The following is a 55133-nucleotide window of genomic DNA, read 5'->3' as shown; positions in this document are numbered from 1 at the left end:
GGGCCAGCCCGGCGGCGTAGGCGGTGGCGCGCCAGGAGGAGTCGGAGCCGTCCAGCCCCGCCAGGATCACCTTGGGCCCGTCCGTCCCCAGTTCGAAGCCCGCGGGGGCCGCTGCCACCCCGGGCTCCTCGGCGCCGCCGACGGCCTCCACGTCCTCTGCATCGCTCTCGTTGCTCATGGCCCCGAGGCTATGCCCGCCACCGTGCGTGAGCGGAGGGGGCCCTCCCGGTGAGGGTTGTGGCGCGGGCCACCCGGAGCGCCGGACGGTGCGGCGATTTCGACACCGGGGGCTGGTGGGCCGTCACGCGCTGTCGACGATGTGGGCGGGCTCACAGGGCATGCGGCGTGACGCAGGCCACTTCGCCGGGTGGTTTGATCTTGCAAATGGTGGCAAATCGGTCCAAATCATGTCATTTCCTTGATCCTTACGACCGGTAACAGCCCCCTGACGTGCCTAAACCTCCAAATCCTTGAAACCGCCTCAATCGCCCCCGTACCTTCGAACTCGTTGCACCAAGCACTCCGCTCCGGTCGGCCTCACCGCCCCGGATCCGGAACGGTGCCGGACCAGGCGAGCAACGTGTCCCCCGAAACCAACGGCCTTCCGAGGGCCTGGTTCCGCACGCTCGCAGCCCCCTCCGAAAGGACCCGCATGACTTTCCGTAACGAGACTGCCGCTGCCACCACCACCGCCACCCCGAAGCGCCGCAACCGCGTCCGGATGGCTCTGATGGCCGGGGCGATCACCGCCCTGCCGGTCGCCGGCCTCGTCACGGCCACCAGCGCCTCCGCCGCGCCGGCCACCGTCTGGGACAAGGTCGCCTCCTGCGAGGCCACCGGCAACTGGGCCGTCAACTCCGGCAACGGCTTCTTCGGCGGCCTGCAGTTCACCTCCAGCACCTGGGCCGCCTTCGGCGGCACCGCGTACGCCCCGCAGGCCCACCAGGCCACCAAGGACCAGCAGATCGCCATCGGCGAGAAGGTCCTCGCCGCCCAGGGCCCCGGCGCCTGGCCGATCTGCTCCGTCAAGGCCGGTCTGGGCAAGTAGTCCCCACCCCTCGGCCCGCCTGTCCAGGGCCCCCGACGCCGCCGCACCCTCCCCGGGTGCGGCGGCGTCGTCGCGTTCCCGCCCGCTGCGGCCGACCACACGCCCGCGCAGCGCCGCACGGTGCCCGTTCCGCTCGTGCGCGAGCTTCCCCGGGGGCCCCGGCCGGGCCCCGGCGCGTACCGAGGTGGCGACGTTCCGGCCGCGAGCCGGTCACGAACCGATCCGGCGCACCGCACGGCAGGTACGGTCGGCTCGCCGGGACCGTAGGCGAATTCCACCGGGGGGATCATGCGCCGCACCTGGACCCTGCTCGTGCTCGTGGCCTCGCTCGGGCTGGCCGCCTGCGATCCGCACACCGATCCCGGCCGCACGCTGCCGCCGGACGACCGGCCCGGCTACGCGATCCCCGCACCCAGCCCGCCCCACCCGCCGATGCCCGAGCTGCGCGGCCAGACCGTCCTGGCGGCACGGGCGCTGCTGCCCCTCTGGTACCCGGTCAGCGTGCGGGACGCCGATCCGCGGGGGCGGGTCGTGGTGGTGCAGTGGGAGTGGCAGGTGTGCGGGCAGAACCCGGCGGCCGGCGAGGTGCTGACCGGGCAGGTGATCGGCCTGACCGCGATGCGCGTCGAGGAACCCTGCCCGTAGCGCAGGCCTGACGGCCCCCAGGCCCTACGGCGTGCCCGGCCGGGGCGGGAGCGGCAGCGGGAGAGCAGGCAGGCCGTCGATGCTGGTGCCGACGTACTGCTTGCCCTCGCAGTAGGTGTTGAACTCCTCCTCGTCCTTGCGGCCGAAGTACTGCGCGTGCAGCTCGCGGTCGGCGCGGTAGTCCATCAGCGGGACGGCGAACCCGCAGGAGTCGCTGACCCGTTCGGCCCGCACCAGCACGATCGCCCGCAGCCCCGAGCCGTCGACGGCCGGGTCGAAGCGGCCCAACAGCCCGGCGAAGCGCGGGTCGTCGCGGAACACCGGCTCGCCCCGGCCGTGCACCCGCACCACGGTCGGCGGGCCGTCGAAGGCGCACCACATCAGCGTGATCCGGCCGTTCTCCCGCAGGTGGGCGATCGTCTCGGCGGTGGATCCGCCGAAGTCCAGGTAGGCGAGGGTGAGTTCGTCGATCACCACGAGCGTGCCGGAGCGGCCCTTGGGCGAGACGTTGACGTGCCCGTCGGTCGAGACGGGCGCGGTCGCGACGAAGTAGACGGGCTGCCGTTCGATGAACGCCCGCAGCCTGCCGTTGATGCTCTCGTACTGCTTTCCCATGCCCATCAGTGTGCGCGCATCCCGCCTGGCAAGAAAGCATGATCCACTGAACGAGACGGCCGCTCCACCGGGGGCACCCGCAGGACGGCCGAACTCGGCGGCCCCGGTGCGCATTTGTCCAGAACGCCCGCTCCGCTGCGGCACGCGCCCCACCGGCCGCCGATACTGGGAACGTGACGACGGAAGCCCCCGAGACGTCCGCAGCCGCGGCCGACGAGGCCGCAGACCCGGCCGCAGACACCGACGCCGGCCTGATCGACGAAGCCGTCCGCGCCCGGCCCGCGCCCGCGCTGCGCCCGTACGTGGCCTGGTACTCCGGGTACCGACAGCGCGGCATCCCGCCCGCCCTGCACCGCGGCCTGCCGTCCCCGTACCTGACGTTCATCCTCACCCTGGACGAGCCGCTGGTGATCGCCGGGCACCCCGACCCGGCGCAGCCGCCCGGCAGCTACCCGACGCTGCTCGGCGGCCTGCACACCGGCCCGGCGCTGATCACCCACGACGGCCGGCAGTCCGGCGTGCAGATCGCCGTGCACCCGCTGGCCGCCCGGGCGCTGTTCGGGCTGCCCGCCGGCGAGTTGGCCGGGATCGACCTCCCGGCGGAGGAGGTGCTGGGGCGGCTCGGCCCGCGCCTCCAGGAGCAGTTGCAGTCCGCGCGCACCTGGTCCGAGCGCTTCGCCGCGCTGGACGGGACGCTGCTGCGGGCCGCCCGTCCGTCCGGGCTGGTGCCGCCGGAGGTCGGCTGGGCCTGGCGGGCGCTGCGGCGCAGCAACGGCGCCCTGCCGGTGGCGGCGCTGGCCCGGGAGACCGGCTGGAGCGCCCGGCACCTCCAGGAGCGGTTCCGCCGGGAGACCGGTCTGACGCCGAAGGCCGCCGCCCGGGTGATCCGCTTCGACCGGGCCCGCCATCTGCTGGCCGCCTCGCCGCCGCCCCTGCTCGGCGACCTGGCCGTCCGCTGCGGGTACTTCGACCAGGCGCACCTGGCCCGGGAGTTCCGCGCCCTGGCCGGGGCCGCGCCGAGCGTATGGCTGGCGGCGGAGGGGCCGGAGGAGGCGAAGTTCCGAAACGTCCAAGGCGGGGCGGCTGCGGCGGCCGCAGAGTGGGAGGCGTAAGCAACCCGAGCCCCCGAGGAGACAGCCATGGACGGCACCGCCCCCGCCCCGCAGGTCTGGCCCAGCCTGCGCGCCACCGACGCCCGGGCCCTGATCCGCTTCCTGGTCGACGCCTTCGGCTTCCAGGAGGTCGTCGCCTACGGTGAGGGCGGGTTCGTCGCCCACGCCGAACTGGCCTGGCCGGAGGGCGGCGGCGTGATGCTCGGCTCCGACCGGGAGACGCCCGAGGGCGGCGCGCCCTGCCCGGGCCGGCCGGGCGGTTTCACCGCGTACGTGGTCACCGCGGACCCGGACGCCGTGCACGACCGCGCCGTCGCCGCCGGGGCCCGGATCACCACCGCGCTCACCGAGACGGACTACGGCTCGCGCGACTTCGCCGCCGCCGACCCGGAGGGCAACCAGTGGTACTTCGGCACCTACCCCGGTGCGCCACGGCCCGCCGCCCCCGCGCGGGGCTGAGCGGCCGCCGACGCCGGTGGACCGGCTGCGCCCCCGCCGCCGCCCGGGCAGACTGGCTGCGGGGGCCACCCACAGGCCCGCCCAGGCTCCGGAGAGCACCCATGCCGCAGCTCACGGTGGACGGGCGCACCCTCGCGCTCTCCCACCTCGACAAGGTGTACTACCCGCGCACCGGCACCCTCAAGGGCGAGGTGCTGCGCTACTACGCCGCCGTGCACGGCGCCCTGCTGCCCCACCTGCGCGACCGCCCGGTCTCCTTCCTGCGCTGCCCGGACGGCGTGGAGGCCGAGGTGTTCATCGCCAAGAACCCGCCGGCCGGCACCCCGCGCTGGGTGCGCACCGTCGAGGTGCCGAGCAGCGGCGGTGGCCTGCGCCAGGTGGTCCTCGACGACGGCGCCGCACTGCTCTGGGCCGCCAACCTGGGCTGTCTGGAACTGCACGTCCCGCAGTGGCACGCGGCCGCACCCGGGCTCGCCGACCGCCTCGTCCTGGACCTCGACCCCGGCGCGGGCGCGTCCGTCCTCACCTGCCGCACCGTCGCCGTCCTGCTGCGCGAGCGGCTCGCGGCGGACGGCCTGGCGGCCTGGGTGAAGACCTCCGGCTCCAAGGGCCTGCACCTGCTGGTCCCGATCGAGCCCACCCCCAGCGCCCGGGTCTCGGCGTACGCGAAGGCGCTCGCGGCCGCCCTGGAGGGCGACCGCCCGGAGCTGGTGGTGCACACCATGGCGAAGGCCCGGCGGGCCGGCCGGGTGCTGGTCGACTGGTCGCAGAACAACGCCAGGAAGACCACCGCCGCGCCGTACACCCTCCGGGCCAGGCCGCTGCCGACGGTCTCCACCCCGCTGTCCTGGGCCGAGCTGGAGCGCGCCGCGACGGCGGACGACCTGGTGTTCACCCTCGCCGAGGTGCCGGAGCGCCTCGCCGCCAACGGCGACCTGTTCGCCCCGCTGCTGGACCCGGAGCGGGCCCGACCGCTCCCCGCCGGCCCGGCGACCCGGCAGGAGCAGACCCGCCAGGAGCAGCACCACCAGGAGCAGCCCCGCCAGGTGCTCCACCCGCCCGTCGAGGTGATGCGCCCCGCCGCCGTCACCGCCGTCCCGCCCGCCGACGGCCTGGGCGGCGCGGGCGTGCAGTACGAGCTGAAGCTGGACGGCTTCCGCTGCGTCGCCTTCGCCCGCGGCGCCCGCCCGCCCGTCCTGCAGTCCCGCACCGGCCGCGACCTCGCCCCCGAGTTCCCACCGATCGCCGCCGCCGTCGCCCGGCTGCCCGAAGGGCTGGTGCTGGACGCCGAACTCGTCGCCTGGCGGGCCGGCCGGTTCGCCTTCGGGGAACTGCTGCGCACCCGCCGGGCCCGGGCCGCCGCCCCGGACGTCGTCCTCGGCCTGATCGCCTTCGACCTGCTCGCCCTGCCGGGCCGCGACCTGCGCCGGCTGCCGCTCACCGACCGCCGCCGGCTGCTGCTCGCCGCCCTGGCCGACGTCCCGCCGCCGATCCAGCCGGTCCTGGCCACCACCGACCGGGCGGAGGCGCTGGACTGGATGACCCGCCTCGCCGACACCGGCGTCGAGGGCCTGGTCTGCAAGGCCGCCGGCTCCCCCTACCGCCCGCGCGGCGCCGGCCGCGCCTGGGTCAAGTACCGCCGCAGCGACACCCTCGACGCCACCGTCCGCGCCTTCACCGGTCCGGCCTCCCGTCCGCACGCCCTCGTCCTCGAACTCGACGACGGCCGGGTGCTCCTCAGCACCCCCCGGCTCACCCCGGTCCAGGCCCGCGAGGTCGCCGAGGCCGCCGCTCCCCTCGCCGGCCCGCCCGTCACCGACCCCGAGCACGGCCCGGTCCACCCCCTCACCGGCCCACTGCGCGCCGAACTGACCCTCACCGGCCGCCCGCCCGCCGCCGCCTTCGTCCGGCTGCGCGGCGACTGACCGCCCCCGGTGCACCTCGGGCCTCGGCTGACCCGGAGCTCCCCGTAGCAGGAGTCGGGTTCACCCCTTCCGCCGCTTCGCCGCGTGGACGAACTCGGTGACCAGGGTGTCGTTGAAGACCGGCAGGTCGGCGGGTCGGCGGCTGGTGACGAGGGGACCGGGGCCGGCGCGGCAGACGTGCACCTCCTCGTCCACCCAGTGGGCGCCGGCGTTGCGCAGGTCGGTCCGCAGGCTCGGCCAGGAGGTGAGGGTGCGGCCGCGGACGGCGTCGGCCTCGATCAGGGTCCAGGCGGCGTGGCAGATCGCGGCGACCGGGCGGCCGGAGGCGCAGTAGGCGCGGACGAAGACCACCGCGGCCTCGTCCAGCCGCAGCGCGTCGGGGCTCGCGACGCCGCCGGGCAGGACCAGGCCGTCGAAGGCGGACGGCCGCGCCTCGGCGACGAGGACGTCGACGGCGAAGGTGTCGCCCGGGGCTCGATGCCGGACGGCCTGGACGCGGCCGGGCCCGGTGGACAGCAACCGCGGGGTGCCGCCGGACTCGGCCACCGCCTGCCACGGCGAGGTCAGCTCGACCTGCTCCGCCCCGTACGGCGCGACCAGGAAGGCGATCGTCCGGCCGGTGAGCGTGGTGGACGGCCAGCCCATGGCTCAGCGCCGATGCGGGTCGCAGGCAGAACCCAGATGGACGGCGACGGCCGGGGCGGGGCTGAGCCGGGCGCGCGGGCAGTCCAGGTGGACGGTCAGCTCCAGGTGGTCGATCCGCGACACCAGGGCGACCGGGACGGACAGCCGGGTGCCCGCCACCCAGGGCCCGGCGTCGATCAGCAGGTGGTCCCCGGTGTCCTGTTCGACCCGGCCGAGCGGGCCGTCGGTCGCCTGCACCTCGTACCCGGTCAGGCTCAGGTCGGCGGCGTGGTGGGGGCCCGGACGGTACTCCCACAGGTCGGTGGTCATCATGCCTCCGGTTGGTCCCAGGGGCGGCGTTCGCGGCGCTCGTCCCGGTCGGGGGGTGCGGCCCGGCGTTCGCCCCGGTCCCGGCCCGCAGTCCGGTCCCGGCCCGCAGCCCGGCGGCGCAGCAGCGCCGAGGTGGCGATCGCCGCCGCCACCGAGGCCGCCCACACCACCCCGAGGGCGGTCAGCACCGCGGTGGTCGGGGTCCGCACGCCGATGCTGAGGCAGATCGCGGACATCACCAGGGCGGTCAGCACCACCCCGGCGGACAGGCGGCGCCCGACGCCGCGCAGCACGCGCCGGGCCCGGCTCGGCGGCTTGGCGCCCATCGTGCTCAACTTCCGGTCGAGGCGCGTGTCCTGGCGCAGATCGGACTCGATCTCCTCAAGGAGCCGTCGCTCCCATCCGCTCAACGCGGGTCCGTCCATCTCGGTCACCTCCGACACTTCCGGTGACGTGCTCGCACCCGGGCGGTTGCCCGGTACGGGCAGGCGCTAACCGCTCAGGGGGCCGCCGGTTACGGCGTGTGGTGCGGCGCCGGCGGCGGCGCCCACGGGGCCGAAGGCCCGGGGACGGGCCAGCAGGCTGTCGTCCAGGACGCGCAGCAGGGCGTCGGCGTCGCGGTGGACCTCGACCGCGCCCGCCGCCCGCAGCTCGGGGCCGGCGTCCGCACCGGCCGCCAGGGCGACGCACGGCACCCCGGCCCGCCGCGCCGCCAGCACCTCGCGCACGCTGCCGGCCACCGCCACGGCGTGCGACGGCGTGCCGCCGACCAGTTCCAGCGCGGCCCGCACCGGGTCACGCCCGGGGGCGGTCACGGTCAGGGCCGGTGCCCGGCCCGGCCAGGGCCCGGTCAGCACGACCGTCCAGCCCCGGGCGGCGCACTCGCGCAGCAGTTCGGCGGAGCCGGCCGGCGCAGGGCGCCAATCGGTACCGAAGAGAGCCGCCGAGATCACCGTCATGGCCGACCGTTTCCCTTCCCGGGCCACGCACCGTACGCGCCCTTCCAGGTTAGGCCGCTCCCCCGCCGTACGCGCAGCCTGCGGCCCACCGGTTTCCCGGCACCCGGAAGACCCGCTCGGCGGCCGGTCGGCGAACCCGGCTACCCGGCGTCCGGGTCGGTGGCGAGGCGGGCGTGGAGGTGTTCGTCGACGTAGTCGCCGTCGCCGTAGCGGTAGGAGGCCCGGGTGGTGCCCTCGTGGCGGAAGCCGCCGCGGACGGCGACGCGGCAGGAGGCCTCGTTGCCGACTCCGTGCCAGAGCTCGATGCGGCGGGCGCCGGCGGTGGCGACGGCCCAGCGGGTGACGGCGGTGGCGGCGCGGGTGGCGATGCCCCGGCCGCGGGCGGTGGGGAGCAGCCAGTAGCCGACCGTGGCGATGCCGTCCGACTGGTTGGTCCAGCCCAGGAAGGCGTTGCCGTGGAGGGTCCCGTCGAGGGCGTCGGTGATCGCGAAGGCGGCCGCGCGCCCCTCGGCCCAGCCGGTGTCGCAGCGGTCGAGGTAGGCCTCGGCGCCGGCCGGGTCGGCGATCCGCAGCGGGTTCCAGCGGGCGATCTCCGGGTCGGCCGCGGCCGCCATCAGGGCGGGGACGGTGCCGCCGGGCACGTCGAGGGCCCTGCCCCAGGGGCGCAGCGCGAAGTCGCCCAGGTCGAGGGTGGCGGGCCGCAGGACGCGCCGCTCGGCGGAGGTATCGGTGGTGCTCATCCGGCCTTCCTATCCCGCCCGCTCCGGTGCCCGCCAGCGAATTTTCCCGGCCCGGGATCCGCTCCCGCCGCCCGGTGACGTCCGGTGAGCGGGACGGCGCACGGCGGGCCCGCCGTGCGCCGTCCGGAGGGCCGGGTCAGACGATCCGGGACAGGTACCCGTTGTCGACCAGCCAGAGCACGTTCAGCTTGGCCGGGCCGCCGGGCACCAGGGCCGCGTCGAGCTGGTACTGCAGGCCCCAGCCTGGCTGGCCGAACCACGGGGCGATCGGGCCGGCGTGCACCTTGAAGGGCTTGACCACCTTGTAGTCGTGGTAGTTGCAGCCCGCCGGCGGGGTGCCGTCGAGGCTCTGCGGCGGGATGGAGCGGGTGGAGTAGGGCAGCCCCTCGGGGGCGAGGAAGGCGCCGTACTCGCTGCCGTAGCGGTCGATGTTCTGGTTCGGGTAGAGCGTGAGATCGAACTCGACCGGGGTGCCGTCGGGCAGGGTGACGTAGCCGTCGGACGGCGGGTAGATCCAGCCGCCGGCGCCGTTGTTGCCGGCCGGGTCGTAGTAGGTGGTGAGGAACTGCTGCTCGCTCAGGGAGCCGGTGCGCTGGTAGCCGACGAGTTCCCGGCCGACCCGGCCGGTGGTGGGCAGGTCGGCGGGGCCGAGCCGCTTGTCACCCTGGTAGAAGTCGGCGGAGCACTCGTCGGGGGGCGTGGCGGCCCGGGCGGAGGTGCCCGCAGTGGAGGTGCCCGCGGTGGAGGTGTCGGCCGCAGCGGCCGGGATGCTCGGGGCGATCAGGGCGGCGGCTGCGGCGAGTGGCGCGACGAGCAGGCGAAGGCGAAGGCGCACGGTGTCTCCGTCGTGAGGGGGGTCGCACGGAGGGGGCGTCCTGCTCACCCTCCGTGTCCGTTTCGGCACCAGGCAAGCGGATCAGCTGATCATCCGTCAACACGACTAGGCCGAAGGCGCACCGAATTCCCCGGTTCCGGCCAACCCCGGGACGCCGGACCGGTTCACCCGAAAGACTGAGCGGTCCGGCACCGACCCCGGCCCGCCGCGCAACCGCCCGTCAGCGCCCCGGCGAGACCCGCCCGATCAGGTGGAGCAGCCGGTCGAGGGCGTCGTTGGAGTTGGGCTCGGTGAGGTTGACCATGAGCCGGAACGCCACCTTCAGCAACGCCGGGTGGCCGAGCCCGGCGGCGCCGGCCGCGCCGAGCAGCCTGGGCCGGCCGAGCAGGTCGGCGGCGAGGCGGCCGAGCGCGAAGTAGCCGGCGTAGGCGGAGCGCAGCGCCTGCGGGTAGGCGCGCAGGGCCAGTTCGCGGCCGCGGTCGGTGCGCCGGGCGAGGGCCTGGACGATGGTCTCGGCGGCGTAGCGGCCGGATTCCATCGCGTAGGCGATGCCTTCGCCGGTACCGGGGCTGACCGTGCCGCCGGCGTCACCGATGAGCAACAGGCCGTCGGCGTAGTGGGGTTGGCGGTTGAGGCCCATCGGGAGGGCGGAGCCGCGGACGGGCTCGGTGACGGCGTCGGGGGTGTAGCCGTACGCGGGCGGCAGGCTGTCGCACCAGCGGCGGAGCAGGTCGCGCCAGTCGAGGTCGACGTGGGCGGTGTCGAGGACGCCGAGGCCGACGTTCGCGGTGCCGTCGCCCATGCCGAACACCCAGGCGTAGCCGGGCAGCAGGCGGCGGGCGGGGTCGCCCGGGTCGCGCAGGTCGAGCCAGGCCTCCAGGTAGCGGTCCTGGTGGCGGGGGGTGGTGAAGTAGGTGCGGTAGGCGACGCCCATGGCGCGGTCGGTGCGGCGGTAGCGCTTCATCGCGACGGAGAGGCGGGTGGAGTTGCCGTCGGCGGCGACCACGACCGGCGCCTGGTAGCTGACGGGCCGGCGCTCGTCGCCGAGCTTCGCGGTGACGCCGGTGATCCGGCCGCTCCGCTCGTCCACCAACGGGCCTGCCACGTTGGCCCGTTCGATCAGCCGGGCGCCGGCCGAGGCGGCCCGGCGGGCGAGCAGTTCGTCGAAGTCGGCGCGCCGGCGGACGAGTCCGTGGCCGGGGTAGGCGGACAGCTCGGGCCAGTCGAACTCCAGCGCGCGCCGGCCGGAGATCAGCCGCAGCCCCTGGTTGTGCAGCCAGCCGGCCTGCTCGGAGACGTCGATGCCGAGGTCGGTCAACTGCTTGACGGCGCGCGGGGTGAGGCCGTCGCCGCAGACCTTCTCGCGCGGGAACGCGGACTTCTCCAGCAGCAGGACGTCCAGGCCGGTGCGGGCGAGGTGGTAGGCGGCGGTGGAGCCGGCCGGGCCGGCGCCGACCACGATGACGTCGGCGTCCTCCTCGGTCCGGGCGGGCCGGGGGGCCCGGCCGCCGTCTGCGGGCACCTGCTGCTCTGGGCCGGGCATCACGCACTCCCACGGGGTCGGATCGGCTGCGGGCCCGACGGGGCCGCAGGGGGCCCCGGACGGACTCGGACAGGGTCATTCGGACGGGGCCATTCGGACGCGGCCGGACTCGGCGGTCCGAGACGGACGATAGAGAACCACGGCACCCGCCCGCCGCCCCGACACGCGGGCCCGCCCCGATGACCGGTCAATACCGGCCACCGGGGCGGGCGCGCGGTCACCCGCCGGTTCGGAGCCCGCCGTTGACCACCGCGCCGGAAACGGCGCCCGGCCCGTCGGCGGGCCGCCGTCCGGCACGCTCCCCCGGGAGACCACGGAGCCCCTGCCTCCGACGGCGGTGTCGGAGGCAGGGGCTCTGGGGAACTGCTGCGGCGGCGTCAGGGGTTGAGCGCCAGCACCACGTAGGCGGCCAGCACGGCGAGGTGCACGGCGCCCTGGAGCGGGGTGGCCCGGCGCGGGATGACCGTCAGGGTGCCGAGCACGATGGTCAGGGTCAGCAGCACCATGTGCGCCGGGCCGAGGCCGAGGACGAGCGGGCCGGAGAGCCAGGAGGAGGCGATCGCGACGGCCGGGATGGTCAGGCCGATGCTGGCGAGCGCCGAGCCGAGGGCCAGGTTGAGGCTGGTCTGCACCCGGTTGCGCAGGGCCGCGCGCAGCGCCGCGATGGTCTCCGGCAGCAGGACGAGCAGGGCGATCACGACGCCGACGACGGAGTGCGGCAGTCCGGCGTCGTCCACGGCGTGCTCGATGGTCGGCGAGACGCCCTTGGCGAGGCCGACCACGGAGACCAGGGCCACGCCGAGCAGCAGCAGGCTGATCCAGGCGGCCTTGGCGGTCGGCGGCGCGGCGTGGTCCTCCTCGTCGAGCACCCGGCCCTCGGGGGTGACCGGCAGGAAGTAGTCCCGGTGCCGGAAGGTCAGGGTGGTCACGAACAGCCCGTACAGCACGATCGAGGCGGTGGCCGCGAAGACCAGCTGGGTGGTGGAGAACTGCGGGCCCGGGGAGCTGGTGGTGAAGGTCGGCAGCACCAGGCTGAGGGTGGCGAGGGTGCCGATGCAGGCGAGCGCGGCGCCGGTGCCCTCGGCGTTGAAGACGGCGGTCCGGTACTTGATCGCGGCGACCAGGATGGACAGGCCGAGGATGCCGTTGCAGGTGATCATCACGGCGGCGAACACGGTGTCCCGGGCCAGGGTGGCGGACTTGGAGCCGCCGTCGGCCATCAGCGTCACGATCAGCGCGACCTCGATCACGGTGACCGCCACCGCGAGCACGAGCGATCCGAAGGGTTCCCCGACCCGGTGTGCGATCACCTCGGCATGGTGCACGGCGGCGAGCACGGCGCCGGCCAGGAAGCAGGCGACGACGCCCACCACCCAACCGGGCAGGTCCCGGTGCCAGGTCAGGGCGAGGACGACGAACGACACCACCGGAACGACGACGGTCCATTGCGCGGTGGCCGCGCGGAGCTTCGTGATCATGCCGCCGAGCATCCCAGACCGGGGCCCGCCCACCCGGCTGACCGCGCCGGGATACGTAGGGATGTGGTACAACTCATCCCGTTTTGCCCGCTCACCCGCCGTAGTCGGCTAGGTACCGGAGCACCTTGTCGACGTGCGGGCGGACCCGTTCCGGGACACCTTCGGCGGCCGCCACCGTCTTGTCGCTGGTCCGGTAGGCGGCGGTGACCAGGGCCGGCAGGTCGCGGGTGAAGCCCCGGTGCTTGAGCTGCTGGTCCAGCCAGCAGACGTAGTTGCCCATCGCGGCGATCGCGTCGCCCGGGTCCAGGTAGGACTTGGGGCCGTCGTGGGCCGCGGCCTTCGCCCAGGCGTCGAAGACGGCGGGCGTCCACATGGCGATGCCGTACTCGCCGGTCTCCGGGCGGGCCGCGTTCGGGTCGAAGCCGCTCTCGGCCTTGAGCATCGCGGCCAGCAGCACCGGGGTGATCTCGGGCTCGGGGCAGCGCCGGGCGGCGTCCTCGATCATGCCGCGGTAGGCCACCGGGACGTCGGAGCCGGCCGGGATCGCGCCGGGCAGCGGGGGCGCGGCCGGGTGGGCGGCCGACCCCGCGGCGGGTACTGCGGCGCCTTGCTCCGCGGCCTCCGGCTCGGGGGCCCCGGTCAGGACGAGGACGGTGGCGGCGCAGGCCAGCAGGCCGGTGGCGGCCCGCAGGGCGGCGCCGCGGCGGCAGGCCGGACGCGCGACGGCCCGGGCGACCAGCGCGGCGAGGTCGGTGCGGGCCCGCTCCTCCCGCCCGGGGGCCAGGCAGGCGGTGACCACGGCCCGCCAGGGCCCGGGCAGCGCCTCGTCCAGCCGCAGCGGCGCCGCGCCGCGCGCGTACGCCTGGGCGGCCAGCGAGCGGGCCCGGGCGGTGGCGCCGAGGAACGGGTGCAGGCCGCCGGTGAGCACCTGGTGGGCGATCACCCCGAAGGCCCAGATGTCGGCGCTGGGGCGCACCGCGACGCCGCGCGCGCCGGTGCGCTCGGACCACCACTCGGGCGGGACGTGGTCGGGCGAGCCGAGCGGCGGCGCGTAGGCGTGGGTGCCCTCCAGTTCGGCGGTGAGGCCGAAGTCCGCGATCTTGGCGGTGCCGTCGGACATCAGCAGGATGTTGGCCGGTTTGAGATCCCCGTGCACCCAGCCGCCCCGGTGCATGTGGGTGAGCCCGGCGCAGACCTCGGCGAGGAGGCGTTCGGCACCGGGCACCGGGGCGCCGGGGCGGGCGGCGGCGAGGACGTCCTGGAGGCTGCGGGCGGCGCGTTCCATCACCAGGGCGACGGCGCCGTCCAGGCCGGGGTGGGCCGGGTCGTCGACGACCGTCACGGCGAGGGTGCGGATCAGGTGGGGGTGGTCCGCGCGGCGGCTGAAGCGCATCTCGCTGCGGGCGACCTCCGTCATGGTCCGGCGCTGGCCGGGGCTGAGCCGGGCGGGGCTGAGCAGTTTGACGGCGGCCGGGGTGCCGTCGGGGCCTTCGGCCGCGTACACGCTGCCCCAGGCGCCGGCCCCGAGGTAGGCACCGGTGCGGTAGCCCGCGAGCCGGTAGCCGGCCGGCACCTCGAACTGCCGCTCCGGCAGGGGCTGGTCCTTCTCCGGCACCCGCTGCTCGGACGCCGGCTCGACGGGTACCGGCTCGACGGGTACCGGCTCGACGGGTACCGGTTCGACGGGCGGCTGCCCGTCGGGCGGCTGGCCGGCGGGCCTCACGGTCGGGCGACCGGGCGCCGGGGCGGGAGCAGGGCCAGGTGCTCCTCCCGGACGAGGTCGAACTTCAGTGCCAGGGCCGCGAGTTCCTCGCGCTTGCCGCCGCCGGGTCCGTCCTCGTACGGCTCGCGCAGCCGCAGCTTCGTCCACACCAGGTAGTCGATGTGGTAGTTGACCGCCGAGCGGGTCAGCCCGTGGCAGGAGGGCAGGGCGCGCAGCCGGGCCAGCACGTCCGTCACGCCGGGGACGACGGCGGCGGAGGGCGAGCGCAGCCGGGGCTCGCAGAGCGCGAGCAGCACCAGGAAGTACTTGGCGGTCGGGTCGAGGGCGAACGGGCTGACGGTGAGTTCGCCCTCGACGCCGCCTGGCCGACCCTCCAGGTAGGCGTGTTGCGGGGCGAAGACCTTGAACGAGGCGGGTTCGCCGAGGGCGGGCAGCAGCACCCGGGAGAACTCGAACGGGACGGGCGCGCCGAGCCGGCCGGGCGCCACCTTGACGTGCTCGCCCGCGCCCTCCAGGTTCTCCACCACGTAGGTGGCGGAGGTGCTGAAGTTGGACAGCCGCCAGTAGTCCTCGGCGGCGGTGACCTCCCCCGCGCGCCGGGAGACGCCCTGGCCGGGCAGCGGGATGGGGGCCGGGCGGCCGGGCTCGCCGCGCCCGAACACCGCGACCTCGCCGGGGCCCATCCGCAGCAGGCCGGGCGGTTCGCCGGGTGCCATCACGGGCCCCCGGTCGGGCAGTTGCACGATGACCGTGTCCACGCAGACACCTCCGTGGTTCGGGTCGATGCTAACGGCCCGATTCACCCCGACGGCAGTTCGCCACTCGGACGAGTGAAGGGACACCGCCAACCCGGGCCGGGCGTCGCCGAGTTGCCCGCAGGCCTCCCACCTGGCGGTCCGTCGACCGCCCGACAGGCGGTTGCAGCACGTAGTTGAATGGTCACCTTGAGTGTGACGCAACACACACACGACATGACCACGTTCTGTGCAAGACTCATCTCAAGGAGTGAGATCCCCTTAATTTCCAAGGAGGTTCATATCATGCGCGCTCGGATCGCAGCTGTGACGATGATGGTGGCAGGGATAGCAGGCCTGGCGGCCGGACCGGCCATCGCGGCCCCGGCGACGACCGAGAACGAAGCGGTGGCCTGCGCCGCCGTGCTCAACACGCCCTGCATCTCGCACCAGCACGACGGCGAGGGCTTCTTCGGCGTCGCCCAGGTCTCCGCCGACTCGCGCCAGTTGACGATGGTTCAGGTCGAGGTGCGGACCCAGAAGGCCTGGGGCAGCCCGTGGGAGACGGTCGCCTCCGCGACCACCGTGCGCCTGGGCTCCGCGAAGGCGGTCACCCCGCGCGTCGTCACCACCGACCTGCGGATCATCTGCGCCACCGCCGGCCCGGCGCTGGAGGCGACCCGGCAGGTCACCACCTGTACCAACCCGTTCTGACGGGCGGCTCCCGACCCGTCCTGACGGACTGCGCCGCTCCACCAGCACCGAGGTCCTCGATCGACCCGACCCGATCCACCCCACCCGCCGGGGCGTCCGCGCCCCGGCTCCCGGGCAGGGCCTAGGGCCGGCCGCCAGCGCACCCGGCGGCCGGCCCGTCGGCATGTGCAGCCCCGCAGAGCGGCTCCGACCAGGGCCCGAGTGGACCTGGGGCACCCGTTCACGGCAAACTGGTCTAGACCTCAAGGGTCTAGACCAAGCACCCGGCTCAGAACGGTGGACCAGTATGGAAATCGTGATCGTCCCTGACGCCTCAGCGGCCGGCGAACTCATCGCCGCGGCGATCACCGATCTGCTGACCGGCAAGCCCGAGGCCCTGCTCGGCGTGGCGACCGGCTCGACGCCGCTGCCGATCTACCAGGCCCTCGCCGAGCGGGTCCGCGACGGCCGGCTCGACGCCTCCCGGGCGCGCATCTGCCAGCTCGACGAGTACGTCGGCCTGCCCGCCGGCCACCCCGAGTCCTACCGTTCGGTGGTGCTGCGCGAGGTCGTCGAGCCGCTGGGCCTGACCGAGGACTCCTTCCTCGGCCCGGACGGCAACGCGACGGACATCGCCGCGGCGGCCGCCGCCTACGACCGCGCGCTGGCCGCGGCCGGCGGCGTGGACCTCCAGCTGCTCGGCATCGGCACCGACGGTCACATCGGCTTCAACGAGCCCTGCTCCTCGCTGGCCTCCCGGACCCGGATCAAGACGCTCACCCGGCAGACCCGCGAGGACAACGCCCGGTTCTTCGACAGCCTCGACGAGGTCCCGCACCACGTCATCACCCAGGGCATCGGGACCATCCTGGAGGCGCGCCACCTCGTCCTGCTCGCCACCGGCGAGGCCAAGGCCGAGGCCGTCGCCCTCTCCGTCGAGGGGCCGCTGTCCGCCGCCGTCCCCGCCTCGGCGCTGCAGCTCCACCCGCACGCCACCGTGGTGGTCGACGAGGCCGCCGCCTCCGGCCTCAAGCTCGCCGACTACTTCCGCGACACCTACGCCGCCAAGCCGGCCTGGCAGAAGCTCTGAGGTCGGCGGGCCCGTTCGGGAGGCAGTCGCCTTCCGAACGGGCCCGAACCGCATTCCTTCCCGGCGGCACCCGGCGGTCAGCGCCCGCGGAGCCAGTCGCCGAAGGCCGCCAGGGCCGGGCCCGGATCGCGGCGTCCCAGGCCGATCCGGAAGCGGTCGGCGGGGGCGGGCGTCAGGTCGGAGTGGAACATGCTCGCGGGCAGCAGCAGGACGCCCGCCTGCTCGACCAGCGCGGTGCAGAAGTCCTCGACCCCGTCCGCCCCGAGGTAGCGCGGGTAGGCGACGCAGCCGCCGTCCGGGGCGCGCCACTCGAAGAGGTCGCCGAACTCGGCGAAGAACGCGTCGAACCGCGGCAGGTTCTCCGCGATGATCGCGCGGTTGCGCGCCAGGATCTGCTCGCGGGCGTTGATCGCGATCCGGGCCAGCACCTCGCTCGGCGCCGAGTTGCAGATCGTGGTGTAGTGCTTGGCCCGCTCCAGCCGGGAGCGCAACTCCCGGTCGCGGCAGGCGATCCAGCCGATCCGCAGGCCGGGCAGGCCGAGCGACTTCGAGGTGACGTTGAGCGAGAGGGCGCGCGCGGAGAGGTCGGCGGCCTGCGGCAGCGCACGGGCCGGGTCGCGCTCCAGACCGCGGTAGACCTCGTCGGAGAAGAGCCGGATGCCGCGCTCGTCGCACAGCTCCACCAGCCGCGTGAAGTCGGCCGCGTCGATGACCTTGCCGGTCGGGTTGTGCGGGAAGTTCACCGACAGCACCCGGGTGTTCGGGCGCAGTGCGGCCGTGACCGCGTCGAGGTCGAGCGCCCAGTCGTCCTTCTCGTCCAGGGCGACGCCGGTCACCTCGCAGAGCGAGAGCGGGATGGTCTCGGCGGACTGGTAGTTGGGGGTCACCACCACGGCGTGGTCGCCCCGGTCGAGGAGCACCTGCATGGCGAGGTTGAGCCCCTCCTGCGCGCCGCCGAAGCAGAGCACGTCGTCGGCGTCGACCTCCTGGTACATCCCGGCGATGGCGCGGCGCAGCTCCGGATCGCCGTAGGTCTCGGTGTAGCCGAGGGCGAGGCCGTCCCAGGCCCGGCGGTCCTCGGGGCCGGCCAGGGCGAGGAGTTCGGCCATCGTCATGGTCTGGGCGTCGGAGGCGGCGAGGTGGTGGCGGGCGCTGAACTCCCAGCGCGAGAAGTAGGTTTCGAGCCGGAAGTCGGGGAGCCTGGTCATCTCTCTGTCACTCGCTCTCGTCGGCGCCGGCGTCGGCGTCTGTGTCGGGGTGCCGGGGCTCGGGGGCCTGCTTGAGCTCGGCGAGCAGGGTGTAGGCGGTCGAACGGGAGACCCGCAGTGCGGTGGCGACGGCCGGGACGGCGCGGCGGACGGCGAACACCCCGGCCTGGTCGAGTTCGCGCAGGACGGCGAGCCGGTCCTCGCGGCCGAAGCGTTCGAGCGGGCGGCCGTGCGCGCGGACGTAGCCGCCGATCACGTCGTTCATCCGCTCCGTCCAGTCGCGTTCGAAGAGCGGTTCGGGGCGGGGCGCGGTGGGCGCGGCGAAACCCGCCAGCAGGGCGGCGGCGTGCTCCAGCGGGCCCCGGTCGAGGTTGACGCAGAGCACCGCCGAGGGCCGTCCGGCATCGTCGCGCAGCACGGCGCTGACGGAGGAGAGCCGGCGCCCGTCGGGCAGCAGCTTCTCGTAGGGCCCGAAGACGTCGGGGGCGGACGGGTCGAGGGTGTCCAGTTCGCCGAGCAGCGACGGGTCGCCGGGGGTGCGGGGGGTCATCGGGTTCCAGATGGCCAGCACCTGGTCGGCGGTGGCGTCGTGCAGCACCACCTCGGCGTACGGCCCGAGCAGCAGGGCCACGGCGCGGCAGACCGGTGTCCAGGTCCGGACGCGCGGGTCGGGGGTTTCGGTGGTCATGTTCGGACTGTACGTCCAGACCAGACGTTTGGTCCAGATCTTTCGTTCAGGCGTTTCCTTGAGGCGTTTCCTTCAGACGTTTCGTCCGGCCGTCCGGGCATCCGGCGCCTGCGGCGACGACGAAGGCCCCGCCGTGACGCCGGCGGGGCCCTCGGAGCTCGGGGAGGGTCAGTGGCAGGTGATCAGCAGTCCGAGGACGGCGGTGCAGCTGCGGGTGTCCCGGCTGGTGGCCGGGGTCGGGTCGGCGGGCACGCCCGCGGTGCGGGCCACCGTGACGTCGAAGCTGCGGATCAGGCTGAGCAGGCCGACCGAGATCGAGAAGTGCCGGGTGGTGCTCGCCCCCTTGGCGAGCGGCCCGGTGAGCTTGCAGGTGAGCTTGGTGCCCGCGATGGTGCAGTCGCTGGAGGTCGCCGCGAGGCCGGCCGGGAGGTCGGCGGAGACGGTGCCCGAGGTCAGCGTGTCGGGGCCCTGGCCGGTCAGCGTGACGGTGTAGTCGACCCGGCCGCTCAGCAGGTTGGACACCGGCGTGGCGGTCAGGGCGACGCCGAGGTGGGCGCTGGGGGCCGTGTAGCTGAAGCGGTCGGCGGCGACGGCGGCGCTGGTGCCGCCGGGCGCGGTGACCCGGACGTCCACCGGCCCGGTCACCGTGGTGGCGGGGGCGGTGGCGGTGCAGCTGGTCTTGGTGCAGTTGAAGGCGGTGGCGGCGCCCGCCGCGCCGAAGGTCACGGCGGTGGCGCCGTTCAGGTCGGTGCCGGTGACGGTCACCGTCGTGCCGCCGACCCCCGAGCCGCCGGACGGGCTGATCCCGGTGACGGCCGGGACGGGCAGCGGGAAGTCGAGCACGTCGACGGCGCCGCCGGTGAAGTCGGTGAGGTAGCCGCGCCGGCCGTCGCCGGTGATCGCCAGGCTGTACGGGCTCGCGCCGACCGGGACGGTCGCGGTGACCGTCCGGCTGGCGGTGTCCACCACGCTGACCGTGTTGTCGGCGTAGTTGGAGACGTACGCCGCGCTGCCGTCCGGGGCGAGCGAGACGGCGTACGGGCCGGCGCCGACGGCGACGGTGCCGACGAGCGTGTTGCCGGTGGTGTCGACCACGCTCGCGGTGGCGTCGTCGGCGTCGGCGGCCCACAGCCGGGTGCCGTCCGGGCTGAGCGCGAGGCCGAAGACGCTGTGGCCGACGGGAACGGTGGCGCTCACCGTGCTGCTCGCGGTGTCGATCACGTTCACCGCCTTCGCACCGGAGGCGGCGACGTAGAGCCGCTTGCCGTCCGCCGAGACGGCCAGCCCGTGCGGTTCGGCGCCGACCGGGACGGTGGCGGTGACCGTGTTGGTGGTGGTGTCCAGCACGCTCACCGTGTTGGCCCCGGCGTTGCCGACGTAGGCGCGCGAGCCGTCCGCGGAGAGCGCGAGGCCCCACGGCTGGGCGCCGACCGGGACGGTGGCCGTCACGGTGTTGCTCGTGGTGTCCACGACGCTGACGGTGCCGTCGAGGTGGTGGGTCAGGTACGCCCGGTGCCCGTCGGGCGACAGGGCGACCGCGTAGGAGCCGGTGCCGGCGGTGAAGGTGGCGGCCACCGTGTTGCTCGTGGTGTCCAGCACGCTCACGGTGCCGCTGCTCTGGCTGGTCACGTAGGCGTGGCCGCCGTCCGGCGTGAGCGCCACGCCCGCCGGGTAGGGCGCCACCGGCACGTGCGCCTTGACGGTCGGCGGCGGTGTGGCGGCCTCGGCGGTGGCGGGCTGCGACAGCAGTGCGGCCGTGGCCGCGGCTATCGCGGTCACGGCCGTCCAGGTGCGCCCGGGTGCGCGACGTGTTCTCACGAGTCTCTCCAGCATGGTCGGTCAAGGGATGCAACGCCGGTCGCTCCAGCCCCCTGCGGATCCGGAGCCGCACGAAGCGTAGAAGCCGGTATGACCATCCGTCAGGGACTGATCGGTAATGTCGCCAACTGTTCAGATTCGACCGAGATTCGGACAGCAGCAGCCCCGCCCCCCTCCCCGTCGCGACCGGGGGTCGGCCTGGGGCCGGGCGCGGGCCGGGCGTGGGCTGGTCGGGACCGGTCGGGGGCGGGGCGTGCAGGAAATTGGAGTTGTGGAGTCGTATTCGATAGCGTTTCGAACGTGAGGCTGACCAAGAGCACCGACATCGCCCTGCGGATCGCCATGCGGCTGGCCGTCCTGAGCGAGGACGCCAACCCGACCACCCGCGAGGTGGCCGAGGCGGTCGGCGTGCCGTACACCCACGCGGCGAAGGTGGTCAGCCGCCTGCAGCACCTCGGGGTGGTGGAGGCCCGGCGCGGACGCGGCGGCGGGCTGCTGCTCACCTTCGCCGGCCGGACCGGCTCGCTCGGCCTGCTCCTGCGCGAGCTGGAGGGGGTCGGCGACGTGGTCGGCTGCGAGGACGACCCGCCGTGCCCGCTGCGGGCCGCGTGCCGCCTGCGCGGTGCGCTGCGGACCGCCCAGGAGGCGTTCTTCGCCGCGCTCGACCCGCTCAGCATCGACGACCTGGTGGCCGCGCCCACCGGGCCCGTACTGCTCGGCCTCACCACCAGACCCACCGCCTGATCCCCCACTCCCCATCCCCCATCCCCGGGGCCGGGCTCACGCACGGCCTTTAATACGAATCTCACATACCAATTAGGAGCCGGACTGATGCTGTCCGCCAAGTCCGCCGAGGTCATCGAGGCCACCCTGCCCGTCGTGGGCGGCGCCATCGGGGACATCACCCCGCTCTTCTACGACCGGCTGTTCGCCGCCCACCCGGAGCTGCTGCGCGACCTGTTCAACCGCGGCAACCAGGCCAACGGCACCCAGCGGCAGGCGCTCGCCGGGTCGATAGCCGCCTTCGCCGGCGCACTGGTCGCGCACCCCGACCAGCGGCCGGACGCGATGCTCGCCCGGATCGCCCACAAGCACGTCTCCGTCGGAATCGACAGCAGCCAGTACCGGATCGTCCACGAGCACCTCTTCGCCGCCATCGTCGACGTGCTCGGCGAAGCCGTCACCCCCGAGGTCGCCGCCGCCTGGGACGAGGTGTACTGGCTGATGGCCAACGCCCTCGTCGCCGTCGAGGACCGGCTGCGCGCCGAGGCCGCCGCCGGCGGCGACCAGGCCGACCTCTGGCGCCCCTACACCGTCGTCGCCCGCTACCAGGAGACCGACACCGTCACCACCTTCCTGGTGCGCCCCGCCGACGGCGGCCCCGTCCCCGCCGCCCGACCCGGCCAGTACGTCTCGGTGCGCACCGAACTGCCCGACGGCGCCCGGCAGATCCGCCAGTACAGCCTCTCCGGCACCGCCGACGGCGCGCTGCGCTTCACCGTCAAGCGCGAGCCCGGCGGCGAGGTCTCCGCCCACCTGCACGACCACCTGCACACCGGCGGCCTCGTCCACCTCGCACCCCCGCTCGGCGACATCGCCCTCGCCGACGGCGACGGGCCGGTGCTGCTCGCCTCCGCCGGCATCGGCAACACCCCGATGACCGCCATGCTCGACCACCTCGCCGCCACCGGCTCCCCCCGGCAGGTCGTCTCGGTGCACGGCGACCGCGACCAGCTCACCCACGCCTTCCGCGCCGACCTCGCCCAGCTCACCGCCAAGCTGCCGAACGCCACCGCCCACGTCTTCTACGAGCGGCCGCTCGGCGACTGGCCCGCCGAGCGCACCGGCCTGGTCGACCTCTCCACCGTCGACGTCCCGGCCGGCACCACCGCCTACCTGTGCGGCCCGCTGCCCTTCCTGCGCGCCGTCCGCGAGCAGCTCCTCACGGCGGGCGTCCCGGCGGCGGACATCCACTACGAGGTGTTCGGCCCCGACCTCTGGCTCGCCTGAGACCCCCTGAGGTCCCCGACATCCCCCGGCCCGCTCGGTACGATCACGAGCGGGCCGGCCGGTGTCGCCGGACGAAAGGAGGGCCGATGCGGGTCGCACTGTTCGCCACCTGCGTCAACGACGCGCTGTTCCCCGCCACGGCGGTCGCCACCGTCCGGCTGCTCGAACGCCTCGGCGTGACCGTGGACTTCCCCGCCGGGCAGACCTGCTGCGGGCAGCCGCAGTACAACACCGGCTACCGGCGGGCGTGCGAGCCGCTGCTGCGGCGCACCGCACGGGCCTTCGCCGGGTACGAGCACGTGGTGACGCCCTCCGGATCGTGCGTGGCCATGGTCCGGGACAACTACCCGCGGATCGGAGCCCGGGCCGCCGCCGACGGCCGGGGCGGCGAACTCGACTCCATGGCCGCCTCGTTGACGCCCCGGGTGTACGAGCTGACGGAGTTCCTCACCGATGTGCTCGGCGTCGAGGACGTCGGCGCGCACTTCCCGCACACCGTCACCTACCACCCCTCCTGCCACGGCCTGCGGGTGCTCGGCCTCGGCGAACGGCCGCTGCGGCTGCTGCGCGCCGTCCGGGGACTGGAACTGGTCGAACTGCCCGGCGCCGAGGAGTGCTGCGGCTTCGGCGGCACCTTCGCCGTCAAGAACGCGGCCGTCTCGGCGGCCATGGCCGAGGACAAGATCGCCCACGCGCTCGGCACCGGCGCCCAAGTCCTGTGCGGCGCCGACAACTCCTGCCTGCTGCACCTCGGCGGCACGCTGCGCCGCCGGGGCGCGGCACTGCGCCCGCTGCACCTGGCGGAGATCCTCGCCAGCACCGAGGAACACCCGTGGAGGCCCGCATGACCGGCACCTTCCTCGGCATGCCCGCCTTCCCGCAGGCGACCTCTGCGCAGGCGACCTTCCCGCAGGCCGCGGCGGAGGCCGTGCAGGACGAGCGGCTGCGCGCCAACCTGCGGCACGCCACCCACACCATCCGGGACAAGCGGGCCCGCGCCGTCGCCGAACTCGACGACTGGGCCGAACTGCGCGCCGCCGGCAAGGCGATCAAGGACCACACGCTGCGCCATCTCGACCGCTACCTCGTCCAGTTGGAGGAGGCCGTCACCGCGGCCGGCGGCATCGTGCACTGGGCGGCCGACGCCGAGGAGGCCAACCGGATCGTCGCCGACCTGGTCCGTGCCACCGGCGAAACGGAGGTCGTCAAGGTCAAGTCGATGGCCACCCAGGAGATCGGACTCAACGAGGCGCTCGCCGCCGAGGGGATCACCGCCTACGAGACCGATCTCGCCGAGCTCATCGTGCAGTTGGGCGACGACCGGCCCTCGCACATCCTGGTGCCCGCGATCCACCGCAACCGCGCCGAGATCCGGGAGATCTTCGCCGAGCGGATGGCCGCCTGGGGCCGCCCCGCGCCCGAGGGCCTGACCGACTCCCCCGCCGAACTCGCCGAAGCGGCCCGGCTGCACCTGCGGGAGAAGTTCCTGCGCGCCCGGGTCGCGGTCTCCGGCGCCAACTTCATGGTCGCCGAGACCGGCACCCTGGTGGTCGTCGAGTCCGAGGGCAACGGCCGGATGTGCCTCACCCTGCCGCGCACACTGATCTCCGTCGTCGGGATCGAGAAGGTCGTGCCGACCTGGCAGGACCTGGAGGTCTTCCTGCAACTGCTCCCCCGCTCCTCCACCGCCGAGCGGATGAACCCGTACACCTCGCTGTGGACCGGCACCACGGAAGGCGACGGCCCGTCCGCCTTCCACCTCGTGCTGCTCGACAACGGGCGCACCGCCGCGCTCGCCGACCAGGTCGGCCGCCAGGCGCTGCGCTGCATCCGCTGCTCGGCCTGCCTCAACGTCTGCCCGGTGTACGAGCGGGCCGGCGGCCACGCCTACGGCTCGGTCTACCCCGGCCCGATCGGCGCCATCCTGACACCCCAACTGCGCGGCACCACCAACCCCTTGGACGCCTCGCTGCCGTACGCCTCCTCGCTCTGCGGGGCCTGCTACCAGGTCTGCCCGGTGGCGATCGACATCCCCGAGGTGCTGGTGCACCTGCGCGAGCGGGTCGCCGAGCAGGGCGGACACCCGCTGGAGCGGGCCGCGATCGCGGCCGCCGGGTACGTGCTCGACCACCCGGCGGCGCTCGCGGCCGCCGAGCGGCTCGCCGGGCGCACCCGCGCGCTGCACCCGCGCCGACTGCCCGGCCCGGGCCGGGCCTGGACCGACACCCGGGACCTCCCGGAGGTGCCCACCGAACCGTTCCGCGACTGGTGGCGAAGGAACCGCTCATGACCGCACGGGAGTTCATCCTCGCCCGGATCCGCGCCGCACTCGCCGACCCCGACCCTGACCCTGGCCCTGACCCTGGCCCGGACCGGGGCCCCGATCGGGACCGGGCAGCGGAGGAGCCGGTCGCCCGGGACTACCTGCGTACGCACAGTCCGGACGATCCGGCGGCCCTGCTCGACCTGCTGCACCACAACCTGGCCGACTACCGGGCCCGGGTGCACCGCTGCACCGAGGCCGAACTGCCCGCCGTCCTGGCCCGGTTGCTGGCCGAACGCGGCAGCCGCACGGTCGCCGTGCCGCCCGGCCTGCCGCCCGCCTGGCTCAGTGCCACCGCCGTCACGGCCGTCCCCGACGACGGCACGCTCACCGCCGCCCGGCTCGACGCCGTGGACAGCGTCGTCACCGGCTGCGCGCTCGCGATCGCCGAGACCGGGACGATCGTGCTGGACGCCGGGCCGGGCCAGGGGCGGCGGCTGCTCACCCTCGTCCCGGACCACCACGTGTGCGTCGTCCGGGCACCCGGGCAGGTCGTCGCCTCCGTGCCGCTCGCACTGCCCCGGCTCGACCCGGCCCGCCCGCAGACCTGGATCTCCGGGCCGTCCGCGACCAGCGACATCGAGCTCGACCGGGTCGAGGGCGTGCACGGCCCGCGCACCCTGGAGGTGCTGCTGGTCGAGGGCTGACCGGACCGCCGCGGCTCAGCTCATCGTCACGACGCTGTACCTGTCGTCCTGCGAGCTGTCCCAGGCGACCTGCACCCGGCAGTCGACCGGCCGCCCGGAAGCGGCCAGCCCCTGCCCCGCGATGGCCGCCGTCGGGTCGGCCAGCGTGCTGAACAGGCCGCCCGCCGGCGGGGCGCCGCCCGGTGCGAATCCCAGGTCCGCGGGCGCGACGGCCGTGGGGTAGAACACCGCCCGGCCCGTGATCGTGTACGTCCCCCGGGTGGTGTCCTTGCGCTTGCGGCCGGGGATGACCGAGCACAGCGAGAAGGTGTCCTCGGCGCCGTCCGAGACGTTGCCCGCCGCGTCCACCGTCCACAGCTCCCAGTAACGGGCGACCGTGGCGTGGGCGCTCGACCCCTTCGCGGTGATGTACGAGTCGATCCGGCTGCCCGACATCGCGTTCCAGTTTGTGCCGTCCCACTCCTCCACGGCGAAGACGCGGTTGATCTCCTGGATGATGACGCCCTGCTGGGGCGCGGCGACGCTCAACTGCCGCCTGCGCTCGAAGTAGCCGCACTCGCCTTCCAGGTCGTCGGCCGTCAGGTGGGTGAGCGCGATCTGCGTCGCCGGCCCGGCCCCGGGTGTGGGGGCCCGCTGGACCGGCACCCCCGCGCCGCCGGAGGCCTCCTGGCCGTGCCGCTGCTGCTCGACCAGCCGGGCCACCGCGGCGTTGCCGAGGGTGCGTTGCAGGGGCAGGGCCGTCGAAGAGGACAGCGGGCCGGCGGCCGCGGCCTCCCGGGCGCCCTCGGCCGGGAGGTCCGCGCTCCGGCGCTCGGGCGCCGCCCTGCGCCGCCGCGCCGCCTCGTCCTCGGATGTGGACGCCTGATCGCGCATGTGGCCCTCCCGTCGGCACGGCACCGCCCCGGATGCCCTGACCAAGCTCTACCGGACGGCGGGACGGCCGGGAAGGTCCGCGAGGGCAGCGCGAAGGGCAGTGTGGAGGGCAGCGCCGACGGCAGGGCCGGGCTCAGGCCGGCCGCAGCTCCAGCGTGCAGCACTTGGCTCCGCCGCCGCCCTTCAACAGCTCCGAGACGTCCACCGGGACCGGCTGGTAGCCGTGCTCGACGAGCCGCCCGGCCAGGTGCTTCGCCGCCTCGGGCAGCAGCACCCGGCGCCCGTCCGAGACCGCGTTGAGGCCGAACACCTCGGCGTCGGCCCGGTCGGCGAGGAGCGCGTCCGGGTACAGGGTGCGCAGCACGGCCCGGCTGTCGGCGTCGAAGGCCTCCGGGTAGTACATGACGTGGTCGTCGGCGAGCACGGCCAGCGCCGTGTCCAGGTGGTAGAAGCGCGGGTCGACCAGGGTCAGGCCGACCACCGGGACGCCGAAGAACTCGCCCGCCTCGGCGTGCGCGGCCCGGGAGGTACGAAAGCCCGTCCCGGCGAGCACCCGGCCGCCGGCCACCAGGTGGTCGCCCTCGCCCTCGTTGACGTGCCCGGCGCGCTGCACCTCGCGGTAGCCGTGCGAGCGGAACCAGGCCTGGTAGGCCTCGGACTCGGCGGCGCGCTCCGGGTAGCGGAAGGTCGCGACCAGCGCCCGGCTGTCCAGCACGGTCGCGCCGTTGGCGGCGTAGACCATGTCGGGCAGGCCGGGCACCGGGTCGATCAGCTCGACGGTGTGGCCGAGGCGGCGGTACAGCCAGTACAGCCGCTCCCACTGGCGGACGGCGAGCGCGGTGTCGGTGGGCTGCGCCGGGTCCATCCACGGGTTGATCGCGTAGTCGACGGTGAAGTACGTCGGCCGGCACATCAGGTAGCGCCGCGGCCTGGCGGTGCGCTCCGGGGTCTGCGTGGGCATTCCTCAACCGTCCTCGGGTGCAGGGGAGTTCGGGGATTCCGTTCCCCAGGCCGCTGCCCCGGCAGGGCTGTTCGCACACCCGCGCGGGCGCCCCCGGCGGGCGCAGGCCCCCGCGCACCCGGCGCGGGCTCCGGCGCACGCGCGGCCGAGCGCCATGGGGGCGGACCGCGTCGAGCACCGTCGGGGCGGACCGCGTCGAGCGTCACCGGCAGGCCGCGCCGAACGTCACGAGCGGGCCGTCACCAGCAGACCGTCACCAGCGGACCGCGCCGAAGTCCACCGGCGCGGGCCGCAGACCCCGACAGCGGTCAGCGAGCGCCCGCAGCCGGGCCGCCGCCTCCTCGGCGGGCATCCGGTGCCGCTGGCCGTGGCCGGGCAGCAGCCACTCGAAGCGCAGCGCGTCCAGGCTGCGGTCCAGCGAGGCGGAGAGCTCCTCGATCGAGTACCAGGTGACGGTGTCGTACACCTCCAGGTCACCGGTGGTGCGGGACCAGTACAGGGTGTCGCCGGTGAAGCAGTACCGCTCGTCGACCAGGTACAGCACGCTGCCGCGGGTGTGGCCCGGGAAGGGGTGGGCGGTGACGCCGGGGGCGACCTCCACCGGTTCGACGCCGTGCAGCACCCGGTCGGCGTCGGGCGCGGCGTCCAGGTCGCCCTCGTGGATCCAGAGCCGGGCGCCGAGCCGGTCGGCGTACGCCCGACCGTGCGCCGCGTGGTCGCGGTGCGTCAGCAGGATGTCGGTGACCGGGCCGAGGGCCTCGTACCGGGCCGCGAGCGGCTCGGCGTAGCGGGGCGTGTCGACCATCAGCCAGCCCGTGGGTCGGCGGCAGAGGTAGGAGTTGGCCCCGGCGTTGTGGCGGGAGTTGTGGCCGAGCAGCAGCAGGCCGTCGTCGAGGGCCAGCGGGAAGGGGTCGGTGGCCGGGTCGAGCGGGCCGGTGCCCGGCCGGATGGAGCGGGTGGGGCAGGCGTGGGCGGCGGCGAGCAGCTGGCCGTGCTCGGCCTCGTCGCGCGGCTGGCGGACCAGCTCGGAGCGGCCGGCGCGCTCACGGATCAGTCCTGGCGCGAGCTGCCGGGCCACGTCGCAGTTGGTGCAGCGGTCGTCGACGGACCACTGCCCGGGCAGGCCGGAGGTCGGATTCAGAGCCATGGATGTCTTCCCCCTGGAAGGACGGCGGCCGGGCCGGCCGCGCCCTTCGAGCATCGGCCGGGCGGGCCCAAAAGCGGAAGGGGGGCGGGATCTTGTGGTTTCCGGGGGCCGCCGCTCTGCACTCCGGCTGTATTCCGGGTGGGGCACGTGGCCCATCTCACGTACCGCCGGGGTCACCTACGGTGGCGTAGGTCACTTGAATGGGTGAACTATCTCCTTCATGCCGAACCTCCAGGAGACCCTTGACCTCAGTTCGTATGCCGCCCTCGGCGACAGCTTCACCGAGGGCCTGAACGACCCCGGTGCCGACGGCGCCTTCGCCGGCTGGGCCGACCGCCTGGCCGGGCTGCTCGCCGACGGAAGGCCGCCGGGCGGGTTCCGCTACGCCAACCTGGCGGTGCGCGGCCGACTGCTGGACCAGATCATGGCCGAGCAGGTGCCGCAGGTCCGCCGGCTCCAGCCCGACCTGGCCACCTTCTGCGCCGGCGGCAACGACATCCTGCGGCCCGGCAGCGACCCGGACGAGGTCGCCGAGCGCTTCGAGGCGGCCATCGTCCAACTCACCGCCTCCGCCGGGACGGTGCTGATCTGCACCGGCTTCGACACCCGGGACGTGCCGCTGTTCAAGCACCTGCGCGGCAAGATCGCCACGTACAACGGGCACATGCGGGCGGTCGCCGACCGCAACGGCTGCAAGGTGGCCGACCTGTGGTCGCTGCGCGCCGTCCAGGACCGCCGGGCCTGGAGCGAGGACCGGCTGCACCTCTCCCCCGAAGGCCACCAGCGGGTCGCCCTGCTGGCCGCCCGTTCCCTGGGGCTGCGCACCGAGCAGGACCCGGAGGCGCCCTGGCCGACCACCCCGGAGCTGTCCGCCGCCGACCAGCGGCGCGAGAACCTCCAGTGGGCCCGCGAGTACCTGCTGCCCTGGGTCGGCCGACGGCTGCGCGGGGAGTCCTCGGGGGACCACGTCGAGGCCAAGCGGCCTGATCTGCTTCCGCTCTGACGTCGCGTCAGGCGGCACCGGGCGCTGCGGTCCTCCTCGCAGCCCTTGCGGCCCTTGCGGTCCACGCGGCCTTCGCGGTCCGCAGCACCCGGTGCACCAGCGCGGCGAACGCGGCGCCGACCAGGTACCAGAACAGGTCCGGCGGGTTGAACGTCGAGCCCAGCACCAGCCGGACCAGCCCGCTGCGCCGCCCCAACTCGTCGGGCACACCAGTGATCTGGAACAGCTCCACCGCCCAGCTCAGTCCCGCCGCCACCACCACCGCCCGCCCCGGTCGAACACGGGGCGCGACCAGCACCACCAGCGCGTACACCAGCACCGCGTAGAGCGCGTCCCCGGCGTACTTGGCGACGTCCCCGCCCAGCCCGGCCCGCACGCCCAGCCCGGCCGCCACCGTCGCCCCGGCCGCCAGCAGCGGCACCGCCCGTACCCGCAGGCGCCCCCAGAGATCATCCACCCGCCCCACCCTACGACCCGCCCGCCGGCCACCGGCGTCCGGTGCCGGGGCTGGTCCGGACGGGCGACTTCGCGCATCCGTGACGCCCGGGCGTCGTTGGCCGCTGCGTGACCGCACACCGAAGCCTGCTCCGCATGGCCGCCGCCGCCCTGTTCCTGACGGCCGCCGCCGCTCCCTCCGCCGCCCCGGCCGGCGCCGCCGTCCCCGCGGCCCACCCCGCGCCGCGGATCGTCCGCGGCATCCTCGAACCCCCGCTGCCCGTCGACCAGTTCCCGCCTCAGGTCGAGGAGGCGTGCCAGATCTGGCACGACCTGCACTGGCCGACCGCGAACGCCCCTCGGGACTACCCGGTGGCCGACTCCCCCTTCGTGATCCGCGGCAGCAACGTCTACGGCAACCGCAGCGGCGACCTCCCCCAGGACGGCCACTACCGCGAGTACGACGTCAACCCGCGCTCGCCCGGCCAGCACCGCGACGCCGAACGCCTGGTGCGCGACCCCGCCACCCAGCACGTCTGGTACAGCGACGACCACTACGCCAACTTCCGCGAGATCGGCTCGGGATGCTCCTGATCCGACCCCACGGACACCACCCGCAGGCCGGGCCCGGGCACGTCACTCGCGTGACCACTCGGTCTCGGCCTCGGGCTCGCCGACGGCGTCGGACCCGCCCCAGACCCGGACCCTGACCGCCCGGGGCCCCGGGGCCGGTCGGGACAGCGTGCGCACGAACACCTCGCGGACGTGGTTGGCGGCCTGCTGGGGCGGCCCGTCGTACTCCAGGGGGTTCGGCATGGGCTCGCCGCCCTGCCGGGCCCAGTGGCCGTCGTCGTCCTGGGTCTCCAGGACCCATCGGTAGTGCCGCATCCTGACCTCCTCCGGCCCGGGGCCGCTCCTCGGTGCTGTCCGGTCTGTGCAGTCCGGTCAGTGCAGTTCGGTCGTGGGCTCGGAACCGATGCCGGTGTCCAGGAGGATCTGCCGCGCCGAGTCGGTGCCGCCGGCCCGGACCGCGCGGGCCATCGAGGCCAGGGCCGCTTCCCGGCCCGCCTGCGGCGGAACCACGAGCAGACTGAAGTGATCGCGGTCGCCCCGCGTGACGATCACCGTGTCGTCGCCGACCGGATACCGGTCGATGCGCACCGACCGGCCGTCGACGACGATCCGGGCCGGCACCTCGTCCCAGGCGTCCGCGTCCAGGCCCACGCTCACCACGGGGCCGAGGTGTTCGGTCAACGCGCCGACCAGGCCGGGCAGTTCGGCGCCGATGTTCCGTGACCGCGGCCACCAGGCGCCATCGAGTGCGCCCTCGCGGGACCGCGTGGTCTCCAGGCGCAGCAGGACCGTCCCCGGTTTCACCGCCTGCCGGAAGCGGTCCGGCAGAAGCCCTGAGTGCGGGGCACCGGCATCGTCCGACATGGCTCGCCGCCTCTCCGCGGGCGCGGATCGGGCCCGCTGAACGGGGCCGACTCTTCGGTTCCGGCAACTGGGCCGCCCCGCCCTCCCACGGTACTCCGACCGCACCGGGGCCGAACGGGCGCCGGCGGACGCCTGCACGGGAGGGACGGCCCTGCTCGACGACCCGGCGTCGGCCCCGCGCCACCGGGAGCCGCGATGCGTAACACTGTGTGTCGTGTCGAATACGAAGAATGACGGCGGTGGCGCCGGGGCGAGCGGCGCACCCAGTCCCGACGCCACGCTGCCGGTCCTCGACCGGCAACAGGTCGGGGTACTGCGCCGGGTGGGCCGGGAATGGGGCCGGGCGGCCGGGGATCCGCAGGCGTGGCGCCGGGCGCTGCCGGTGGACCCGGAGCTCGGCCGCTTTCCGGCCTCCTCCGAGATCCGGCCGGTGCGCTTCGGCCGCTTCGTGCGGGTGGCCACGGTCGGCGGGCAGCCGCCGGTCGAGGCGGGCGGCAAGGACACCCCGACCTCCCGACTCGGCCGGGCGGGCGCCGGGGTCAGGCACGTGCTGCTCGGGGCCCCGCTGCGCAGTACCGCGATCGCGCACGAGCGGATGCGCAAGCTGGTGGCGCTGCCGGTGCTCTCCGCCGACGCGCTCTCGTCCGTCGCCTACGGGCCCGAGGCGATGCTGGCCGTCCTGGTCCTGGCGGGCACCGCCGGCCTGCGCTACTCGGTCCCCATCGCCGCGACGATCGCGTTCCTGATGCTGGCGGTCGGGGTGTCCTACCGTCAGACGATCCGCGCCTACCCGCACGGCGGCGGCTCGTACATCGTCGCCACCGCGAACCTCGGCCGCCTCCCCGGGCTGGCGGCGGCCGCCGGTCTGCTGACGGACTACATCCTCACGGTCGCGGTCTCGATCGCCTCCGGCATGGAGGCCGTCACCTCGGCGGTCCCCTCGCTGCGGGGCGACGTCGTGCCGATCGGCCTCGCCGTGATCGGCGTGCTGCTCGCCGGGAACCTGCGCGGCGTACGGCAGGCGGGCGTCCTGTTCGCCGCACCGACCTACGCCTTCGTCCTCGCCGTCCTCGCCCTCATCGCCTTCGGCCTGTACGACGCGGCCGGCCACGGCTTCCAACCCACCGCCACTCCGCAGTCGACCGCGACCGAGGGGGTCGGCGTACTCCTGGTCCTGCGCGCCTTCGCCTCCGGCTCGACGGCGATGACCGGCATCGAGGCGATCTCCAACGCCGTCCCGGCCTTCCAGCCCACCGAGTGGCGCAACGCCCGTACCACCCTGACCTGGATGGTCGGCCTGCTGATCGTGCTCTTCGCCGGCACGGTCGCGCTGGTCCACCTCGACGGCGTCGTCCCCGACGCCCAGGAGACGGTGCTGTCGCAACTCGCCCACCGCGCCTTCGGCCCGGGCTTCGGCTACGTCTTCACCCAGGCCGCCACGGCCGCGATCCTGCTCCTGGCGGCCAACACCGCCTACAACGACTTCCCCCGCGTCCTCTACCTCCTGGCACGCGACAACCAGGCGCCGCGGATCTTCCTACGGCTGGGCGACCGGCTGGCCTTCAGCAACGGCATCGTCGTGCTCTCGGTCGCCGCGGCCGCGATCTACGCGGCGTTCGACGGCATGACGGCGCCGCTGATCCCGCTGTACGCGGTCGGCGTGTTCCTCGCCTTCACGCTGTCGCAGACCGGGATGGTCGTGCACTGGTGGCGCCTGCGCGACCGCCACTGGCGCAAGAGTCTGATCTTCAACGCCGTCGGCGCGCTGCTCTCGGCGGTCGTGCTCGTCACCGCCGCGATCACCAAGTTCACCTCGGGCGCGTGGTTCGCCGCGCTCGTGGTGGGCCTGTTCATCCTGGTGGCCACCAGGATCCGGCACCACTACGAGCAGGTCGCCGCGGCGCTCGCCCTGCACCCGCACGCCGTCGAGGTCCCCGGCCGGGCCCTCACCCGGCCGCGCCCACGGGACGGCGCGCCCGCACCCTCCGCGGAGGCGAAAGCGGAGGGTGAGCGCGAGGCGGAGAGCGAGGCCGAGAGCGAGGCCGAGAGCGAGGAGACTCCCGAGGAGATCCACCCCCTGCTGATCGTGCCGATCGCCGCACTGGACCTGGCCGGCATGCGCGCCCTCGCCTACGCCGCCTCGCTCCGCCAGCCCGTCCTCGCCCTGCACATCAGCGCCAGCGAGGAGGAGGCCCGGCGCTTCCGCGCGTACTGGAACCTGTGGGGCGACCACCTGCCCCTGAAGATCCTCCTCTCCCCCTACCGCACGATCGTCGCGCCCCTGGTCAACTACATCGAGTCCCTGCACGACCAGCGCCCGGACCTCACCCTGACCGTCGTCCTCCCGGAGATCGTCGTACGGCACCGGCGCCACCGCCTCCTGCACAACCGGCTCGCCCCCCGCCTGCGCAGGGCGCTCCGCCCGCTGCCGAAGATCGTCGTCACCACCGTCCCCTTCCACGTCTGAGGCCTGTCCGGGTGTCCGCACCCGGACCGCTACGCGCCGGCGGGCCAGGAGGCGGCGCGGCTTCGGGCGACGTCCGCCCGCCGGCCGACCTCGCCCTCGCCGGTGGCGGGCACGAGCGCCGAGGGCAGGACGTCGGTACCGGGTTCCGGTCCGGTCGCGCCGCGGCCCGGCTCCGGGGCGAGCAGTTCGCTCGCGGTCCGGCTGTCGGCGGGGTCGGCCGCCCGCGACATCAGCCGCTCGGCGGTGACGGCGTCCGTCTCCGGTGGTACGACCAGCAGGTTCAGCCGCAACGGAGCGTACGAGCAGACCACGATCAGGTGCTCGTCCTGCTCGATGGTGAACCAGCCCACGTGGACGGTGTGCCCGGCGACCGGGGCCCGGTGCGGGACGGTCGGCCACTGCGCGGGGTTCACGGTGACCCGGGTGACCCGCCCCCACGGACCGTCCAATGCGGCGGCGAGGGAGGGGAGTTCGAGGAGAAGGTCACGCGAGCGGGGCCACCAGGCGCCGTCCAGCCGACCGGGCCGGGTGCCCTCGGGTACCCGGGAGAGCCGTGCTGCGGGTTCCGGGGCGGTGGGCGTCATCGCGCGATCGAGGGTCGTGGTCATGATCGAAGACCTGTCCCCGGACCCGGCCTCGGGCCGGATCCGGCATCGCCGTTCGCCGGAGACGACGCCAGTTGTCTTGCCCGGCATGCGAGGTGCCTTCGGTGATGTCCAGGCTACTCTCCGCCAGGCCCGGACCTCGTATGGTCTGCCAGGATGGGCGTCCTCGACCCCGGGCGCGGCGAAAGGGCGGCACAGCGGTGGAACTCGACCCGAAGAGGCTGCTGATCCTGCGCCGGATCGCCGACGCCGGCAGCGTGGCGGGCGCCTCGCGTGCGCTGGGCCACACCCCCTCCGCGGTGTCCCAGCAACTGGGCCGGCTGGAACGCGAGGTCGGCGTCCCCCTGGTGGACCGCACCGGCGGACGGGCCGAACTGACCGCCGCCGGCCGCCTGTTGGCGGGCTACGGCGACCGGATCGGCCAGGCGCTCCAGGACGCCGCCCGCGACCTGCGCGCACTCGGCGCCGCCGCCACCGGCCCGGTCGCCATCGGCGTGCCGCCGCCCGCCATCACGTTCTTCGCCACCACCGCCGTCCACCTGCTCGCCCGCACCCACCCCGACCTGGCCCCCCGCCTGGTGGAGACCGGACGGCAGGAGGGCCTGCGCGCGCTGCGCCTGGGCGAACTGGACGTCCTGGTCATCGAGGACGACCGGCAGGAGCCCACCCCGCTGCCGCCCGGCGTCGAGGCGAGCGTCATGTTCGAGGACGCCTACCGCCTGGTCGTCCCCTCCGACTGGACCCCGCCCACCGACCCCGCCCAGCTGTCCGGCCGCCCCTGGATCGCCGCCCCGGCCGGCTCACCCCGGCAGCTGGCCTTCCGACGCCTGGCCGCCCGGCACGACATCGTGCCCCTGGTCGAGCACACCGCCCGCTACCGCTTCGCCGTCTACACCATGCTCGCCGCCCGTCTGGGCGCGGCGATCCTGCCCGCGAACGCCGCCGCCCTGATCGGCCCGGCCGCCGGCACCGTCACCACGCTGCCGGTGCCGGGCGCCTACCTGGTGCGCCTGCTGCGCCGCACCGGACCGTGGGGGGCGCCGCCGGCGGTGCGGGCGGCGGCCGAGGCGCTGCAGAGCGCACTGCTGGCGGCGAGCGAGCGGCTGGCGGCCCAGGGCCTGACCGAGAGTGAGCCGCGCGTGAACGGCCACCTGGTCGACCCCAGCGAGCCGAGCGCACCCGCCGGCCCGCACGCCGGGACACCGTAAGCACTGCTGAACGCCGGGGGTGAGCGCCGCTTGCTGGTGCCCGGCCCGGCCCTCTGCCAGCGTGGCCGGGTGACCACCATCGCGGACGAGCGACCCCCCGCCCCTCCTCCTACCCCCTCCGGCGGGCTGCGCCGCCGGGCGCGCGCCGCCACGCGCCTGCTCCAACGGGCGGCCTGGGCCACCACGCTGGTCGGCGCGGTGACGACGGCCTGCACGTCGTGGGGATCCACGCCCTGGTACGCCGGCTGGATCGGCGCGGCCGGTGCGGCGGCACTCGCGGCGCTGGCCTCGCCGGTGCGGCTAGCCCTGGGCGAGAGCCCGCGCTCCGGCTCCGCCTCCGCCCTGTTCCACGCCGCCATGCTCGCCCTGATGGTCTGCGCCTTCGCCGGCTGCTTCGCCTTCTCCCTCAGCGGCTGGTTCCACGAGCACGACCGCGACCTGCACGCCACGCTGCGGGTGTCCGCCACCGTCACCGGCTGCCACAGCAGCGGTGACACCAGCACCGAGTGCACCTTCCTCTGGACGGCGGACGGGCACGAGTACCGCGCCGCCGAGGGCACGGACGTGCAGTGGCCCGACGGGCACCGGGTCGACGTACGGATCGATCCCGCCCACCCGCAACGGGATCCCGTCACCGACGGCGGCTACTGGCCACTGTGGATCGCGGTCGTCGTGGGCGGGCTCGGCATCCCGTTCAGCCTGTGCGTCTGGTGGGTCCTGGAGGAGGCCGCGAACTACTGACGCCGCGCCGAGGCGGGCCCGGCGGGTACGGGTGTCAACCAAAGGACCATCCCGATCTCCGCCTCCGAGCCGACCGGAACGCCCTCTTCCGCCTCCTAGGGTCGAAGACGAACCAGTCGAAAGCCCCGTCAGGAGTTCCCGTGTCCGTGAAGCCCGCCGACGTTCCCATCCGGGTCGCCGCTCTCACCTCGCTCGCCCTCTCGGGTGTCCTCGTCCTGATCGGTTGCGAACCCGGCGTCGAGAACCGCGACGGCGCGACGACGGGCGCCACCAGGCCGGCAGCGGGCCCGACCACGGATCCGGCGGCCCCGGCCGATCCGGTCCGAGGCGCAGACCTGCTCGGCGGCCACGACTGGTCGCACTTCGCCGGGGCCACCGCCGGGGCCGACGGGGTTCGCATCCGGCCGCTCGGCCGGATGATCGTCAAACAGGACGGCACCGGCGGACAGCCCAACCCGCCGGTCAACCTGCACGGCCCGCACCTGGAGGTGGGCGGCGACTTCGAACTCACCGCGGAACTGCGCGGCACCGCGCACGCCGCCGCCTACCTCCAGCTGTACGGCGAGCTGCCGGTCGTCTACGACGAGTGGCGCCAAGAGCGGCGCAGCGTCCGACTCGGCGTGGTCGACGGCCGGCTGGAGGTGGCCGTGTTCGACGGCGCCAAGGCCGCTCCGGCCGTGACCCGGACGTTCGGCTCCGGACTGCCGGACGACTTCACGCTCGTCCTGGCCCGGCACGGCGACGTCCTGTCCTTCCGCGCCGGTGACACGGCACTCGGCGAGCTGCCCGCCTCCGGCGCGTTCGCCTCCTCGCAGGTCTGGTTCGGCGCGGACGCGGCGCTCGGCGGCCAGGGCTGGCGGCTCGCCGCCCTCCGGGCGCGCCCGCTGGACGGCGGAGAGGTCACCGTCGTGGACACCGCCCGGCCCACGGACCGGCGCGCCGCCGCCCCCGACTCCCTGCGCGCCCTCGCCGCCGCCCGCCCCCGCCCGCTCGGCGTCGGCACGGCCGTCGCCTCGGCGCCGCTGGCCGCCGACCCCGCCTACCGGGAGCTGGTGGCCGGGCAGTTCTCCGTGCTGACTCCCGAGAACGACCTGAAGCCGCAGTTCGTCCAGCCGCAGCCCGGCGTCTTCGACTTCACCGGGGGCGACAGCCTGGTGGAGTTCGCCGACGCCAACGGCATGCGGGTGCACGCCCACACCCTGGTCTTCGGCGAGGCGCTCCCGCGCTGGATGCGGGAGACTCCCACCGAACGGCGCGAGGAGGTGATGACGAGCCATGTCACCGGTGTCGCCGGGCACTTCAAGGGCCGGGTGGCCGAGTGGGACGTGGTCAACGAGCCGATGTCCGTCCAGGACGAGGACTACGGCCCGGGCCGGAGCGGCCTGCGCCGGCACGTGTGGCAGCAGGCGATGGGCGAGCAGTACATCGACAAGGCGTTCCGGGCCGCTCGCACCGCCGACCCCGACGCCAAGCTGTACGTCAACGAGTTCGGCCTGGAGAGCGACGGCCCCCGCTGGGACGCCTTCCTCGCCCTGGTCAAGCGGCTCAAGCAGCGCGGCGTCCCGCTGGACGGGGTCGGCTTCCAGGCGCACGTCCACGAGACCGACGACCACGTCGATCCCGCCGTGCTGGCCGGCCACTTCCGGGCACTCGCCGAACTCGGGCTGTCCGTAAGGATCTCCGAGATCGACGTGCACGGTGAGGACCGCGAGGCGCAGGCCGGGCAGTTCGCCCTGGTCGCCAAGGTCTGCGCACAGACCCCCTCGTGCACCTCGTACGGCACCTGGGGCGTGACCGACCGGTACGGTTCGACCGCCGCTCACGACAGCTACCCGATCGCCCCGGGGGACGAGCTGATGTGGGACACCGGGCTGAAGCCGAAGCCCGCCGTCGCTGCGGTCCGGGGCGCACTCACGGCCGCCGGGTGATCATCTCCGCGTCACCGGGGTGTGGAAGCATGCCCCCATGCCTCGTCCGACCAGCCGGGAAACCGCTCAGCCGTCCGAATCGAACCCCGCAGCGATGCTGCTGAGCCTCTCCGTCCGCATGCCCCGACCGGTCACCGACCTCGCACCCGCCGCGCTCGCGCTCCTGGTGCTCGTCCCGCTCGCCGCCGACGACCCCGACGTCGGCCCGACCGCCTCGCCGACGGTCAACGCGGCGCTGCTGGCGACCGGGGCCCTCGCCCTCGCCGTCCGGCGGCGGTACCCGGCAGCGGTCGCGGCGATCGCCCTGCTCGGCGGCCAGCTCCCGCTCGCCGTCGCCCTCTACGGGCTGGCCGCCCGCCGGGGCGCCACCCGGGTGCCGGCCGTGTTCGCGGTGCTCGCCGGGGCCCGGCTGGCGTACCCGTTCGACCCGGGGGACCTCACCGAGCTCTCGGCCCTCGCCACGGTGATCGAGGACCCGCTGGTCTTCGGCGCCGTCCCGCTCGCGCTCGGCCTCACCGCCCACCAGCGCGCCCGCGCCGTCGCCGCGCTCGCCGAACGCAACCGGCTGCTGGAGGCGGCCCGCCGGTACGCCGAGGAGCGCGCCGCCGCCGCCGAACGTGCCCGGCTCGCCCGGGAGATGCACGACGTCGTCTCCAACCGCGTCTCCCTCATCACCCTGCACGCCGGCGCCTGCCAGGTCGCGGCCGCCGACGACCCGACGGCCGTCCGGGAGACCCTCGGCCTGATCCGCGCCCTCGGCCTCCAGGCCCTCACCGAACTGCGCGGCCTGCTCGGCGTCCTCACCCCGGCCTCCGACCAGGGCCCCTCACTGCACGGACTGCCCGCCCTGGTCGAGGAGTCCCGCCAGGCCGGACTCGCCGTCGACCTCACCCTCACCGGCCCCGCCGAAGGACTGCCCGCCCCCGGACCGGCCGTGCAGTACGCCACCTACCGGATCGTCCAGGAAGCCCTGACCAACGCCCACAAGCACGCCCCGGCCGCCGAGGTCGCCGTCACCGTCGAGGTCCACCCGGACGGGCTGCGCCTGGACATCGTCAGCTCCCCCGCCACGGCGGCCGACCCGGACGGGCCCCGGCTGCCCTCCGGCGGCCACGGCCTGGACGGCATGCGCACCCGCGCCGACGACCTCGGCGGCACCCTGCACGCCGGCCCCACCACCGAGGGCGGCTTCGCCGTCCGGGCCCGCCTACCGCTGACCGCCGCGAAGACGACCGCCGAGGCCGCCGCGTGATCACCGTCCTGCTCGCCGACGACGAGACCATGGTCCGCACCGGGCTGAAACTGCTGCTGCGGGCCGAGGCCGACATCACCGTCGTCGCGGAGGCCGCCGACGGCGACCAGGCGCTGGCCGCCGTCGCCGACCACCGGCCCGACGTGCTGCTGCTCGACCTGCACATGCCCCGGCGCAACGGCCCGGCCGTGCTCCACGCGCTGGCGGACGCCGACTGCGCAACGAAGGTCCTGATCCTCACCACCTTCGACAGTGACGAGCACCTGTTCCCGGCCCTCCACGCCGGGGCGAGCGGGTACCTGCTCAAATCCGCGCCGCCGGACGAACTCCTGCGGGGCATCCGGGCCTGCGCGGCCGGCGAGACGGTGCTCTCCTCCCGGGTCGCCGGACGGGTGGTGGCCCGGATGCTCCAACAGGACAGCGCCCTTGCCGGACACACCCCCGCCTCCGCCGAATCGGCGCTGGCCGGCCTCACCCACCAGGAACGGGCCGTGCTCGACCTCCTCTCCGAGGGCCTGCCCAACGCGGCCGTCGCCGAACGGCTGGCGCTGTCCGTCTCCACCGTCAAGACCTACGCGAGCCGGATCAACACCAAGCTCGGTGTGGCCAGCAGACTCCAGGCGGCCCTGCTGCTCCAACGGCTGCGCACGGGTGGGCAGGGGGCCTGAGCACCGCTCAACGCCGGGGCGGCCGCGGGGACGGCGGGCCCGCGCGGGCAGGCCGGTGGGGTACCGGGGTGCAGCATCGCGGTCATACTTGATCGGAAGTCGATCGAAAGATATGGTCCGATCAACCAGCGGCGGTTCGGAGCAGTACGGGGGACAGGCGATGACCATCTCGGCCGAGGAACGTCGGGACCTGATCCTCAAGGCCGTCGGCGAGGCGAGCGGGCCCCTGCGGCTCGCCGACCTCGCGGCGCGGCTCGCCATTCCGGCGGTGACCGTGCGGCGGGACGTCGCCGCGCTGGCCGAGGCCGGCCGGGTGGGGCGCTCGCACGGGTTCGTCGTACGGCGCACACCGGAGAAGCCGACGGACTCCGAGGGCGGGACCCGCACCCTCGGGCTGCTGGTGCCCTCCGTCGGGTCGTACTTCGACGAACTGATCAACGGCGCCCGGGCCGCCGCGACGGCGGCGGGCGCCCGACTCGTCCTCGGCATCGCCCCCTACGAGGCCCGCGACGACCGCACGCAGGCCGAACGGCTGCTGGAGTCCGGCCTCGACGGGCTGCTGCTCGCACCCAACCTCCTGCCGGGCCGGCCCGCGCAGGCCCACGACTGGCTGGACGACCTGCCGGTGCCCGCCATCCTGGTCGAACGCGGCGCGCCCGAGTACGGGGGCCCCGGCGCCGGCCTGGACTCCGTCGGCTCGGACCACCGGCAGGGCGTCCTCCTCGCGCTGCGCCACTTCGCCGACCTCGGCCACGACCGGGTCCTGCTCGCGGCCCGCGGCGACTCCTGGACGGCCCGGGAGGTCCGGGCCGGCTACCAGCACGGCACCCGACTGCTCGGACTGGCCGCCCTGCCCGTCCTGGACACCCTCGATGACGACGGCCGCCCCGCCGACTCCGACCGGCTCGCCGGGCTGATCGCCGACGCCGTGTCCGACGGCGTCCGCGCCGCCCTCATCCACAACGACCAGGACGCGATCCAGCTGCTCCCGCTGCTCCGCGCCCGCGGCCTCGCGGTACCCGACGACCTCGCGCTGATCGCCTACGACGACGTGTTCGCCGCCCTGGCGGCCCCGCCGCTGACCGCCGTCGCCCCGCCGACCCGCGCGGTCGGCGAGACCGCCGTCGGCCTCCTGCTGCGCCGCCTCACCGCCGGGCCCGACCTGCCGGTGCACCGGATCTCCCTGCTTCCGGCCCTGCGCATCCGCACCTCCTGCGGCGGCTGAACCCCCAGCCCCGGCCGGGGAGCCCGTCCAGCTGCCACCCTCGTGGCCCGGCCCGCCCATGGGGCGGGCCGGGGAGCGCTACCGCCGCAGTCCCGCCAGCCAGGCGGCGGCCGCGCCGAGCAGCGGAGCCAGCGGGGCGGCCTCGGGGTACCACGGCACCTCGTACTCCCAGCAGACCCAGGCGTCGGCCGGCAGCAGGGCAAGGCAGGCGGCGATCGGCAGGGTGCCGGCGCCGAGCGGCAGTGGCGTGCGGTCGGCGGCCGAGGCGACGTCCTTGACCTGGACGTGGCCCAGCCGGCCGGCCAGCGCCCGGTGGGTGGCCTGCGGCGGCTCCCCGCCGAGGACGGTGTGCTGGAGGTCCCACAGGGCGCCGACGGCCGGGTGGTCGACGGGGGCGAGCAGCCGGGCGAGGTCGCGGCCGGTCGGGTGCGAGTCGTGCGTCTCGACCAGGACCCGGACGCCGAGCGCGGCCGCGCGGCCGGCGGCGGCGGCCAGCCGCCGGGCGGCGCGCCCATCAGCCCGTTCGTCGGCCGCCGCCGGGCCGGGCGCGGCGCCGCCGCGCGGGAAGACCCGGACGGCCGGGCAGCCCAGGTCGGCGGCGAGTTCCAGGTGTCCGCCGAGGTCGGCGAGCAGTGGGGCGTCCGCGCCCGGGGCGGCGATGCCGAGGTAGGAGGCCAGCGCGAGCGGAACCGTCCCGGTGGACGCCAGTGCGCGCACGGCGGCGCGCCGCTCGTCGGCGGTCAGTCCGGGGTGGACCGGCTGGCCCGGGGCGCAGCGCAGTTCCAGCCCGTGCCAGCCGTGGTCGGCGGCGAGGCGCGCGGCGGCGGCGAGCGGCAGGTCGGGCAGGCCGAGGGTGGACAGGGCGAGTGGCACGGGTGCTCCTCAGGTCCGGGCGCCGGGCGGAAGCCGGCGGGCGAAGGCCGCTCCCGGCGACAGCTCCGCCTCGTGGACGGCGCCGTCGGGCCACCGCACCCACAGCCGGTAGGCCCCGTCGGGGGCGGCCGCCACGTCCGCCGTCAGGCCGTCGAGCGGCGGGAGTTCGTCCGCGGCGGCGGTGAGACGGGCTGCGGTGAGGTGAGCGGTGGTGAGGCGGACAGCGGTGAGACGGGCGGCGCACACCAGCAGGTGGGCGGCCCCGCCGGTGGCGCCGGTCAGGACCGGCAGGGCGGCGGCCGCTCCGAAGGCCGTGCCGTCCGGGACGGGGCTGGTGCGGGCGGCGGTGTAGCCGTGCAGGGTGCGCAGTTCGCTGGTCAGCAGCCGGCCGTCCAGCGTGTGGGCGGTGGCAGTGGCGGCGGCGGCAGTGCCGGTGCCGGGCCGGGCGGGCGGCAGGTGGTCTCCGGCGACGGCCCAGCCGCCCTCGCGCAGCGGGGTGCCGGGCGGGGCGCCGACGACCAGGTGGGCGCGGACCTCGTCGGCGCCGTGGGCGAGGGTCAGCGAGGTGACGGTGACGCCGGGCAGGGGGTGTCCGGCGGCCCGGGGGCGGTGGGTGGAGGCCGCCCAGCCGTCGCCGGTGGCGAGCGGGGTGATGGGGCCGCGTTCGGTGGGTTCGCCGTCGACCAGCAGGGCGAGGTGGTTGTCGGCCGGGCCGGTGTGGACGGGGCCGGTGGCGGTGGAGTGGGCGAGCCGCGCGTAGTGCGGGTCGTCGGGGTGGACGCGGTCGGCGGGCTGGTCGTCGCTGCCGTGGTTGTGGAGGCGGACCAGGCCGTCGGCGGCGGTGGACTGGACCAGCCAGCCGGGGCCGGGCAGCGCCCGGACGGTGTCGCGGCGTTCGGCGGGCGCGGGCTCCTCGCGGTCGGTCCAGGCGGGGTGGTCGGCGGGCAGCAGCAGGCCGAGGAAGCCGGAGGCCGCCCAGTAGGGCGAGGCGGGGCCGGAGTAGGGCTGGACGAGCGGAGGGTGGGGGCCGTACCAGCCGAGGGTGAGCAGGCCGTCGGGGCCGGTGGCGCCGCGGTCGAGGAAGTGGCGCAGGGCGCCGGAGGCGAGTCGGCGGGTGGTGCCGGGGGTGAGCGGGGTGTGGCCGGTGAGGGTGCCGGCCCAGAGCGGGGCGGCGGCGGCGAACCGGTAGATCAGCGAGCGGCCCTGGTGCACCGGCGCGCCGTCGCCGCCGAACAGGTGGGCGTGGTCGGCGAGGTGGGCGGCGAGCCGGGGGCCGTACTCGGCGAGCAGGGCGCGGTCGTCGGCGAGATGGGCGTGCAGCACGGGGTAGAGGTGCAGGGCCCAGCCGTTGTAGTGGTCGAAGGCGCGGGGGCGGCCGTCGGTGTACCAGCCGTCGCCGAGGTAGAAGCGGTCGATGCGTTCGAGGCCGCGCCGGACGGCGGCGCGGGCGGCGTGCTCCTCGATGCCGGCCTCGGCGAGGAAGCCGCCGACGGCGAGCGGGAAGAGCCACCAGTTGTTGTCGTTGGGCGTGCGGTGGAGGGTCCCGGCGAGCCACCGTGCGGTTCTGGTCCGGACGTCGGCGGGGAGGCGGTCCCAGAGCCAGGGGCGGGTCAGCCGCAGGGCGAACGCGATGGCGGCGGCCTCGACCATGGCCTGGCCGCGGTCGGTGACGACGGGCCAGGACGCCGGGTCGTCGTCGGTGAGGTCGCGTGCGGTGGTGGGGTGGCGGGTGCCGGCGTCGAGTCCGGCGGCGTAGCGGTCGAGCAGGCCGTGCGGGTCGGCGCCGCCGGCGCCGGCGATCCGCAGGGCGGCGAGGAGGAAGGTGCGGGCGAAGCCTTCGAGGGCGTCGGAGCGGCGGCCGGACCAGCTCGGCCGGGGGCCGGGGAGGTCGATCAGCGCGTGTCCGGGGCCGGCCCAGGGGAGGACGGCGTCGAGCAGGCCGTCGGCGGCGGCCTCCCAGTGGGCTCTGGTCCAGCCGGTGCGGGGGCTGAGGGCGTGGTCTTCCGGGGGCAGCAGCACGGCGGTGTCCTCCATGGCCCGGGGCTCGGGAGTCGCGCCCCGTGCGGGGAATCTAGAAAGCGGTTGATCGTTCGTCAAGGCTTTTGATCGCAACGGATCATTTGATCCAGATCTCTTGACTTCGATCGATCGCCCGCCCAGGATGGCGACCACTTGCCCGCCCGGTCGCGGCCACCGGCAGCCCCACTGACCCCCCGGCCGCGCCCCCCTCTCCCGGAGTCGTGCATGCCCTCACTCCCGCTCCCGCTCCCCCACCCCCGGCGCAGACTCCCCCACCCCCGGCGCAGACTCCTCCGCGCCGCCGCCGGCGGCCTGCTGTCCACCGTCCTCCTCGCCGCCTGCGCCGGCAGCGGCGGCGGGGCCCCGAAGGCCGACGACGGCAAGCCGGTCACGCTGACCTTCTGGGCCTGGTCCAAGGGCACGAAGGAGGTCGTCGCCGCCTTCAACGCCTCCCACCCCGACGTCAACGTGGTCTACGAAGAGATACCGTCCGGCACGGCTGGCGGGTACGCCAAGATCTCCAACGCGGTGAAGGCCGGCAACGCCCCCGACGTGTTCAACGTCGAGTACGCCCAACTGCCGGACTTCGTCAGCCAGGGCGCCGTCCAGGACATCTCCGGGCTCGTGCCCGGCGAGCTCAAGGCGAAGTACCTGCCGCAGACCATGGACCTGACCACCCTCGGCGGCCGCACCTGGGCGCTGCCGCTGGACGCCTCGCCGCAGGCCTTCTACTACCGCAAGGACCTCTTCGACCGGGCCGGCCTCACCCCGCCGAAGACCTGGGACGAATTCCGCACCGCCGCGCAGAAACTGAAGCAGGCCCAGCCGGACACCCGGATCGCCACCTTCTTCCCCGACGACCCGGCCACCTTCGAGGCGATGGCCTGGCAGGCCGGCGCCCACTGGTTCACCGGCCGCGACGACGCCTGGAGCGTCGACCTCAACGGCGCCGGGACCAAGCAGACCGCGGACTACTGGCAGCAGTTGATCGCCGAGGACCTGGTCCGCGTCCAGCCCTCGTTCAGCCAGCCGTGGACGGCCTCGCTGCAGAAGGGCGAGACCGCCGGCTACCTCGGCGCCTCCTGGGGCGGCGGGGTGCTGAAGGGGACCCTGCCCGACGCGGCCGGCACGTGGGCCGTCGCCCCGGTGCCCAGTTGGGACGGCACCCCGGCCAGCGGCATGGTCGGCGGCACCACCTTCGCCGTCTCCAAGAACAGCAAGAAGGCCAAGGCGGCGGTCGAGTTCGCCACCTGGGCGACCACCACGCCGGAGGGCATCAAGGCCCGGATCGCCTCCGGCACCTCCTCCGCCTTCCCGGCCGCGCCCGCGCTCGTCCCGGTGGCCGAGGAGGCCTTCAAGGCCGACTTCTACGGCGGCCAGGACGTGTACGCGCTCTACACGGACGCCGCGAAGTCGATCAAGCCGAACTGGCAGTGGGGCCCGACGATGAACGCGACCAACAACGCGCTCAAGGACGCGTTCGGCAAACTCACCCAGGGCGGCACCGTCCAGGCGGCCCTCGACGCCGCGCAGCAGTCCACCCTGGCCGAGCTGAAGAACCGCGGCCTCAAGGTCAAGCAGTGACCGCCCAGCCGCCCCGCACCGGGCCCGGGCCCGCCGTCGCCGCCCGCGCCCGCCGGCGCGGGCGGTACGGGGCGCCGGCCGTCCTGCTCGCCCCGTTCGTGCTCCTGTTCACCGCCTGCACGCTCGTCCCGATCGGCTACGCCGTCCACCTCAGCCTGTACACCGAGCACCGATCCGGGCTCGGCTTCGGCGGCGGCGAGACGGTCTTCACCGGCCTCGGCAACTACGCCCGGGCGCTCGGCGACCAGGCGTTCCGCTCGGGCTTCTGGACCACCGCGCAGTACTGCCTGCTCTACATCCCGCTGATGACGGGGCTGGCGCTGCTCCTCGCGCTGCTGCTGGACTCCGCGCTGGCCCGCGCCCGCCGCTTCTTCCAGCTGGCGCTGTTCCTGCCGCACGCGGTGCCCGGCATCATCGCCGCGCTGATCTGGGTCTACCTGTACACGCCCGGCATCAGCCCGGTCATCGACCTGCTGAACGCCGGCGGCGCCCACCCCGACCCGTTCGGCGCGCCGCTGCCCGCCGTGGTCAACATCGCGCTCTGGGAGTGGACCGGCTACAACATGGTCATCTTCTACGCCGCGCTCCAGGCCGTCCCGCGCGAAGTCCTCGAAGCGGCCGTCGTCGACGGCGCCGGACCGCTGCGGACCGCCGTCAGCGTCAAGATCCCGCTCATCCGCGCCTCGATCGTGCTGGTCGGCCTGTTCACCCTGATCGGCTCGCTCCAGCTCTTCACCGAACCGATGATCCTGCACGGCGCCTCCCCCGGCGTCGTCTCCACCTGGACACCCAGCATGTACGCCTACACCGCCGCCTTCGACCGGGGCGACTACGGCCTGGCCGCCGCCGCCTCGGTGCTGCTCGCGCTCGCCGCCGCCGCGCTGTCCTTCCTCGTCACCCGGGCCACCCGCCCGCGCCCGGACCGCCGGACGGAGGCCACCGGATGACCACGCTCGCCCCCGGACGCCGCCCCCGGCAGCGCTCCGCCGCCCGCAGCCACCCGCCCCGCCGGCCGTGGAGCCTCTCCAAGGCCGCCGTCAACGGCGCCCTCGTCCTCGCCACCGCCTACACCCTGCTGCCGCTGCTGTGGCTGGTGACCGCCGCCGCCAAGAACACCGGCGACCTGCTCGGCGGGCGCGCCCTCTCCCCCGCCACCTGGCACCTCGGCGAGAACCTGCACGCGCTGGCCACCACCGGGGACGGCATCTACTTCCGCTGGTACCTCAACTCCCTGCTGTACGCCGGGCTCGGCGCACTGGCCTGCGCCCTGGTCTGCGTCTGCGCCGGGTACGCGTTCCACGTCCACTCCTTCCCCGGCAAGGAGAAGCTGTTCGGCCTGGTGCTGCTCGGCGTGCTGGTGCCCACCACCACGCTGGCCCTGCCGATGTACCTGCTCGCCTCGGACCTCGGCGTGGTCAACACCTTCTGGGCGGTCTTCGTGCCCTCCCTGGTCAACCCCTTCGGCGTCTACCTCGCCCGGGTGTTCTGCGCGGGCTACGTCCCCGGGGAGGTGCTGGAGGCGGCCCGGATGGACGGCGCGGGCGAACTGCGCACCTTCTGGTCGATCGGCCTGCGGATGATGACGCCCGGCTTCGTCACGGTGTTCCTCTTCCAGTTCACCGCGATCTGGAACAACTTCTTCCTCCCCCTGGTGATGCTCTCGGACAACCGGCTCTTCCCGGTCAGCCTCGGCCTGTTCAGCTGGAACGCCCAGACCCACGCCTTCCCCGAGTACTACCCCCTCGTCGTCAGCGGCTCGCTGCTCGCCGTCCTCCCGCTGGTGGCGGCCTTCGTCGGCCTGCAACGCCACTGGCGGGCCGGCCTGACCGCAGGAAGCGTCAAATGACCACCACCACAGCCGACATCCGCTCCCCCGCCTCCCCGGCCCGCCGGCCCCGCGCCCTGCTCGCGATGGACCGCGCCCTGCCCGCCCGGCTGCTCGACCGGCACGCCGTCCAGCGGCTCACCGACCTCGCCGACCTCGACCCCGACCTGGTCGTGGACGACTTCGCCACCCCCGAGGCCGCCGCCGCGCTGGCCCGCACCGAGGTCATCATCAGCGGCTGGGGCTGCCCGCCGCTGGACGAGGCCGTACTGGCCGCCGCGCCCCGGCTGCGCGCCGTCATCCACGCCGCCGGCTCGGTCAAGCACCACGTCACCGACGCCTGCTGGCGGCGCGGCCTCCAGGTGACCTCGGCGGCCTGGGCCAACGCGCTGCCCGTCGCCGAGTACACCGTCGCCGCCGTGCTGCTCGCCAACAAGCGGCTGCTGGCGATCCGCGAGGACTACCGGCACCGGCGCGCCCCGCACGACTGGCAGGGTGCCTACGCCGCCGCCGGGAACTACCGGCGCACGGTCGGCGTCGTCGGCGCCTCCCGGATCGGGCGCCGGGTGCTCGAACTGCTCGGCCCGCACGACCTCGACCTGCTGCTGTACGACCCGTACGTGGAGGCCGCCGAGGCCGCCGCGCTCGGCGCCCGGGCCGTCGGCCTGGACGACCTGTGCGCCTCCTCCGACGTGGTCACCGTGCACGCCCCCGAACTGCCGGAGACCCACCACCTGGTGGACCGCCGCCGGCTCGCCCTGATGCGCGACGGCGCCACCCTGGTCAACACCTCCCGCGGCTCGCTGGTCGACCAGCAGGCGCTCACCGACGAACTCGTCGCCGGCCGCCTGGACGCCGTCCTCGACGTCACCGTCCCCGAGGTCCTGCCCGCCGACTCACCGCTGTACGAGCTGCCGAACGTCCTGCTCACCCCGCACGTGGCCGGCTCGCTCGGCGGCGAGCTGCACCGGATGGCCGCCGCCGCGGCCGACGAACTCGCCCGCTACGCGCGGGGCCTGCCGTTCGCCCACGCCGTCCACCCCGAAGGCATCCACCGCACGGCCTGACCGCGCCCCCCGTCACCAGCTGCACGGCCTGACCGCGCCCCCGCCAGCACCAACACCACCAGCTGCAAGGAGAACACCCGTGGACCGCAAGGTGATCGGCGTCGTCCTGAACGGCGTCACCGGCCGCATGGGCCACCGCCAACACCTCGTCCGCTCGATCCTCGCCATCCGCGAGCAGGGCGGCCTCGACCTCGACGACGGCCGGGTGCTCTGGCCCGAACCCATCCTGCTCGGCCGCAACGAGGCCAAGCTGCGCGCCCTGGCCGAACGCCACGGCCTGGAGCACTGGACCACCTCGCTCGACGAGGCGCTCGCCCACCCGCTCACCGAGGTGTACTTCGACGCCCAGGTGACCCCCGCCCGGGAGGCCGCCCTGCGCGCCGCGATCGCTGCCGGCAAGCACGTCTACACCGAGAAGCCGACCGCCGAATCCCTCGACGCCGCCCTGGAGCTGGCCCGCCTCGCCCGGGCGGCCGGCGTCCGCAACGGCGTCGTCCAGGACAAGCTGTTCCTGCCCGGGCTGCGCAAGCTCAAGCGGCTGGTCGACGGCGGGTTCTTCGGCCGGATCCTGTCCGTGCGCGGCGAGTTCGGCTACTGGGTCTTCGAGGGTGACTGGCAGAACGCCCAGCGCCCGTCCTGGAACTACCGCGCCGAGGACGGCGGCGGCGTGATCCTCGACATGTTCCCGCACTGGCGCTACGTGCTGGACAACCTCTTCGGGCCCGTCCGCACGGTGTACGCGCACGCCTCCACCCACATCCCCCGCCGCGTCGACGAGCAGGGCCGGGCCTACCCCGCCACCGCCGACGACGCCGCGTACGGCGTCTTCGAGCTGGCCGACGGCGTCGTCGCGCAGATCAACTCCTCCTGGGCGGTGCGGGTCGACCGGGACGAACTGGTCGAGTTCCAGGTCGACGGCACCGAGGGCAGCGCCGTCGCCGGGCTGCGCGAGTGCCGCATCCAGCACCGCGCCACCACCCCCCGGCCGGTCTGGAACCCGGACCTCCCGGCCACCGACCCCTTCCGCGCCCAGTGGCAGCCGGTGCCCGCGAACGAGGAGTACGACAACGGCTTCAAGGTGCAGTGGGAGCTGTTCCTGCGTCACGTGGCGACCGGCTCCGCCTACCCGTGGGACCTCCTGGAGGGCGCCAAGGGCGTCCAGCTCGCCGAACTCGGCCTGCGCTCGGCGCGCGAGGGCCGCCGGCTCGACGTCCCCGAGCTGGTGCTCTGATGGCCGAACTGGACCTGCCCGGACACGGCCGGCTGCGGCTGCGCGAGCCCGCACCGCTCGACCTGCCCGCACACCCGCCCGCCTCCCGCACGGCCTTCGCGGCCGCCCACGTCGTCGCCGACCCGCTCGGCCCCAACGCCGCCGGCGCCCCGGCCGCCCTGGACTGGGACGCCACCCTCGCCTTCCGCCACCACCTCTGGTCGCTCGGCCTCGGCGTCGCCGACGCCATGGACACCGCCCAGCGCGGCATGGGCCTGGACTGGGCCGCCACCCGCGAACTCATCACCCGCTCCGGCGCGGCGGCCCGCGCCGTCGGCGGCCGGCTCGCCTGCGGCGTCGGCACCGACCAACTCACCGACCCGGCAGGCTCCCTGAGCGACATCCCGGCCGCCGCCCTGAGCGAGGTCGCGGACGCCTACGAGGCGCAGCTCGCCGTGGTCGAGGCGGCCGGCGCGCAGCCCGTCCTGATGGCCAGCCGGGCCCTCAACTCCCGCGCCCGCGGCCCGGAGGACTTCCTCCGCGTCTACGACGGGCTGATCCGGCAGTCCGCCCGGCCGGTGATCCTGCACTGGCTCGGCGCCGCCTTCGACCCGGCACTGGCCGGCTACTGGGGCTCCGCCGACCTCGACGCGGCCACCGACACCGTCCTCACCCTCATCCGCGAACACCCCGGTCGGATCGACGGCATCAAGGTGTCGCTGCTGGACGCCGACCGGGAGGTCGCGCTGCGCCGCGCCCTGCCCGCCGGGGTGCGGCTCTACACCGGCGACGACTTCCACTACCCCGCACTGATCAAGGGCGACGAACTCGGCCACAGCGACGCCCTGCTCGGCGTCTTCGACCCGATCGCCGGCCACGCCGCGGCAGCCCTGCACGCCCTGGACGCCGGCGACACCGCCCGCTACGACGCGCTGCTCGGCCCGACGCTGCCGCTGGCCCGGCACCTCTTCGCGGCGCCGACCTTCCAGTACAAGACCGGCGTGGTCTTCCTCGCCTACCTGGCCGGCCACCAGGAGCACTTCACCATGGTGGCCGGCGCCCAGAGCGGCCGGTCCGTACCGCACCTCGTCGAACTGTTCCGGCTCGCCGACGCCGCCGGGGTGCTCCCCGACCCCGAGCTCGCGGCCGACCGGATGCGCCGCTACCTCGCCCTGGCCGGGTGGTCGGCATGACCGCACCTCACCCCGCCGAACGGGGTACCGCCGCCCCCGGGCTGGAACGGCTCTCGCTCAACCAGATCACCACCAAGCACTGGTCCCTGCCCGAGGCCGTCCGGGGCTGCGCGCAGGCGGGCATCCCGGCGATCGGCCTGTGGCGGGACAAGGTCGCCGAGACCGGAACGGCCCGCGCCGCCCGGCTGGTCCGCGACAGCGGCCTGACCGTCAGCAGCCTCTGCCGGGGCGGCTTCCTCACCGCCGCCGGGGCCGAGGGCCGCCGCGCCGCGCTCGACGACAACCGGCGGGCCGTCGAGGAGGCCGCCGAACTCGGCACCGACACCCTGGTGCTGGTCGTCGGAGGCCTGCCCGAGGGCAGCCGCGACCTGCCCGGCGCGCGCGCCCGGATCGCCGACCTGCTCGCCGAACTCGCTCCGTACGCCGGGCAGTTCGGCGTACGACTGGCCATCGAACCGCTGCATCCGATGTTCTGCGCCGACCGCGCCGTGGTCTCCACCCTCGGCCAGGCGCTCGACCTCGCCGCGCCGCACCCCGCCGCCCAGGTCGGCGTGGTCGTCGACAGCTACCACGTCTGGTGGGATCCGGCGCTGCCCGAGCAACTCACCCGGGCGGGCCGGGACGGCCGCATCGCCGCCTACCAGGTGTGCGACTGGACGCTGCCGCTGCCCGCCGACGTCCTGCTCGGGCGCGGCCACGTCGGCGACGGCCACATCGACTTCCGCTCCCTCACCGACCAGGTCACGGCGGCGGGCTACACCGGCTGGATCGAGGTGGAGATCTTCAACGAGCGGATCTGGGCCACCCCCGGCGCACAGACCCTCGCCACCGTGGCCGACCGCCACCGCACCCACGTGGTCGCCGCGCCACACCGGTAGCCGTTGGCCTACCCTGGCAGCCCGTGCCACACCCTCGAAAGCTGGTCACGCGATGATCGAAACGATCGAACTCGACTACGACGACTCCGGATTCCGCCGCAACGGGGCCCCGCACCGGATCGTCGCCGGCGCCCTGCACTACTTCCGCGTCCACCCCGAGCTCTGGGACGACCGGCTGCGCCGCCTGCGCGCCCTCGGCGTCAACACCGTGGACACCTACATCCCCTGGAACTTCCACGAACTGCCCACCGGCGAGATCGACTTCACCGGCTGGCGGGACGTGGCCCGGTTCGTCCGGCTGACCCAGCAGCACGGACTGGACGTCATCCTGCGGCCCGGCCCCTACATCTGCGCCGAATGGGAGTTCGGCGGCCTGCCCGCCCGCCTCCTCGCCGTCGACGGCCTGCGCCTGCGCTGCGCCGACCCCGCCTTCCTGGCCGCCGTGGACGGCTGGTTCGACGCCCTCGTGCCCGAGCTGCTGCCGCTGCTGGCGAGCCGCGGCGGCCCCGTCGTGGCCGTCCAGGTCGAGAACGAGTACGGCAGCTACGGCACCGACGCCGGCTACCTCGCCCACCTGCGCGACGGCCTCCTCGCGCGCGGCGTGGACTGCCTGCTGTTCACCGCCGACGGCGCCGAGGACTTCATGCAGCAGGGCGGCGCGATCCCCGGCCTGCTCGCCACCGCGACCTTCGGCTCCCGCGCCCCCGAGCGCTTCGAGGTGCTGCGCCGCCAGCAGCCCAAGGGGCCGCTGGCCGCCATGGAGTTCTGGATCGGCTGGTTCGACCGCGTCGGCGGGCCCCACCACGTCCGCGACCCGCAGGAGTCCGCCCGCTCCCTGGACGCACTCCTCGCCACCGGCGCCTCCGTCAACCTCTACATGGCCCACGGCGGCACCAACTTCGGCCTCTGGTCCGGTGCCAACCACACCGGCACCAGCCCCGACACCCCGGGCTACGAGCCCACCACCACCAGCTACGACTACGACGCCCCCATCGGCGAGGCCGGCGAACTCACCGCCAAGTTCCACGCCCTGCGCGACGTCATCGGCCGGTACCTCCCCCTGCCCGACGGCGAACTCCCCGCCGAGCCGCCCCGCCTGGCCCCGCGCCGCATCGACCGCAGGACCGGCCGGGCCCGCCTGTTCGACTCCCTGGACGCGCTGGCCACCCCGCACCACCGGCCCGTCCCGGAACCCATGGAGAACCTCGGCCAGTCCCTCGGCCTCATCCACTACCGCACCCGCGTCCCCGGCCCCCGCCCCACCCTGCCGCTGCGCATCGACGGCCTCGGCGACCGCGCCCAGGTCTTCGCCGACGGCCGCCCCCTCGGCACCCTCGACCGCAACGACCCCGGCGCCACCCTCCCGCTGGCCACCGCGCCGGCCGGCACCACCCTGGACATCCTGGTCGAGGCGCTCGGCCGCACCAACTACGGCCCCCAGCTCGACGACCGCAAGGGCATCCGGCGGGGCGTCTCGCACGAACGCCAGCGCCTCCACGACTGGGAGATCCGCCCGCTCCCCCTCACCGACCTGAGCGGCCTGGCCTTCGACCCGGCCACCGCCGCCACCGACGGCGACCCGGCCTTCCACCGCTTCGAGACCGACCTCGACACCCCCGCCGACGCCTTCCTCGCCCTCCCCGGCTGGGGCCGCGGCCTGCTCTGGCTCAACGGCTTCCTCCTCGGCCGCTACACCGACGAGGGCCCGCAACGCACCCTCTACGCCCCCGCCCCGCTCTGGCACCCGGGCACCAACACCCTCGTCCTCCTCGAACTCACCCGCCACGGCGAAGCCCTCGACCTGCGCGACCGACCCGACCTCGGCCCCGTCACGGACGCCCCCAGCTCCGAGTTCTGAAACTCCGCCTCACCGACATCGTGACCGCCCTGCTCACCGGCTACGCCGTCGCCTCGACCCGGCCGGCCGGCCGCGGACTGAGCGTCCTGCGGTGGCCACCTACCGGCGCCGGCCCCAGCAGGTGATCAGCGGGGCGGTGGTCACGTCCAGTTCGGTGTCGCGGAGGTTGGCCAGGTGCCGGTCCAGGTCGGCGGCGGGGAGGTCGGGGCCGACCAGCTGGTCGCGGAGCTGACGGACCGTCGCCGCCTCCAGCTCCCGGCAGGCCGGGGAGGTGACGGGGAAGTACGCCTCGGCGGCGACGTCCGTCAGGCCCGCCTCGCGCAGCAGCCGGGGCAGGGTGCGGCCGAAGGCGAGGTCGGCGCCGCGCTCGGCGAGCCGGGCCCGGAACGCCCGGCGCACCCGGTTCGCCAGCTCCTGGTCCGGTCCGTGCTCGTCCGGGCAGGCGAGCGGTTGCAGGGCCGGGTCCGCGTCCTCGACCACCAGCCAGCCTCCGGGCCGTACCGCCGACGCCAGCCGCCGCAGCACCTCGGCCCGGTCGGGCAGGTGCACCAGCACCAGACGGACGTGCACCAGGTCGAACAGCTCGTCGGGCAGCGGGTCGCGGGTGACGTCGTGCCGCAGGACCTCGACGCGGTCGGCGGGCAGTCCGGTCAGCCAGCTGGTGTCGAGGTCGCTGGCCAGGACCCGGCCCGCCGGCCCGACCCGCTCGGCCAGTGCCAGCGGGATCCCCGGGCCGCCCGCACCCACCTCCCAGCAGTGGTGCCCGTCGGCCGGGCCCAGCCGGTCCAGGTGCTCCAGCGTCCACGGGTCGAACAGCTCGGCGATGCCCTCGAACCGTCGACCCGCCTCCCGCTGCCGGTTGTCCAGCAGGTAGCCGCGCTCGTCGCCCATGCTCCGCGCCTCTCGGATCGCCCTTGCCCGTCGCCCCGCCCGTCGCTCGACGCGGCCGACCGCGATGGTAGGCGATCGGTGCCGGGTGCGCGCAGGCGCCCCGGGCTGCGGGTGGGAACCGAGGGAAGTCGACCGATTAAACTGATCATCCGAAAGTGGATCAGTTTGCATCCTCCGCCGACCCGCCCGAGGTACCGCGATGAGTCAGTCCTGGAAGCCGCTCCCTGACGATCTTTCGGAACCCGCTCGACGTCTGGCCGAGGAACTGCGCGCGGTCAAGGACGCGCACCGGATCTCCCTGGCCGAACTCGGGAAGAGGACCTACCTCAGCAAGGCCTCCTGGGAACGCTGGTTGAACGGGAAGCGCCTGATCACCCCGCAGGCCCTGGCCGGCCTGATCGCCACGGTCGAGTGCGACGCCGATCTGCTCACCTCCCTGCTGCGGAAGGCCGAGGCCGCGCGCGACGCGCACGAGGCGCTCTCCCCGGCGCCCGCGCCCGCAGCGCCGGCCGAAGCGCCCGACGCCGCCCCCGCCTCG

General features: G+C 74.8%; 55 protein-coding genes and 1 pseudogene (2 of these 56 cut by a window edge). 31 read left to right on the top strand and 25 right to left on the bottom strand.

Going from position 1 to position 55133, the window contains the following annotated elements; genetic code table 11:
* Window positions 1–178: the start of a universal stress protein gene (locus tag ACFWPI_RS02640; RefSeq protein WP_363377458.1), read on the bottom strand. 344 nt of this gene lie to the left of the window's left edge; 178 of the gene's 522 nt are visible here — the first part of the coding sequence; its start codon is at window positions 176–178; its stop codon lies beyond the left edge, outside the window.
* Between the two features lie 474 nt (window positions 179–652).
* On the opposite strand from ACFWPI_RS02640, the gene ACFWPI_RS02635 reads away from it, so the two are divergent.
* Entirely contained in the window at window positions 653–1048 is a 396-nt protein-coding gene (locus ACFWPI_RS02635) for a transglycosylase family protein (protein WP_063350615.1), read from the top strand.
* 288 nt (window positions 1049–1336) lie between these two features.
* Window positions 1337–1693, top strand: coding sequence for a hypothetical protein (locus ACFWPI_RS02630; protein ID WP_380377031.1), 357 nt, complete (start codon window positions 1337–1339; stop codon window positions 1691–1693).
* A gap of 24 nt (window positions 1694–1717) precedes the next feature.
* Here ACFWPI_RS02630 and ACFWPI_RS02625 read toward each other — a convergent pair whose 3' ends face one another.
* Window positions 1718–2308: a pyridoxamine 5'-phosphate oxidase family protein gene (locus ACFWPI_RS02625; protein ID WP_380377034.1), complete on the bottom strand. Its 591-nt coding sequence runs from the start codon at window positions 2306–2308 to the stop codon at window positions 1718–1720.
* A gap of 173 nt (window positions 2309–2481) precedes the next feature.
* Here ACFWPI_RS02625 and ACFWPI_RS02620 point away from each other — a divergent pair, with 173 nt between their 5' ends.
* The 4 genes and pseudogenes from ACFWPI_RS02620 to ACFWPI_RS02605 all read left to right on the top strand — a co-directional run bounded on the left by ACFWPI_RS02620 (window position 2482) and on the right by ACFWPI_RS02605 (window position 5804).
* Window positions 2482–3420, top strand: coding sequence for a helix-turn-helix domain-containing protein (locus ACFWPI_RS02620; RefSeq protein ID WP_380377037.1), 939 nt, complete (start codon window positions 2482–2484; stop codon window positions 3418–3420).
* A 27-nt stretch (window positions 3421–3447) separates the two neighbouring features.
* Window positions 3448–3879 carry a VOC family protein gene (locus ACFWPI_RS02615; protein ID WP_363377462.1) on the top strand — a complete coding sequence of 144 codons (432 nt, stop codon included), beginning with the start codon at window positions 3448–3450 and terminating at the stop codon, window positions 3877–3879.
* 101 nt (window positions 3880–3980) lie between these two features.
* Window positions 3981–4859 (top strand): annotated as a pseudogene (gene ligD / locus ACFWPI_RS02610) (non-homologous end-joining DNA ligase); the annotation flags it as partial.
* A gap of 90 nt (window positions 4860–4949) precedes the next feature.
* Entirely contained in the window at window positions 4950–5804 is an 855-nt protein-coding gene (locus tag ACFWPI_RS02605; RefSeq protein ID WP_380377090.1) for a DNA ligase, read from the top strand.
* 60 nt (window positions 5805–5864) lie between these two features.
* Here the strand turns inward: ACFWPI_RS02605 and ACFWPI_RS02600 are convergent, their stop codons facing one another.
* From ACFWPI_RS02600 to ACFWPI_RS02555, 10 genes are all read right to left on the bottom strand, one after another.
* On the bottom strand, window positions 5865–6449 hold the full coding sequence (locus tag ACFWPI_RS02600; RefSeq protein WP_380377041.1) for a type 1 glutamine amidotransferase domain-containing protein: 585 nt from the start codon (window positions 6447–6449) through the stop codon (window positions 5865–5867).
* A gap of 3 nt (window positions 6450–6452) precedes the next feature.
* Window positions 6453–6761 (bottom strand): PRC-barrel domain containing protein, encoded by a 309-nt coding sequence (locus ACFWPI_RS02595; protein ID WP_380423971.1) that lies wholly within the window; start codon window positions 6759–6761, stop codon window positions 6453–6455.
* Complete coding sequence (locus ACFWPI_RS02590) at window positions 6758–7183, bottom strand: hypothetical protein (protein WP_380377045.1); 426 nt, start codon at window positions 7181–7183, stop codon at window positions 6758–6760. The genes ACFWPI_RS02595 and ACFWPI_RS02590 overlap by 4 nt, the downstream gene beginning before the upstream one ends.
* Window positions 7184–7249: 66 nt before the next feature.
* A complete protein-coding gene (locus ACFWPI_RS02585; protein WP_380377047.1) occupies window positions 7250–7717 on the bottom strand; it encodes an HAD family hydrolase in 468 nt (155 codons plus the stop codon).
* Window positions 7718–7857: 140 nt separating this feature from the next.
* The gene (locus tag ACFWPI_RS02580; RefSeq protein ID WP_380377050.1) at window positions 7858–8457 is read right to left on the bottom strand and encodes a GNAT family N-acetyltransferase; all 600 of its coding nucleotides are present in this window, start codon (window positions 8455–8457) and stop codon (window positions 7858–7860) included.
* Between the two features lie 136 nt (window positions 8458–8593).
* On the bottom strand, window positions 8594–9292 hold the full coding sequence (locus ACFWPI_RS02575; RefSeq protein WP_380377051.1) for a TNT domain-containing protein: 699 nt from the start codon (window positions 9290–9292) through the stop codon (window positions 8594–8596).
* A gap of 220 nt (window positions 9293–9512) precedes the next feature.
* Window positions 9513–10835 carry a geranylgeranyl reductase family protein gene (locus ACFWPI_RS02570; RefSeq protein WP_380377052.1) on the bottom strand — a complete coding sequence of 441 codons (1323 nt, stop codon included), beginning with the start codon at window positions 10833–10835 and terminating at the stop codon, window positions 9513–9515.
* A gap of 377 nt (window positions 10836–11212) precedes the next feature.
* The gene (locus ACFWPI_RS02565; RefSeq protein WP_063351661.1) at window positions 11213–12313 is read right to left on the bottom strand and encodes a calcium:proton antiporter; all 1101 of its coding nucleotides are present in this window, start codon (window positions 12311–12313) and stop codon (window positions 11213–11215) included.
* A 91-nt stretch (window positions 12314–12404) separates the two neighbouring features.
* Window positions 12405–14036: a serine/threonine-protein kinase gene (locus ACFWPI_RS02560; protein WP_380377053.1), complete on the bottom strand. Its 1632-nt coding sequence runs from the start codon at window positions 14034–14036 to the stop codon at window positions 12405–12407.
* On the bottom strand, window positions 14033–14794 hold the full coding sequence (locus ACFWPI_RS02555) for a serine/threonine protein kinase (protein WP_380377055.1): 762 nt from the start codon (window positions 14792–14794) through the stop codon (window positions 14033–14035). Before ACFWPI_RS02555 ends, ACFWPI_RS02560 begins: the two co-directional genes overlap by 4 nt.
* A gap of 282 nt (window positions 14795–15076) precedes the next feature.
* Between ACFWPI_RS02555 and ACFWPI_RS02550 the strand changes: the two genes are divergently transcribed.
* Together ACFWPI_RS02550 and ACFWPI_RS02545 are read left to right on the top strand one after the other, a co-directional pair.
* Window positions 15077–15484, top strand: coding sequence for a hypothetical protein (locus tag ACFWPI_RS02550; RefSeq protein ID WP_380339484.1), 408 nt, complete (start codon window positions 15077–15079; stop codon window positions 15482–15484).
* A gap of 286 nt (window positions 15485–15770) precedes the next feature.
* Entirely contained in the window at window positions 15771–16553 is a 783-nt protein-coding gene (locus ACFWPI_RS02545) for a glucosamine-6-phosphate deaminase (protein ID WP_063350602.1), read from the top strand.
* A 77-nt stretch (window positions 16554–16630) separates the two neighbouring features.
* Here ACFWPI_RS02545 and ACFWPI_RS02540 read toward each other — a convergent pair whose 3' ends face one another.
* The 3 genes from ACFWPI_RS02540 to ACFWPI_RS02530 form a co-directional block, all read right to left on the bottom strand.
* Window positions 16631–17761: an aminotransferase class I/II-fold pyridoxal phosphate-dependent enzyme gene (locus tag ACFWPI_RS02540; protein ID WP_380377058.1), complete on the bottom strand. Its 1131-nt coding sequence runs from the start codon at window positions 17759–17761 to the stop codon at window positions 16631–16633.
* 7 nt (window positions 17762–17768) lie between these two features.
* Window positions 17769–18449 (bottom strand): transcriptional regulator, encoded by a 681-nt coding sequence (locus tag ACFWPI_RS02535; protein WP_380377060.1) that lies wholly within the window; start codon window positions 18447–18449, stop codon window positions 17769–17771.
* A 168-nt stretch (window positions 18450–18617) separates the two neighbouring features.
* On the bottom strand, window positions 18618–20267 hold the full coding sequence (locus ACFWPI_RS02530; protein WP_159398572.1) for a beta-propeller fold lactonase family protein: 1650 nt from the start codon (window positions 20265–20267) through the stop codon (window positions 18618–18620).
* A 300-nt stretch (window positions 20268–20567) separates the two neighbouring features.
* Here ACFWPI_RS02530 and ACFWPI_RS02525 point away from each other — a divergent pair, with 300 nt between their 5' ends.
* From ACFWPI_RS02525 to ACFWPI_RS02505, 5 genes are all read left to right on the top strand, one after another.
* A complete protein-coding gene (locus ACFWPI_RS02525) occupies window positions 20568–21011 on the top strand; it encodes an Rrf2 family transcriptional regulator (protein WP_363373506.1) in 444 nt (147 codons plus the stop codon).
* An 87-nt stretch (window positions 21012–21098) separates the two neighbouring features.
* The gene (locus ACFWPI_RS02520; protein WP_363373508.1) at window positions 21099–22277 is read left to right on the top strand and encodes a globin domain-containing protein; all 1179 of its coding nucleotides are present in this window, start codon (window positions 21099–21101) and stop codon (window positions 22275–22277) included.
* An 86-nt stretch (window positions 22278–22363) separates the two neighbouring features.
* The gene (locus ACFWPI_RS02515) at window positions 22364–23125 is read left to right on the top strand and encodes a (Fe-S)-binding protein (protein WP_380377064.1); all 762 of its coding nucleotides are present in this window, start codon (window positions 22364–22366) and stop codon (window positions 23123–23125) included.
* Window positions 23122–24567, top strand: coding sequence for a lactate utilization protein B (locus ACFWPI_RS02510; RefSeq protein ID WP_380377067.1), 1446 nt, complete (start codon window positions 23122–23124; stop codon window positions 24565–24567). The genes ACFWPI_RS02515 and ACFWPI_RS02510 overlap by 4 nt, the downstream gene beginning before the upstream one ends.
* Window positions 24564–25247 (top strand): lactate utilization protein C, encoded by a 684-nt coding sequence (locus ACFWPI_RS02505; RefSeq protein WP_380377068.1) that lies wholly within the window; start codon window positions 24564–24566, stop codon window positions 25245–25247. Before ACFWPI_RS02510 ends, ACFWPI_RS02505 begins: the two co-directional genes overlap by 4 nt.
* A 15-nt stretch (window positions 25248–25262) precedes the next feature.
* Here the strand turns inward: ACFWPI_RS02505 and ACFWPI_RS02500 are convergent, their stop codons facing one another.
* The 3 genes from ACFWPI_RS02500 to ACFWPI_RS02490 form a co-directional block, all read right to left on the bottom strand.
* Window positions 25263–26120 (bottom strand): hypothetical protein, encoded by an 858-nt coding sequence (locus ACFWPI_RS02500; RefSeq protein ID WP_380377070.1) that lies wholly within the window; start codon window positions 26118–26120, stop codon window positions 25263–25265.
* Window positions 26121–26253: 133 nt separating this feature from the next.
* Window positions 26254–27081 carry a dimethylargininase gene (ddaH, locus tag ACFWPI_RS02495; RefSeq protein WP_380377072.1) on the bottom strand — a complete coding sequence of 276 codons (828 nt, stop codon included), beginning with the start codon at window positions 27079–27081 and terminating at the stop codon, window positions 26254–26256.
* Window positions 27082–27334: 253 nt separating this feature from the next.
* Window positions 27335–28228 (bottom strand): MBL fold metallo-hydrolase, encoded by an 894-nt coding sequence (locus tag ACFWPI_RS02490; protein ID WP_380377073.1) that lies wholly within the window; start codon window positions 28226–28228, stop codon window positions 27335–27337.
* Window positions 28229–28448: 220 nt separating this feature from the next.
* Here ACFWPI_RS02490 and ACFWPI_RS02485 point away from each other — a divergent pair, with 220 nt between their 5' ends.
* Window positions 28449–29231, top strand: coding sequence for an SGNH/GDSL hydrolase family protein (locus ACFWPI_RS02485; RefSeq protein WP_363373517.1), 783 nt, complete (start codon window positions 28449–28451; stop codon window positions 29229–29231).
* 7 nt (window positions 29232–29238) lie between these two features.
* On the opposite strand, the gene ACFWPI_RS02480 is transcribed toward ACFWPI_RS02485, so the two are convergent.
* Complete coding sequence (locus tag ACFWPI_RS02480; protein WP_380424532.1) at window positions 29239–29697, bottom strand: DUF2809 domain-containing protein; 459 nt, start codon at window positions 29695–29697, stop codon at window positions 29239–29241.
* A 125-nt stretch (window positions 29698–29822) separates the two neighbouring features.
* Here ACFWPI_RS02480 and ACFWPI_RS02475 point away from each other — a divergent pair, with 125 nt between their 5' ends.
* Window positions 29823–30260: a ribonuclease domain-containing protein gene (locus ACFWPI_RS02475; protein WP_380377075.1), complete on the top strand. Its 438-nt coding sequence runs from the start codon at window positions 29823–29825 to the stop codon at window positions 30258–30260.
* Window positions 30261–30302: 42 nt separating this feature from the next.
* Here the strand turns inward: ACFWPI_RS02475 and ACFWPI_RS02470 are convergent, their stop codons facing one another.
* Both ACFWPI_RS02470 and ACFWPI_RS02465 read right to left on the bottom strand, forming a co-directional pair.
* Complete coding sequence (locus ACFWPI_RS02470; RefSeq protein ID WP_371522086.1) at window positions 30303–30554, bottom strand: hypothetical protein; 252 nt, start codon at window positions 30552–30554, stop codon at window positions 30303–30305.
* 57 nt (window positions 30555–30611) lie between these two features.
* Window positions 30612–31103, bottom strand: a complete 492-nt coding sequence (locus ACFWPI_RS02465; RefSeq protein ID WP_380377079.1) for a DUF5994 family protein — start codon at window positions 31101–31103, stop codon at window positions 30612–30614.
* Between the two features lie 595 nt (window positions 31104–31698).
* Here ACFWPI_RS02465 and ACFWPI_RS02460 point away from each other — a divergent pair.
* Window positions 31699–33570, top strand: a complete 1872-nt coding sequence (locus ACFWPI_RS02460) for an APC family permease (RefSeq protein WP_380377092.1) — start codon at window positions 31699–31701, stop codon at window positions 33568–33570.
* Between the two features lie 29 nt (window positions 33571–33599).
* On the opposite strand, the gene ACFWPI_RS02455 is transcribed toward ACFWPI_RS02460, so the two are convergent.
* Window positions 33600–34178: a DUF5994 family protein gene (locus ACFWPI_RS02455; protein WP_380377082.1), complete on the bottom strand. Its 579-nt coding sequence runs from the start codon at window positions 34176–34178 to the stop codon at window positions 33600–33602.
* 197 nt (window positions 34179–34375) lie between these two features.
* Here ACFWPI_RS02455 and ACFWPI_RS02450 point away from each other — a divergent pair, with 197 nt between their 5' ends.
* The 6 genes from ACFWPI_RS02450 (at window position 34376) to ACFWPI_RS02425 (ending at window position 41197) form a co-directional block, all read left to right on the top strand.
* On the top strand, window positions 34376–35383 hold the full coding sequence (locus ACFWPI_RS02450; RefSeq protein ID WP_380377083.1) for a LysR family transcriptional regulator: 1008 nt from the start codon (window positions 34376–34378) through the stop codon (window positions 35381–35383).
* 69 nt (window positions 35384–35452) lie between these two features.
* Complete coding sequence (locus tag ACFWPI_RS02445) at window positions 35453–36124, top strand: DUF3592 domain-containing protein (protein ID WP_380377084.1); 672 nt, start codon at window positions 35453–35455, stop codon at window positions 36122–36124.
* 140 nt (window positions 36125–36264) lie between these two features.
* Window positions 36265–38052: an endo-1,4-beta-xylanase gene (locus ACFWPI_RS02440; RefSeq protein WP_380377087.1), complete on the top strand. Its 1788-nt coding sequence runs from the start codon at window positions 36265–36267 to the stop codon at window positions 38050–38052.
* Between the two features lie 94 nt (window positions 38053–38146).
* The gene (locus tag ACFWPI_RS02435) at window positions 38147–39304 is read left to right on the top strand and encodes a sensor histidine kinase (RefSeq protein ID WP_380424529.1); all 1158 of its coding nucleotides are present in this window, start codon (window positions 38147–38149) and stop codon (window positions 39302–39304) included.
* Window positions 39301–39972, top strand: coding sequence for a response regulator (locus tag ACFWPI_RS02430; RefSeq protein WP_380381056.1), 672 nt, complete (start codon window positions 39301–39303; stop codon window positions 39970–39972). The genes ACFWPI_RS02435 and ACFWPI_RS02430 overlap by 4 nt, the downstream gene beginning before the upstream one ends.
* A 160-nt stretch (window positions 39973–40132) precedes the next feature.
* Window positions 40133–41197: a substrate-binding domain-containing protein gene (locus ACFWPI_RS02425; RefSeq protein ID WP_380381058.1), complete on the top strand. Its 1065-nt coding sequence runs from the start codon at window positions 40133–40135 to the stop codon at window positions 41195–41197.
* Window positions 41198–41275: 78 nt separating this feature from the next.
* On the opposite strand, the gene ACFWPI_RS02420 is transcribed toward ACFWPI_RS02425, so the two are convergent.
* Both ACFWPI_RS02420 and ACFWPI_RS02415 read right to left on the bottom strand, forming a co-directional pair.
* Window positions 41276–42070: a sugar phosphate isomerase/epimerase family protein gene (locus ACFWPI_RS02420; RefSeq protein WP_380424526.1), complete on the bottom strand. Its 795-nt coding sequence runs from the start codon at window positions 42068–42070 to the stop codon at window positions 41276–41278.
* Window positions 42071–42079: 9 nt separating this feature from the next.
* On the bottom strand, window positions 42080–44104 hold the full coding sequence (locus ACFWPI_RS02415; protein ID WP_380378595.1) for a DUF2264 domain-containing protein: 2025 nt from the start codon (window positions 44102–44104) through the stop codon (window positions 42080–42082).
* A gap of 210 nt (window positions 44105–44314) precedes the next feature.
* Here ACFWPI_RS02415 and ACFWPI_RS02410 point away from each other — a divergent pair, with 210 nt between their 5' ends.
* The 8 genes from ACFWPI_RS02410 (at window position 44315) to ACFWPI_RS02375 (ending at window position 53704) form a co-directional block, all read left to right on the top strand.
* Window positions 44315–45673, top strand: a complete 1359-nt coding sequence (locus ACFWPI_RS02410) for an ABC transporter substrate-binding protein (protein WP_380378596.1) — start codon at window positions 44315–44317, stop codon at window positions 45671–45673.
* The gene (locus ACFWPI_RS02405) at window positions 45670–46620 is read left to right on the top strand and encodes a carbohydrate ABC transporter permease (protein WP_063350583.1); all 951 of its coding nucleotides are present in this window, start codon (window positions 45670–45672) and stop codon (window positions 46618–46620) included. The genes ACFWPI_RS02410 and ACFWPI_RS02405 overlap by 4 nt, the downstream gene beginning before the upstream one ends.
* Window positions 46617–47519, top strand: a complete 903-nt coding sequence (locus ACFWPI_RS02400) for a carbohydrate ABC transporter permease (protein WP_380378597.1) — start codon at window positions 46617–46619, stop codon at window positions 47517–47519. Before ACFWPI_RS02405 ends, ACFWPI_RS02400 begins: the two co-directional genes overlap by 4 nt.
* Complete coding sequence (locus ACFWPI_RS02395) at window positions 47516–48565, top strand: hydroxyacid dehydrogenase (RefSeq protein ID WP_380378598.1); 1050 nt, start codon at window positions 47516–47518, stop codon at window positions 48563–48565. Before ACFWPI_RS02400 ends, ACFWPI_RS02395 begins: the two co-directional genes overlap by 4 nt.
* A 127-nt stretch (window positions 48566–48692) precedes the next feature.
* On the top strand, window positions 48693–49796 hold the full coding sequence (locus tag ACFWPI_RS02390) for a Gfo/Idh/MocA family protein (protein WP_380378626.1): 1104 nt from the start codon (window positions 48693–48695) through the stop codon (window positions 49794–49796).
* Window positions 49796–50968 carry a dihydrodipicolinate synthase family protein gene (locus tag ACFWPI_RS02385; protein ID WP_380378599.1) on the top strand — a complete coding sequence of 391 codons (1173 nt, stop codon included), beginning with the start codon at window positions 49796–49798 and terminating at the stop codon, window positions 50966–50968. The genes ACFWPI_RS02390 and ACFWPI_RS02385 overlap by 1 nt, the downstream gene beginning before the upstream one ends.
* Window positions 50965–51846, top strand: coding sequence for a sugar phosphate isomerase/epimerase family protein (locus tag ACFWPI_RS02380; RefSeq protein ID WP_380378601.1), 882 nt, complete (start codon window positions 50965–50967; stop codon window positions 51844–51846). Before ACFWPI_RS02385 ends, ACFWPI_RS02380 begins: the two co-directional genes overlap by 4 nt.
* Before the next feature lie 52 nt (window positions 51847–51898).
* Entirely contained in the window at window positions 51899–53704 is a 1806-nt protein-coding gene (locus ACFWPI_RS02375; protein ID WP_380378603.1) for a beta-galactosidase, read from the top strand.
* A gap of 99 nt (window positions 53705–53803) precedes the next feature.
* Here the strand turns inward: ACFWPI_RS02375 and ACFWPI_RS02370 are convergent, their stop codons facing one another.
* Window positions 53804–54595, bottom strand: a complete 792-nt coding sequence (locus tag ACFWPI_RS02370) for a methyltransferase domain-containing protein (RefSeq protein WP_380378604.1) — start codon at window positions 54593–54595, stop codon at window positions 53804–53806.
* Between the two features lie 199 nt (window positions 54596–54794).
* Here ACFWPI_RS02370 and ACFWPI_RS02365 point away from each other — a divergent pair, with 199 nt between their 5' ends.
* A protein-coding gene (locus ACFWPI_RS02365) for a DUF2690 domain-containing protein (RefSeq protein ID WP_380378606.1) crosses the window boundary here: on the top strand, window positions 54795–55133 show its start. It continues 591 nt past the right edge of the window; the window shows 339 of its 930 coding nt (coding positions 1–339); its start codon is at window positions 54795–54797; its stop codon lies off the right edge, out of view.

The organism is Kitasatospora sp. NPDC058492 (genome assembly GCF_042720685.1).
In the GTDB taxonomy this organism is placed as follows: Bacteria; Actinomycetota; Actinomycetes; order Streptomycetales; family Streptomycetaceae; genus Kitasatospora.
Note: the sequence above shows the minus strand (reverse complement) of the source record. Positions and strands in the feature narration are given on the sequence as shown.

Bases quoted from the DNA above. Each gene is read 5' to 3' on its own strand.
- ACFWPI_RS02395 (WP_380378598.1), top strand. From the start codon at position 47,516: ATGACCACCACCACAGCCGACATCCGCTCCCCCGCCTCCCCGGCCCGC.
- ACFWPI_RS02590 (WP_380377045.1), bottom strand. From the start codon at position 7,183: ATGGACGGACCCGCGTTGAGCGGATGGGAGCGACGGCTCCTTGAGGAG.
- ACFWPI_RS02470 (WP_371522086.1), bottom strand. From the start codon at position 30,554: ATGCGGCACTACCGATGGGTCCTGGAGACCCAGGACGACGACGGCCAC.
- ACFWPI_RS02550 (WP_380339484.1), top strand. From the start codon at position 15,077: ATGCGCGCTCGGATCGCAGCTGTGACGATGATGGTGGCAGGGATAGCA.
- ACFWPI_RS02600 (WP_380377041.1), bottom strand. From the start codon at position 6,449: ATGGGCTGGCCGTCCACCACGCTCACCGGCCGGACGATCGCCTTCCTG.
- ACFWPI_RS02425 (WP_380381058.1), top strand. From the start codon at position 40,133: ATGACCATCTCGGCCGAGGAACGTCGGGACCTGATCCTCAAGGCCGTC.
- ACFWPI_RS02535 (WP_380377060.1), bottom strand. From the start codon at position 18,449: ATGACCACCGAAACCCCCGACCCGCGCGTCCGGACCTGGACACCGGTC.
- ACFWPI_RS02540 (WP_380377058.1), bottom strand. From the start codon at position 17,761: ATGACCAGGCTCCCCGACTTCCGGCTCGAAACCTACTTCTCGCGCTGG.
- ACFWPI_RS02635 (WP_063350615.1), top strand. From the start codon at position 653: ATGACTTTCCGTAACGAGACTGCCGCTGCCACCACCACCGCCACCCCG.
- ACFWPI_RS02515 (WP_380377064.1), top strand. From the start codon at position 22,364: ATGCGGGTCGCACTGTTCGCCACCTGCGTCAACGACGCGCTGTTCCCC.
- ACFWPI_RS02390 (WP_380378626.1), top strand. From the start codon at position 48,693: ATGGGCCACCGCCAACACCTCGTCCGCTCGATCCTCGCCATCCGCGAG.
- ACFWPI_RS02370 (WP_380378604.1), bottom strand. From the start codon at position 54,595: ATGGGCGACGAGCGCGGCTACCTGCTGGACAACCGGCAGCGGGAGGCG.
- ACFWPI_RS02410 (WP_380378596.1), top strand. From the start codon at position 44,315: ATGCCCTCACTCCCGCTCCCGCTCCCCCACCCCCGGCGCAGACTCCCC.
- ACFWPI_RS02455 (WP_380377082.1), bottom strand. From the start codon at position 34,178: ATGACCACGACCCTCGATCGCGCGATGACGCCCACCGCCCCGGAACCC.
- ACFWPI_RS02415 (WP_380378595.1), bottom strand. From the start codon at position 44,104: ATGGAGGACACCGCCGTGCTGCTGCCCCCGGAAGACCACGCCCTCAGC.
- ACFWPI_RS02505 (WP_380377068.1), top strand. From the start codon at position 24,564: ATGACCGCACGGGAGTTCATCCTCGCCCGGATCCGCGCCGCACTCGCC.
- ACFWPI_RS02595 (WP_380423971.1), bottom strand. From the start codon at position 6,761: ATGATGACCACCGACCTGTGGGAGTACCGTCCGGGCCCCCACCACGCC.
- ACFWPI_RS02490 (WP_380377073.1), bottom strand. From the start codon at position 28,228: ATGGCTCTGAATCCGACCTCCGGCCTGCCCGGGCAGTGGTCCGTCGAC.
- ACFWPI_RS02460 (WP_380377092.1), top strand. From the start codon at position 31,699: ATGCGCAAGCTGGTGGCGCTGCCGGTGCTCTCCGCCGACGCGCTCTCG.
- ACFWPI_RS02475 (WP_380377075.1), top strand. From the start codon at position 29,823: ATGGCCGCCGCCGCCCTGTTCCTGACGGCCGCCGCCGCTCCCTCCGCC.
- ACFWPI_RS02570 (WP_380377052.1), bottom strand. From the start codon at position 10,835: ATGCCCGGCCCAGAGCAGCAGGTGCCCGCAGACGGCGGCCGGGCCCCC.
- ACFWPI_RS02630 (WP_380377031.1), top strand. From the start codon at position 1,337: ATGCGCCGCACCTGGACCCTGCTCGTGCTCGTGGCCTCGCTCGGGCTG.
- ACFWPI_RS02380 (WP_380378601.1), top strand. From the start codon at position 50,965: ATGACCGCACCTCACCCCGCCGAACGGGGTACCGCCGCCCCCGGGCTG.
- ACFWPI_RS02520 (WP_363373508.1), top strand. From the start codon at position 21,099: ATGCTGTCCGCCAAGTCCGCCGAGGTCATCGAGGCCACCCTGCCCGTC.
- ACFWPI_RS02400 (WP_380378597.1), top strand. From the start codon at position 46,617: ATGACCACGCTCGCCCCCGGACGCCGCCCCCGGCAGCGCTCCGCCGCC.
- ACFWPI_RS02375 (WP_380378603.1), top strand. From the start codon at position 51,899: ATGATCGAAACGATCGAACTCGACTACGACGACTCCGGATTCCGCCGC.
- ACFWPI_RS02485 (WP_363373517.1), top strand. From the start codon at position 28,449: ATGCCGAACCTCCAGGAGACCCTTGACCTCAGTTCGTATGCCGCCCTC.
- ACFWPI_RS02435 (WP_380424529.1), top strand. From the start codon at position 38,147: ATGCTGCTGAGCCTCTCCGTCCGCATGCCCCGACCGGTCACCGACCTC.
- ACFWPI_RS02385 (WP_380378599.1), top strand. From the start codon at position 49,796: ATGGCCGAACTGGACCTGCCCGGACACGGCCGGCTGCGGCTGCGCGAG.
- ACFWPI_RS02580 (WP_380377050.1), bottom strand. From the start codon at position 8,457: ATGAGCACCACCGATACCTCCGCCGAGCGGCGCGTCCTGCGGCCCGCC.
- ACFWPI_RS02625 (WP_380377034.1), bottom strand. From the start codon at position 2,308: ATGGGAAAGCAGTACGAGAGCATCAACGGCAGGCTGCGGGCGTTCATC.
- ACFWPI_RS02545 (WP_063350602.1), top strand. From the start codon at position 15,771: ATGGAAATCGTGATCGTCCCTGACGCCTCAGCGGCCGGCGAACTCATC.
- ACFWPI_RS02510 (WP_380377067.1), top strand. From the start codon at position 23,122: ATGACCGGCACCTTCCTCGGCATGCCCGCCTTCCCGCAGGCGACCTCT.
- ACFWPI_RS02565 (WP_063351661.1), bottom strand. From the start codon at position 12,313: ATGATCACGAAGCTCCGCGCGGCCACCGCGCAATGGACCGTCGTCGTT.
- ACFWPI_RS02585 (WP_380377047.1), bottom strand. From the start codon at position 7,717: ATGACGGTGATCTCGGCGGCTCTCTTCGGTACCGATTGGCGCCCTGCG.
- ACFWPI_RS02615 (WP_363377462.1), top strand. From the start codon at position 3,448: ATGGACGGCACCGCCCCCGCCCCGCAGGTCTGGCCCAGCCTGCGCGCC.
- ddaH (WP_380377072.1), bottom strand. From the start codon at position 27,081: ATGCCCACGCAGACCCCGGAGCGCACCGCCAGGCCGCGGCGCTACCTG.
- ACFWPI_RS02465 (WP_380377079.1), bottom strand. From the start codon at position 31,103: ATGTCGGACGATGCCGGTGCCCCGCACTCAGGGCTTCTGCCGGACCGC.
- ACFWPI_RS02605 (WP_380377090.1), top strand. From the start codon at position 4,950: ATGCGCCCCGCCGCCGTCACCGCCGTCCCGCCCGCCGACGGCCTGGGC.
- ACFWPI_RS02500 (WP_380377070.1), bottom strand. From the start codon at position 26,120: ATGCGCGATCAGGCGTCCACATCCGAGGACGAGGCGGCGCGGCGGCGC.